Annotated in this window: 58 protein-coding genes, 30 tRNA genes and 4 riboswitches (2 of these 92 running past the window's edge); of the genes, 7 read left to right on the top strand and 81 right to left on the bottom strand. The window is 46.9% G+C overall.

Features of this window, described 5'->3' with window-relative positions; translation table 11 throughout:
• The 4 genes from DHAF_RS13055 to DHAF_RS13040 all read right to left on the bottom strand — a co-directional run.
• A protein-coding gene (locus DHAF_RS13055) for an ATP-binding cassette domain-containing protein (RefSeq protein WP_193345602.1) crosses the window boundary here: on the bottom strand, positions 1–170 show its beginning. 682 nt of this gene lie to the left of the window's left edge; only the first 170 of its 852 coding nucleotides appear in the window; the start codon lies at positions 168–170; its stop codon lies off the left edge, out of view.
• A 45-nt stretch (positions 171–215) separates the two neighbouring features.
• Entirely contained in the window at positions 216–986 is a 771-nt protein-coding gene (gene cbiQ, locus DHAF_RS13050) for a cobalt ECF transporter T component CbiQ (RefSeq protein ID WP_005812266.1), read from the bottom strand.
• Between the two features lie 78 nt (positions 987–1,064).
• Positions 1,065–1,376 carry an energy-coupling factor ABC transporter substrate-binding protein gene (locus DHAF_RS13045; protein WP_005812269.1) on the bottom strand — a complete coding sequence of 104 codons (312 nt, stop codon included), beginning with the start codon at positions 1,374–1,376 and terminating at the stop codon, positions 1,065–1,067.
• A 2-nt stretch (positions 1,377–1,378) separates the two neighbouring features.
• On the bottom strand, positions 1,379–2,119 hold the full coding sequence (locus DHAF_RS13040; protein ID WP_005812271.1) for an energy-coupling factor ABC transporter permease: 741 nt from the start codon (positions 2,117–2,119) through the stop codon (positions 1,379–1,381).
• A gap of 180 nt (positions 2,120–2,299) precedes the next feature.
• Positions 2,300–2,487: riboswitch (cobalamin riboswitch) on the bottom strand.
• A gap of 159 nt (positions 2,488–2,646) precedes the next feature.
• On the opposite strand from DHAF_RS13040, the gene DHAF_RS13035 reads away from it, so the two are divergent.
• A complete protein-coding gene (locus tag DHAF_RS13035) occupies positions 2,647–3,039 on the top strand; it encodes a CoA-binding protein (protein WP_015944114.1) in 393 nt (130 codons plus the stop codon).
• Positions 3,040–3,112: 73 nt separating this feature from the next.
• On the opposite strand, the gene DHAF_RS13030 is transcribed toward DHAF_RS13035, so the two are convergent.
• The 32 genes from DHAF_RS13030 to DHAF_RS12875 all read right to left on the bottom strand — a co-directional run bounded on the left by DHAF_RS13030 (position 3,113) and on the right by DHAF_RS12875 (position 7,618).
• Positions 3,113–3,186: transfer RNA gene (locus tag DHAF_RS13030), tRNA-Gly, on the bottom strand.
• A 5-nt stretch (positions 3,187–3,191) separates the two neighbouring features.
• Positions 3,192–3,268: transfer RNA gene (locus tag DHAF_RS13025), tRNA-Ile, on the bottom strand.
• Position 3,269: 1 nt separating this feature from the next.
• Positions 3,270–3,344 (bottom strand) — tRNA-Asn (locus tag DHAF_RS13020).
• Positions 3,345–3,359: 15 nt separating this feature from the next.
• A tRNA-Ser gene (locus DHAF_RS13015) sits at positions 3,360–3,450 on the bottom strand.
• Positions 3,451–3,464: 14 nt separating this feature from the next.
• Positions 3,465–3,549 (bottom strand) — tRNA-Leu (locus DHAF_RS13010).
• Positions 3,550–3,557: 8 nt separating this feature from the next.
• Positions 3,558–3,633 (bottom strand) — tRNA-Thr (locus DHAF_RS13005).
• A gap of 24 nt (positions 3,634–3,657) precedes the next feature.
• Positions 3,658–3,734: transfer RNA gene (locus tag DHAF_RS13000), tRNA-Arg, on the bottom strand.
• A 6-nt stretch (positions 3,735–3,740) separates the two neighbouring features.
• Positions 3,741–3,815: transfer RNA gene (locus tag DHAF_RS12995), tRNA-Gly, on the bottom strand.
• Between the two features lie 26 nt (positions 3,816–3,841).
• A tRNA-Lys gene (locus DHAF_RS12990) sits at positions 3,842–3,917 on the bottom strand.
• A 5-nt stretch (positions 3,918–3,922) separates the two neighbouring features.
• A tRNA-Gln gene (locus DHAF_RS12985) sits at positions 3,923–3,997 on the bottom strand.
• A 37-nt stretch (positions 3,998–4,034) separates the two neighbouring features.
• Positions 4,035–4,109 (bottom strand) — tRNA-Met (locus DHAF_RS12980).
• 8 nt (positions 4,110–4,117) lie between these two features.
• Positions 4,118–4,201: transfer RNA gene (locus DHAF_RS12975), tRNA-Tyr, on the bottom strand.
• 26 nt (positions 4,202–4,227) lie between these two features.
• Positions 4,228–4,303: transfer RNA gene (locus tag DHAF_RS12970), tRNA-Asp, on the bottom strand.
• 6 nt (positions 4,304–4,309) lie between these two features.
• A tRNA-Val gene (locus DHAF_RS12965) sits at positions 4,310–4,385 on the bottom strand.
• Positions 4,386–4,391: 6 nt separating this feature from the next.
• Positions 4,392–4,467 (bottom strand) — tRNA-Glu (locus tag DHAF_RS12960).
• A 190-nt stretch (positions 4,468–4,657) separates the two neighbouring features.
• Positions 4,658–5,134 (bottom strand): SAM-dependent methyltransferase, encoded by a 477-nt coding sequence (locus DHAF_RS12955; RefSeq protein WP_005813293.1) that lies wholly within the window; start codon positions 5,132–5,134, stop codon positions 4,658–4,660.
• A gap of 114 nt (positions 5,135–5,248) precedes the next feature.
• Positions 5,249–6,064, bottom strand: a complete 816-nt coding sequence (locus tag DHAF_RS12950) for a MerR family transcriptional regulator (protein ID WP_005813295.1) — start codon at positions 6,062–6,064, stop codon at positions 5,249–5,251.
• Positions 6,065–6,263: 199 nt separating this feature from the next.
• Positions 6,264–6,337: transfer RNA gene (locus DHAF_RS12945), tRNA-Gly, on the bottom strand.
• A 5-nt stretch (positions 6,338–6,342) separates the two neighbouring features.
• Positions 6,343–6,419: transfer RNA gene (locus DHAF_RS12940), tRNA-Ile, on the bottom strand.
• 1 nt (position 6,420) lies between these two features.
• Positions 6,421–6,495 (bottom strand) — tRNA-Asn (locus tag DHAF_RS12935).
• Positions 6,496–6,510: 15 nt separating this feature from the next.
• A tRNA-Ser gene (locus DHAF_RS12930) sits at positions 6,511–6,601 on the bottom strand.
• Between the two features lie 14 nt (positions 6,602–6,615).
• Positions 6,616–6,700 (bottom strand) — tRNA-Leu (locus DHAF_RS12925).
• Between the two features lie 8 nt (positions 6,701–6,708).
• Positions 6,709–6,784 (bottom strand) — tRNA-Thr (locus DHAF_RS12920).
• A gap of 24 nt (positions 6,785–6,808) precedes the next feature.
• Positions 6,809–6,885 (bottom strand) — tRNA-Arg (locus DHAF_RS12915).
• A gap of 6 nt (positions 6,886–6,891) precedes the next feature.
• Positions 6,892–6,966: transfer RNA gene (locus DHAF_RS12910), tRNA-Gly, on the bottom strand.
• A gap of 26 nt (positions 6,967–6,992) precedes the next feature.
• Positions 6,993–7,068, bottom strand: a tRNA-Lys gene (locus DHAF_RS12905).
• A gap of 5 nt (positions 7,069–7,073) precedes the next feature.
• Positions 7,074–7,148, bottom strand: a tRNA-Gln gene (locus tag DHAF_RS12900).
• A 37-nt stretch (positions 7,149–7,185) separates the two neighbouring features.
• A tRNA-Met gene (locus DHAF_RS12895) sits at positions 7,186–7,260 on the bottom strand.
• Between the two features lie 8 nt (positions 7,261–7,268).
• Positions 7,269–7,352, bottom strand: a tRNA-Tyr gene (locus tag DHAF_RS12890).
• Between the two features lie 26 nt (positions 7,353–7,378).
• A tRNA-Asp gene (locus DHAF_RS12885) sits at positions 7,379–7,454 on the bottom strand.
• Positions 7,455–7,460: 6 nt separating this feature from the next.
• A tRNA-Val gene (locus tag DHAF_RS12880) sits at positions 7,461–7,536 on the bottom strand.
• Between the two features lie 6 nt (positions 7,537–7,542).
• Positions 7,543–7,618 (bottom strand) — tRNA-Glu (locus DHAF_RS12875).
• 322 nt (positions 7,619–7,940) lie between these two features.
• On the opposite strand from DHAF_RS12875, the gene DHAF_RS12870 reads away from it, so the two are divergent.
• Entirely contained in the window at positions 7,941–8,594 is a 654-nt protein-coding gene (locus DHAF_RS12870; protein ID WP_015944113.1) for a superoxide dismutase, read from the top strand.
• On the opposite strand, the gene DHAF_RS12865 is transcribed toward DHAF_RS12870, so the two are convergent.
• From DHAF_RS12865 to DHAF_RS12855, 3 genes are all read right to left on the bottom strand, one after another.
• On the bottom strand, positions 8,583–9,527 hold the full coding sequence (locus tag DHAF_RS12865; protein WP_015944112.1) for a DMT family transporter: 945 nt from the start codon (positions 9,525–9,527) through the stop codon (positions 8,583–8,585). The genes DHAF_RS12870 and DHAF_RS12865 overlap by 12 nt on opposite strands.
• A gap of 128 nt (positions 9,528–9,655) precedes the next feature.
• Positions 9,656–10,054 (bottom strand): secondary thiamine-phosphate synthase enzyme YjbQ, encoded by a 399-nt coding sequence (locus tag DHAF_RS12860; protein ID WP_005808887.1) that lies wholly within the window; start codon positions 10,052–10,054, stop codon positions 9,656–9,658.
• Positions 10,005–10,922, bottom strand: coding sequence for a nuclease-related domain-containing protein (locus DHAF_RS12855; RefSeq protein ID WP_018212827.1), 918 nt, complete (start codon positions 10,920–10,922; stop codon positions 10,005–10,007). The genes DHAF_RS12860 and DHAF_RS12855 overlap by 50 nt, the downstream gene beginning before the upstream one ends.
• Before the next feature lie 192 nt (positions 10,923–11,114).
• A riboswitch (cyclic di-AMP (ydaO/yuaA leader) is annotated at positions 11,115–11,250 on the top strand.
• 2 nt (positions 11,251–11,252) lie between these two features.
• Here DHAF_RS12855 and DHAF_RS12850 point away from each other — a divergent pair.
• On the top strand, positions 11,253–12,683 hold the full coding sequence (locus DHAF_RS12850) for an NlpC/P60 family protein (RefSeq protein WP_005808892.1): 1,431 nt from the start codon (positions 11,253–11,255) through the stop codon (positions 12,681–12,683).
• Positions 12,684–12,798: 115 nt separating this feature from the next.
• On the opposite strand, the gene DHAF_RS12845 is transcribed toward DHAF_RS12850, so the two are convergent.
• From DHAF_RS12845 to potA, 13 genes are all read right to left on the bottom strand, one after another.
• Positions 12,799–14,157, bottom strand: a complete 1,359-nt coding sequence (locus DHAF_RS12845) for an APC family permease (protein ID WP_015944110.1) — start codon at positions 14,155–14,157, stop codon at positions 12,799–12,801.
• Between the two features lie 84 nt (positions 14,158–14,241).
• A complete protein-coding gene (locus tag DHAF_RS12840) occupies positions 14,242–14,739 on the bottom strand; it encodes a helix-turn-helix domain-containing protein (protein ID WP_015944109.1) in 498 nt (165 codons plus the stop codon).
• Positions 14,740–14,895: 156 nt separating this feature from the next.
• Positions 14,896–15,759, bottom strand: a complete 864-nt coding sequence (locus tag DHAF_RS12835) for a nitroreductase family protein (RefSeq protein ID WP_015944108.1) — start codon at positions 15,757–15,759, stop codon at positions 14,896–14,898.
• 94 nt (positions 15,760–15,853) lie between these two features.
• Complete coding sequence (locus DHAF_RS12830; protein ID WP_015944107.1) at positions 15,854–16,594, bottom strand: DUF1287 domain-containing protein; 741 nt, start codon at positions 16,592–16,594, stop codon at positions 15,854–15,856.
• 173 nt (positions 16,595–16,767) lie between these two features.
• Positions 16,768–17,400, bottom strand: coding sequence for a flavodoxin family protein (locus DHAF_RS12825; protein ID WP_015944106.1), 633 nt, complete (start codon positions 17,398–17,400; stop codon positions 16,768–16,770).
• A 33-nt stretch (positions 17,401–17,433) separates the two neighbouring features.
• The gene (locus tag DHAF_RS12820) at positions 17,434–18,570 is read right to left on the bottom strand and encodes an aldo/keto reductase (RefSeq protein WP_011459714.1); all 1,137 of its coding nucleotides are present in this window, start codon (positions 18,568–18,570) and stop codon (positions 17,434–17,436) included.
• A 67-nt stretch (positions 18,571–18,637) separates the two neighbouring features.
• Positions 18,638–18,826, bottom strand: coding sequence for a hypothetical protein (locus tag DHAF_RS12815; protein WP_015944104.1), 189 nt, complete (start codon positions 18,824–18,826; stop codon positions 18,638–18,640).
• Between the two features lie 84 nt (positions 18,827–18,910).
• On the bottom strand, positions 18,911–19,273 hold the full coding sequence (locus DHAF_RS12810) for a YccF domain-containing protein (protein WP_011459713.1): 363 nt from the start codon (positions 19,271–19,273) through the stop codon (positions 18,911–18,913).
• 191 nt (positions 19,274–19,464) lie between these two features.
• Positions 19,465–19,713, bottom strand: a complete 249-nt coding sequence (locus tag DHAF_RS12805) for a hypothetical protein (RefSeq protein ID WP_005808906.1) — start codon at positions 19,711–19,713, stop codon at positions 19,465–19,467.
• Positions 19,714–19,734: 21 nt separating this feature from the next.
• On the bottom strand, positions 19,735–20,784 hold the full coding sequence (locus DHAF_RS12800; RefSeq protein WP_005808907.1) for an ABC transporter substrate-binding protein: 1,050 nt from the start codon (positions 20,782–20,784) through the stop codon (positions 19,735–19,737).
• The gene (locus DHAF_RS12795) at positions 20,781–21,572 is read right to left on the bottom strand and encodes an ABC transporter permease (protein WP_015944103.1); all 792 of its coding nucleotides are present in this window, start codon (positions 21,570–21,572) and stop codon (positions 20,781–20,783) included. The genes DHAF_RS12800 and DHAF_RS12795 overlap by 4 nt, the downstream gene beginning before the upstream one ends.
• Positions 21,569–22,393: an ABC transporter permease gene (locus DHAF_RS12790; RefSeq protein WP_005808911.1), complete on the bottom strand. Its 825-nt coding sequence runs from the start codon at positions 22,391–22,393 to the stop codon at positions 21,569–21,571. Before DHAF_RS12790 ends, DHAF_RS12795 begins: the two co-directional genes overlap by 4 nt.
• Positions 22,390–23,436 carry a spermidine/putrescine ABC transporter ATP-binding protein gene (gene potA / locus DHAF_RS12785; protein WP_015944102.1) on the bottom strand — a complete coding sequence of 349 codons (1,047 nt, stop codon included), beginning with the start codon at positions 23,434–23,436 and terminating at the stop codon, positions 22,390–22,392. Before potA ends, DHAF_RS12790 begins: the two co-directional genes overlap by 4 nt.
• Positions 23,437–23,775: 339 nt before the next feature.
• Here potA and DHAF_RS12780 point away from each other — a divergent pair, with 339 nt between their 5' ends.
• Complete coding sequence (locus DHAF_RS12780) at positions 23,776–24,813, top strand: alpha/beta hydrolase (protein ID WP_015944101.1); 1,038 nt, start codon at positions 23,776–23,778, stop codon at positions 24,811–24,813.
• Between the two features lie 7 nt (positions 24,814–24,820).
• On the opposite strand, the gene DHAF_RS12775 is transcribed toward DHAF_RS12780, so the two are convergent.
• Positions 24,821–25,195 carry a CBS domain-containing protein gene (locus DHAF_RS12775; protein ID WP_015944100.1) on the bottom strand — a complete coding sequence of 125 codons (375 nt, stop codon included), beginning with the start codon at positions 25,193–25,195 and terminating at the stop codon, positions 24,821–24,823.
• Positions 25,196–25,529: 334 nt separating this feature from the next.
• On the opposite strand from DHAF_RS12775, the gene DHAF_RS12770 reads away from it, so the two are divergent.
• A complete protein-coding gene (locus DHAF_RS12770; RefSeq protein ID WP_041271965.1) occupies positions 25,530–26,189 on the top strand; it encodes a SanA/YdcF family protein in 660 nt (219 codons plus the stop codon).
• Between the two features lie 125 nt (positions 26,190–26,314).
• On the opposite strand, the gene DHAF_RS12765 is transcribed toward DHAF_RS12770, so the two are convergent.
• The 10 genes from DHAF_RS12765 to DHAF_RS12720 form a co-directional block, all read right to left on the bottom strand.
• Positions 26,315–27,184: an SDR family oxidoreductase gene (locus tag DHAF_RS12765; protein ID WP_015944098.1), complete on the bottom strand. Its 870-nt coding sequence runs from the start codon at positions 27,182–27,184 to the stop codon at positions 26,315–26,317.
• A 123-nt stretch (positions 27,185–27,307) separates the two neighbouring features.
• Complete coding sequence (locus DHAF_RS12760) at positions 27,308–27,796, bottom strand: hypothetical protein (RefSeq protein ID WP_015944097.1); 489 nt, start codon at positions 27,794–27,796, stop codon at positions 27,308–27,310.
• Complete coding sequence (locus DHAF_RS12755) at positions 27,789–28,415, bottom strand: CobW-like GTP-binding protein (protein WP_015944096.1); 627 nt, start codon at positions 28,413–28,415, stop codon at positions 27,789–27,791. Before DHAF_RS12755 ends, DHAF_RS12760 begins: the two co-directional genes overlap by 8 nt.
• A complete protein-coding gene (locus DHAF_RS12750) occupies positions 28,412–30,259 on the bottom strand; it encodes an ASKHA domain-containing protein (RefSeq protein WP_015944095.1) in 1,848 nt (615 codons plus the stop codon). Before DHAF_RS12750 ends, DHAF_RS12755 begins: the two co-directional genes overlap by 4 nt.
• Before the next feature lie 36 nt (positions 30,260–30,295).
• A complete protein-coding gene (locus tag DHAF_RS12745) occupies positions 30,296–30,994 on the bottom strand; it encodes a DUF1638 domain-containing protein (RefSeq protein WP_005808932.1) in 699 nt (232 codons plus the stop codon).
• Between the two features lie 11 nt (positions 30,995–31,005).
• Positions 31,006–31,662 carry a cobalamin B12-binding domain-containing protein gene (locus tag DHAF_RS12740; protein WP_015944094.1) on the bottom strand — a complete coding sequence of 219 codons (657 nt, stop codon included), beginning with the start codon at positions 31,660–31,662 and terminating at the stop codon, positions 31,006–31,008.
• A gap of 27 nt (positions 31,663–31,689) precedes the next feature.
• Entirely contained in the window at positions 31,690–32,415 is a 726-nt protein-coding gene (locus DHAF_RS12735) for a GntR family transcriptional regulator (RefSeq protein WP_015944093.1), read from the bottom strand.
• Positions 32,416–32,483: 68 nt separating this feature from the next.
• Entirely contained in the window at positions 32,484–33,599 is a 1,116-nt protein-coding gene (locus DHAF_RS12730) for a uroporphyrinogen decarboxylase family protein (RefSeq protein WP_015944092.1), read from the bottom strand.
• A 38-nt stretch (positions 33,600–33,637) separates the two neighbouring features.
• On the bottom strand, positions 33,638–34,441 hold the full coding sequence (locus tag DHAF_RS12725) for a methyltetrahydrofolate cobalamin methyltransferase (RefSeq protein ID WP_015944091.1): 804 nt from the start codon (positions 34,439–34,441) through the stop codon (positions 33,638–33,640).
• 58 nt (positions 34,442–34,499) lie between these two features.
• Positions 34,500–35,120, bottom strand: a complete 621-nt coding sequence (locus tag DHAF_RS12720; protein WP_005808943.1) for a cobalamin B12-binding domain-containing protein — start codon at positions 35,118–35,120, stop codon at positions 34,500–34,502.
• Positions 35,121–35,312: 192 nt separating this feature from the next.
• On the opposite strand from DHAF_RS12720, the gene DHAF_RS12715 reads away from it, so the two are divergent.
• Positions 35,313–35,498 (top strand): ferredoxin, encoded by a 186-nt coding sequence (locus DHAF_RS12715; RefSeq protein WP_005808945.1) that lies wholly within the window; start codon positions 35,313–35,315, stop codon positions 35,496–35,498.
• Between the two features lie 80 nt (positions 35,499–35,578).
• Here the strand turns inward: DHAF_RS12715 and DHAF_RS12710 are convergent, their stop codons facing one another.
• From DHAF_RS12710 to DHAF_RS12670, 9 genes are all read right to left on the bottom strand, one after another.
• A complete protein-coding gene (locus DHAF_RS12710) occupies positions 35,579–36,406 on the bottom strand; it encodes a dimethyl sulfoxide reductase anchor subunit family protein (protein ID WP_005808947.1) in 828 nt (275 codons plus the stop codon).
• A gap of 16 nt (positions 36,407–36,422) precedes the next feature.
• A complete protein-coding gene (locus DHAF_RS12705; protein ID WP_005808950.1) occupies positions 36,423–36,995 on the bottom strand; it encodes a DMSO/selenate family reductase complex B subunit in 573 nt (190 codons plus the stop codon).
• Positions 36,996–37,007: 12 nt separating this feature from the next.
• Positions 37,008–39,392, bottom strand: a complete 2,385-nt coding sequence (locus DHAF_RS12700) for a DMSO/selenate family reductase complex A subunit (protein WP_005808952.1) — start codon at positions 39,390–39,392, stop codon at positions 37,008–37,010.
• Positions 39,393–39,749: 357 nt separating this feature from the next.
• On the bottom strand, positions 39,750–40,355 hold the full coding sequence (locus tag DHAF_RS12695) for a DUF3786 domain-containing protein (protein WP_005816562.1): 606 nt from the start codon (positions 40,353–40,355) through the stop codon (positions 39,750–39,752).
• A gap of 106 nt (positions 40,356–40,461) precedes the next feature.
• The gene (locus DHAF_RS12690; RefSeq protein ID WP_015944090.1) at positions 40,462–41,289 is read right to left on the bottom strand and encodes an MBL fold metallo-hydrolase; all 828 of its coding nucleotides are present in this window, start codon (positions 41,287–41,289) and stop codon (positions 40,462–40,464) included.
• Positions 41,290–41,492: 203 nt separating this feature from the next.
• Positions 41,493–41,699 (bottom strand): twin-arginine translocase TatA/TatE family subunit, encoded by a 207-nt coding sequence (tatA, locus tag DHAF_RS12685; protein ID WP_005816567.1) that lies wholly within the window; start codon positions 41,697–41,699, stop codon positions 41,493–41,495.
• Positions 41,700–41,806: 107 nt separating this feature from the next.
• Complete coding sequence (locus DHAF_RS12680) at positions 41,807–42,175, bottom strand: thioredoxin family protein (protein WP_005816569.1); 369 nt, start codon at positions 42,173–42,175, stop codon at positions 41,807–41,809.
• Positions 42,176–42,199: 24 nt separating this feature from the next.
• Positions 42,200–44,122 carry a putative ABC transporter permease subunit gene (locus tag DHAF_RS12675; RefSeq protein ID WP_005816571.1) on the bottom strand — a complete coding sequence of 641 codons (1,923 nt, stop codon included), beginning with the start codon at positions 44,120–44,122 and terminating at the stop codon, positions 42,200–42,202.
• Positions 44,119–44,898, bottom strand: a complete 780-nt coding sequence (locus DHAF_RS12670; protein WP_005816573.1) for an ABC transporter ATP-binding protein — start codon at positions 44,896–44,898, stop codon at positions 44,119–44,121. Before DHAF_RS12670 ends, DHAF_RS12675 begins: the two co-directional genes overlap by 4 nt.
• A 229-nt stretch (positions 44,899–45,127) precedes the next feature.
• On the opposite strand from DHAF_RS12670, the gene DHAF_RS12665 reads away from it, so the two are divergent.
• Positions 45,128–45,718, top strand: a complete 591-nt coding sequence (locus DHAF_RS12665) for a DUF2238 domain-containing protein (protein ID WP_015944089.1) — start codon at positions 45,128–45,130, stop codon at positions 45,716–45,718.
• Positions 45,719–45,862: 144 nt separating this feature from the next.
• On the opposite strand, the gene DHAF_RS12660 is transcribed toward DHAF_RS12665, so the two are convergent.
• The 9 genes from DHAF_RS12660 to DHAF_RS12620 form a co-directional block, all read right to left on the bottom strand.
• The gene (locus DHAF_RS12660) at positions 45,863–46,501 is read right to left on the bottom strand and encodes an ABC transporter ATP-binding protein (RefSeq protein ID WP_015944087.1); all 639 of its coding nucleotides are present in this window, start codon (positions 46,499–46,501) and stop codon (positions 45,863–45,865) included.
• Entirely contained in the window at positions 46,485–47,360 is an 876-nt protein-coding gene (locus DHAF_RS12655; RefSeq protein WP_011459690.1) for an ATP-binding cassette domain-containing protein, read from the bottom strand. The genes DHAF_RS12660 and DHAF_RS12655 overlap by 17 nt, the downstream gene beginning before the upstream one ends.
• A 12-nt stretch (positions 47,361–47,372) precedes the next feature.
• Positions 47,373–48,188, bottom strand: a complete 816-nt coding sequence (locus DHAF_RS12650) for an ABC transporter permease (protein WP_005816583.1) — start codon at positions 48,186–48,188, stop codon at positions 47,373–47,375.
• Complete coding sequence (locus DHAF_RS12645) at positions 48,185–49,180, bottom strand: ABC transporter permease (protein WP_015944086.1); 996 nt, start codon at positions 49,178–49,180, stop codon at positions 48,185–48,187. The genes DHAF_RS12650 and DHAF_RS12645 overlap by 4 nt, the downstream gene beginning before the upstream one ends.
• A 1-nt stretch (position 49,181) precedes the next feature.
• On the bottom strand, positions 49,182–50,753 hold the full coding sequence (locus tag DHAF_RS12640; RefSeq protein ID WP_011459688.1) for an ABC transporter substrate-binding protein: 1,572 nt from the start codon (positions 50,751–50,753) through the stop codon (positions 49,182–49,184).
• A 178-nt stretch (positions 50,754–50,931) separates the two neighbouring features.
• Positions 50,932–51,112: riboswitch (cobalamin riboswitch) on the bottom strand.
• A gap of 84 nt (positions 51,113–51,196) precedes the next feature.
• Positions 51,197–51,379, bottom strand: a riboswitch (cobalamin riboswitch).
• Positions 51,380–51,429: 50 nt separating this feature from the next.
• Positions 51,430–52,227 (bottom strand): hypothetical protein, encoded by a 798-nt coding sequence (locus tag DHAF_RS12635; protein WP_005816588.1) that lies wholly within the window; start codon positions 52,225–52,227, stop codon positions 51,430–51,432.
• Positions 52,221–52,919: an ABC transporter ATP-binding protein gene (locus DHAF_RS12630; protein ID WP_005816590.1), complete on the bottom strand. Its 699-nt coding sequence runs from the start codon at positions 52,917–52,919 to the stop codon at positions 52,221–52,223. The genes DHAF_RS12635 and DHAF_RS12630 overlap by 7 nt, the downstream gene beginning before the upstream one ends.
• Positions 52,916–53,287 carry a GntR family transcriptional regulator gene (locus tag DHAF_RS12625; RefSeq protein ID WP_005816592.1) on the bottom strand — a complete coding sequence of 124 codons (372 nt, stop codon included), beginning with the start codon at positions 53,285–53,287 and terminating at the stop codon, positions 52,916–52,918. The genes DHAF_RS12630 and DHAF_RS12625 overlap by 4 nt, the downstream gene beginning before the upstream one ends.
• 213 nt (positions 53,288–53,500) lie before the next feature.
• Positions 53,501–53,651, bottom strand: partial view of an RtcB family protein gene (locus DHAF_RS12620; RefSeq protein WP_015944085.1) — the end only. The gene runs 1,052 nt beyond the window's last position; 151 of the gene's 1,203 nt are visible here — the last part of the coding sequence; its start codon lies off the right edge, out of view — the gene reads right to left on this strand; it ends in the stop codon at positions 53,501–53,503.

Genomic DNA, 53,651 nt, shown 5'->3' with positions numbered 1-53,651 from the left:
TTCAGAATTCCGTTCAAATGCTGGAACAGGGTGGATTTGCCTGCCCCATTCCCACCTAGCAGTGCTGTAACCTGACCCTTGGGAATCACTATATTGATTCCCTTAAGAGCGTGAGTTCCATCAGGATAGTGGTAGTGCAAATCTTTAAGATGCATGATGTTATCCGGCATGATGCTTTCCTTCATTCTCTTTCCTCAAATCTTTTAGCAGATCTATCATTTTAAAAATAATGTCAGGAAGACAAACGCTCCATTGATCACTACGGCCAGAAGCACTAAATTTCTATTATTCTCATAGCTTTCCTCCAGAACCTTGATCTCTCCGTCATATCCTCGGGCCTCTAAAGAAGTATACAGCTCATTAGAGCGTTTATAAGCACGAATGAACAGGACAGATACCAAACTCCCCATTGAGCGATACCCGGTTTTAAGATTGACATAGCCCAGCCGGGAGTTTTGAGCAGTCAGCATGGTGCCAGCAGTCTCTAAAAGCACGAAGATAAAACGATAAATAAGTCCCATCATTTCCACCATAAGTTTGGGCAGCCTGAGCCTCCTCAATACGGACAGCAAATCCACCATGGGAGTGCTTAGGGATAGAAAATAGAGGCAGGATACAGAGCCGAGCACCCGAAAAAAGAGATTAACCCCTTCCCGTATCCCATTTTCTGAAATGCCTACCCAATAGCCTGCTATGGAATAGGCCCATAAAAAGCTGTAAACATCACGAGAAATATTAACGGCAATTGTAAAAATACCGATCATTAAAAACGACATAGGAATGATCATCAATTTTAGCCATACAGAGAGAGGTGCCCCTCCGAAGAATATGGCAACTCCACTCATGAACATAATCACGGCTATAGAAACAAACAATTGATCGGCCCACAGACACACTCCCAGGGTCAAGAAGGCAACGATGAATTTTTGCATAGGATCAATCGTTTTAAGTCGAGAAGCATAGGCATAAGTATCCGTATTCAGCATATCTTTGCAGCCTCCTTTACCCTTTCAGTGTGCACTTATTCATTTGCCGGTTTCCTGTTCCATAGGGTTCCAAGTTGTTTAATCGTGTTTACTCCGGCCCTTATAATAACCTAAGCCAAAACCGATGACTCCCGCTCCCAGGCCTGCTTGAAGGGCAAAGAGCAGGCTCTCGATTTCCCCGCTGGCCGGCTCAAAGAAGGGGGAAAACCAAGGCTCATAATCCTCCTGAATATTCAGGATCTCTTCCTCGGCCAAACCATCCGCCCCGCCGAATTCAGCGTCCTGGACAAGAACTAAGGGAATAACGGTTATAGCCACTACAAGCAGGAATAACAACACATTAACCTTAAAAGTGGATCGTTTTGTTTGTTCTACACCTGAATTAGCCATTGTTATACCTCCTTTGTTAACAGCTTGAGATCTTGCAGCTCACTTTTTCCATAGCTGGCCAGTGCGTTGAAGATGATGACAGTCAGAATCCCCTCACTGATCGCTAAGGGTATCTGAGTCACAGCAAAGATACTGGCAAATTTAGTAAGAGAAGCAGCAAAACCGCCCACTTCCGAAGGGAAGGCAAGGGCCAATTGAATGGAAGTCATGACATAGGTGGCCAAATCGCCTAAGGACGCGGCCAGAAATACACCTAACCATTGTGGTCCTTTAAATTTTTGTACCAGTTTATACACGCCAAAGGCTACAAAGGGACCAACCACTGCCATAGAAAAGGTATTGGCGCCTAAGGTGGTCAATCCGCCGTGGGCCAGCAGCAAGGCCTGAAACAAAAGGACAATAACGCCGATAACTGCCATAGCTGTGGGGCCAAATAGGATGGCACCAAAGCCTACTCCGGTTGGATGGGAACAGCTCCCGGTAACCGAGGGTAATTTAAGAGCAGAAAGCACAAAAACAAAAGCCCCGGCCATAGCTAAAAGAATCTTCAAGCGTGGATTAAGAGAAATGGTTTTCTTAATCGAAAAGATACCCAACACGACAAAGGGTATTGCTAAAGCTCCCCAGGCAATGGCCCACCCCGGCTGTAAAAAACCTTCCATAATATGCATAGCCGATGCTTTATAAGGAATAAAAAACATCATCAAGACTAAACCAATAAAGAGCTGTATACGTTTGTTCATACTCCCCACTCCTTAATTTTTGATACGAACAATCATCTGTAGAATAAACTCAATAATACCTATCGAAAAAGCGTTTTCGCCGCAAGAAAAATAACCCTTCCTTACGGAAGGGTTTGCTATCCTGTATCAGATAAAACTATCTTGAACACCGATATCCACCTCCCTAACATCCCGTAGGTTCCTTGAATCGAGAATATGAGCAGGTTTCCTGGCTCAAGTTCATCATTAACCTACGTCTTCCCAGACAGTAATCCAGTGACATCATTGTAGGTTAACTCCCTTTTACAGTGGCGGGCACCGCGTCAGCTTCAACTGACTTCCCTTATGATTCCTCTTGCGAAGAATCAACTCAATTCTCAATATTTAATTTCAAGAACATTATAGCAATTTTTCAGCCAAATTGTATATAATTATATTAGAAATAAATACTTATTTTATTTAAGGTTGGGAGCATTTTAAAAACGTTCAAAATGGTGATATTAATCCCGAGGATTTTAATCAATGAAAATTAAGCTAAGGAGAAAACCATGCAAAACGATATTCAAGAGTTCTTAGACCAGGAGATCTGGGCAGTAGTCGGAGTCTCTAAAGATCCGACCAAATTTGGCACAAAGGTCTACCATAAACTCAAACAATGCGGCTATACGGTGTATCCCATTAATCCCAAACTCTCTGAGCTGGACGGAGAGCCTTGTTTCCCCTCTTTAAGCGCCTTGCCCGTTCGCCCTGATGTGGTCAGCCTCATCGTCCCTCCTCAGATATCGGAACAAATTATTGACCAATGTGCCCAATTAGGTATCAAAAGGGTCTGGATGCAGCCTGGCGCCGAAAGCGATGAAGCCTTGATGAAAGGGCGCGCAAACCAAATGCAGCTGATTGCTCATGAATGCGTACTGGTTGAAGCCCGGTCCCGCCGCTAAACCTGAAAAAAGGCAAATCCTGAAAATAAGCAGCAAAAAACCGTACTGGCATCAGTACGGTTCGTTTTAACTATGGAGCGGGTGATGGGAATCGAACCCACGTAGCTAGCTTGGAAGGCTAGTGCTCTACCATTGAGCTACACCCGCAGGTGTGGTAGCAGGGGAGAGATTTGAACTCTCGAATGAGCGGGTATGAACCACTTGCCTTAGACCACTTGGCTACCCTGCCATGGCTCCCCGAGCAGGACTCGAACCTGCAACCTACCGGTTAACAGCCGGTTGCTCCACCATTGAGCTATCGAGGAATATTGATTTATTACTGGCGGAGAAGGAGGGATTCGAACCCTCGCAGCAGTTACCCACTCTAACGGTTTAGCAAACCGTCCTCTTCAGCCACTTGAGTACTTCTCCGTAACCCTGCTTTTTGGTGCGGAAGATGGGACTTGAACCCATACGGTGTTACCCACACGCCCCTCAAACGTGCGCGTCTGCCAGTTCCGCCACTCCCGCATTGTTTATGGAGCCGTTAACCGGATTTGAACCGGTGACCTCATCCTTACCAAGGATGCGCTCTACCAACTGAGCTATAACGGCATCGAGGATCTCTTCTGATTTAAATGGTGCGCTCGAAGGGATTCGAACCCCTGGCCTTCTGATTCGTAGTCAGACGCTCTATCCAGCTGAGCTACGAGCGCATTGTTTGGAGCGGGTGACGAGATTCGAACTCGCGACTTTCACCTTGGCAAGGTGACACTCTACCACTGAGTTACACCCGCATGTCCCTGACATGCTCTAAAGAAAATGGTGAGCCATCCGCGACTCGAACGCGGGACACCCTGATTAAAAGTCAGGTGCTCTACCGACTGAGCTAATGGCTCATAAATGGCAGGGATGGCAGGATTCGAACCTACGAATGCCAGAGTCAAAGTCTGGTGCCTTACCGCTTGGCGACATCCCTATTTTCTATTTAAATCAACTGCTGCTGATTTAAAGCTTGGTTGCGGAGGCCGGATTTGAACCGACGACCTTCGGGTTATGAGCCCGACGAGCTACCACTGCTCCACTCCGCGATGTTTAGTGGTGGGTAGAGATGGATTCGAACCACCGTACCTTTCGGAACAGATTTACAGTCTGCCGCCTTTAACCACTCGGCCATCTACCCACATGTGTTGTGCTATAAAGTTGAAATGGCGACCCCGATCGGACTTGAACCGACGATCTCCTGCGTGACAGGCAGGCATGTTAACCACTACACCACGGGGCCTTATTTTGGTGGGCGATGACAGGATCGAACTGCCGACATCCTGCTTGTAAGGCAGGCGCTCTCCCAGCTGAGCTAATCGCCCGGATTTTGGTGACCCATACGGGATTCGAACCCGTGTTACCGCCGTGAAAGGGCGGTGTCTTAGGCCGCTTGACCAATGGGCCGTTTTCGCGGAACATTTGTTAGTATATCCGAATCGAACATAAATGTCAACACGTTTATTTAAAAATATGTTTATAAGCAACTGTGCCTTGTTTTACGGCCTTAATTATAGCAAAATCGGGCGGCGCATTTCATCCTCCATGCCCGGAATATCCATCATGACATCATACAATAAGTTTACAGTGTGTAACACTAAAAATTAAACTCATTTCCCCAGTCAAAGTTTCCGGATTCCTCTAAACTCTTAGGCCAATGGCAACACCATTCCGGCACACCGGGAGTTTCCACTCTGTCAAGGCTTGGCGTGTACGGCTTTATATCAAGTACAGGTGAATTGTCGTTGGCATCAATATAGGCAATTTGAATAACACCGTTTTCATAATCAATAGTGATAATTTGTACCGCCGTTAAGGCCATGGGATTGGGACGAAAAGGAGATCTTGTGGCGAAAATACCCATTATTGCCGGGGCCTTTTTGTACGGCTGTTCTGCTATAAGAATATTTCTCATTTCCTCATTGTCGGAATCGCTAAGCCACCAAAGGACATTGAGATGGCTAAAACCGTTTAACGCTTGCAAAGCAGGAATATATTCCTGCTCAAGTTTGATAAACATTCCATCCTCGTTGACGCTGATTTTGCCAATAGGCTTAACCTTAAAATTTTGCATAACTTCATTCCTCCATATAATTTTTATTTGCTTGCAAAGCCAGTTTAGACCCTCACATCATGTGAGAGTCAATAGTAAAAAAGCGCCTTGCAACAAAATGCAAAACGCTTTTATCTATATTTTTATTAGGGGGATTTGTATCTCAGTCAAGTATTTATCGGGTGTTTCTTCATTCCAAGGCCCACGATGAACAATTTGCCTGCTTTGCCCCGTCATTCTATATTGACTGTGTTCCCCTAACCACTCCGCCAAAGAAAGATATGCTCCCGCAATATTTTCAAACGGGCCACATACCATAGTACATGCCATAATTGGTACAGGCTCGGTATTCCGGTATGTAAAAGGGTTCATATCTTTTCCCATTCGAGCTACAGGAGCGCATACTTCAATGTCAACATTCTTTTCCCTATAATCCGTGTCGTGATAAATGGTAAAAGTATTATCTGAAATGGGTATATCATTTTCATTAGCAAAAGCCGACATTTCTTTCCACAATAAACCTTCGGCGTAATAATCGGAAACAATCCGCCTTAAAGAAAACACCTGATAACTGGGAATGGACTTAATTGAAACATTGTAATGGATCGCTATCTTTTCCTGCCGAATATCTCTTTTTGCCAGTTCAATTTTAGATAGCTTATCCTGGGCAGATTTAATTGTGTTTTCAATGTCCAGACGTTTATTGTCAAGCAGGTTAGTAATAAATCCGTCATTCCACCTATCCAGAGCAAGCCCAATCTCCGAAACACTAAAGCCTAAATCCCGCAGAAATAAAATCTTGTTCAATAGAGAAATTTGGTTAGCTGAATATAGTCTGTAACTTGTCAATTTATCAATTTCCGCAGGTTTTAGCAAACCTGTTTCATCATAATAGCGGAGCATACGGATTGATACTTGTGTCAGTTTGGAAAATTCGCCTATCTTAAACATTTACACCACCTCCATATTGCTTGATATTATCCTGTCGTCTGCCAGCCCTCTATCGTATTGTTCCGGCCTTGGTCAGTGCTTTCCTCATATCCCCTGCCCCCTGCCCATTGCGTCCACTTGAGAAGCTTTATCCCCAAACCTATACTCCCTGACTTAATACAAAAAACCGCACTGGCATCAGTACGGTTCGTTTTAACTATGGAGCGGGTGATGGGAATCGAACCCACGTAGCTAGCTTGGAAGGCTAGTGCTCTACCATTGAGCTACACCCGCAGGTGTGGTAGCAGGGGAGAGATTTGAACTCTCGAATGAGCGGGTATGAACCACTTGCCTTAGACCACTTGGCTACCCTGCCATGGCTCCCCGAGCAGGACTCGAACCTGCAACCTACCGGTTAACAGCCGGTTGCTCCACCATTGAGCTATCGAGGAATATTGATTTATTACTGGCGGAGAAGGAGGGATTCGAACCCTCGCAGCAGTTACCCACTCTAACGGTTTAGCAAACCGTCCTCTTCAGCCACTTGAGTACTTCTCCGTAACCCTGCTTTTTGGTGCGGAAGATGGGACTTGAACCCATACGGTGTTACCCACACGCCCCTCAAACGTGCGCGTCTGCCAGTTCCGCCACTCCCGCATTGTTTATGGAGCCGTTAACCGGATTTGAACCGGTGACCTCATCCTTACCAAGGATGCGCTCTACCAACTGAGCTATAACGGCATCGAGGATCTCTTCTGATTTAAATGGTGCGCTCGAAGGGATTCGAACCCCTGGCCTTCTGATTCGTAGTCAGACGCTCTATCCAGCTGAGCTACGAGCGCATTGTTTGGAGCGGGTGACGAGATTCGAACTCGCGACTTTCACCTTGGCAAGGTGACACTCTACCACTGAGTTACACCCGCATGTCCCTGACATGCTCTAAAGAAAATGGTGAGCCATCCGCGACTCGAACGCGGGACACCCTGATTAAAAGTCAGGTGCTCTACCGACTGAGCTAATGGCTCATAAATGGCAGGGATGGCAGGATTCGAACCTACGAATGCCAGAGTCAAAGTCTGGTGCCTTACCGCTTGGCGACATCCCTATTTTCTATTTAAATCAACTGCTGCTGATTTAAAGCTTGGTTGCGGAGGCCGGATTTGAACCGACGACCTTCGGGTTATGAGCCCGACGAGCTACCACTGCTCCACTCCGCGATGTTTAGTGGTGGGTAGAGATGGATTCGAACCACCGTACCTTTCGGAACAGATTTACAGTCTGCCGCCTTTAACCACTCGGCCATCTACCCACATGTGTTGTGCTATAAAGTTGAAATGGCGACCCCGATCGGACTTGAACCGACGATCTCCTGCGTGACAGGCAGGCATGTTAACCACTACACCACGGGGCCTTATTTTGGTGGGCGATGACAGGATCGAACTGCCGACATCCTGCTTGTAAGGCAGGCGCTCTCCCAGCTGAGCTAATCGCCCGGATTTTGGTGACCCATACGGGATTCGAACCCGTGTTACCGCCGTGAAAGGGCGGTGTCTTAGGCCGCTTGACCAATGGGCCGCTAGCGCAATAACTATATTACATGGACTAGCTTTACTTGTCAAATACTTTTTTCTATTTAGTAGAATAGGCATATTTTAGGAGAACTATGCGCTTAAATTCCTACAATATCTGGTTATATATCCCTGTTTCTAGCTATTTATACCGCACTTTGACAGGAAAGCATCAGATCTCTGATCCATTTCGTTCCAAAGTTTTTGCCCAGAGAAGGTTAACTCAAAAGGTTTCACTTTGAGAATAACCTGCCCAGTCACAAATACTTAAGGTATGCGTATTCTATCTCAAGACACTCACAGTCTATCTGATGGGAGGAATTATTGGGATGCAGTTTTTAAGCGTACCACCCGGCCAGCATCGATTGCCAGGACTTCCCTATGCTTATAACGCCTTAGAGCCGGTGATTAGTGCTCATGTCCTGAATCTACATTACAACCAGCATCACAAAAGTTATGTTGAAGGATTAAACAAAGCCGAGCTGGCTTTAGTCGATGCCCGGCAGCGGCAGGATTTCTCTTTGGTAAAGCACTGGGAACGGGAATTAGCTTTTCATGGCTCAGGGCACATTCTCCATAGCCTTTATTGGACCTCCATGGCCCCCTCAGGAATGGGCCAGGGTACCCCCGGCCCCCATACCCTCACCCATATGGTCAATTACTTTGGGAGTTTCCATAGCTTTAAAGAACAATTCACTTCCGCCGCCAACCAAGTGGAAGCCTCCGGCTGGGCATTGCTCGTATGGCAGCCGGCCTGGTGCAGGTTAGAGATTCTTACCATCGAGAAGCATCAAAACCTATACCAGGCCGGCGGAATCCCCATCCTGGTCATCGACTCCTGGGAACATGCCTATTATCTTGATTATCAAAACCGGCGCGGCGACTATGTCAACAACTGGTGGCATATCGTCAATTGGTATGGGGTGGAAAGACGTCTTGAGCATGCCATGCAATTGCTGTTCCCGATGGCGTTAATCCCTTGAACTCCCTTGCCTTGTCAACAGAATCACTGTGGTGATGATCAAGGCAAACCCGACCATATCGATCCAGACAAAGGCTGTGTTCAACCAAAAAGCGGAGAACAAAGCGGCCGACACGGGCTCTACGCTGGCGATCATACTGGCCTTTACCGGCCCGATATCACTAACCCCCTGTAAATACAGGGTAAAGGACACCACCGTTCCGATGACGATGATCGCCAGCATCCCCCAAAACACCTGCCAATCCAGGGAGACGGGAATTTGCCAGGGCCGGATAACCACAAGCAAAATCGACCCGCCCATCAACATACCACAGCCCGTAACGACGATGCTCCCCCATTTGTTAATAATTTTCCCTGGAATTATGGTGTACAGCATCAATCCCAAAGCGGCCATCAGGCCCCAGAAAAGGCCTTGGGTCGATATGACCAGGTTGCTGACATTGCCATGGGTGGCCAATAAAAAGGTGCCGGTTACAGCTAAAGCAATCGCCACCCCTTCTGTCTTCGTGGGCAGCCGCCTGTCCATTCCGCAAACGAAAATCATAATTAGTAAGGGTCCCAAGTACTGCAGCACCGTTGCCGTTCCCGCATTGCTGTGGGATATGGCCAACAGATAAGTATATTGACAGGCGATCAGCCCAAATATACTAAAAACAATGAGGGTCCGGCGGTCCCTTTTATTGCTGAGCAACCCGACCATTTGCTCCCTGTATTTAAATAAAACCAAACAAAATAAGAGCAATCCTGCCGTAAGCATCCGTACCACGGTAACCCAATGAGGGTCGATGCCCTTCACCGAAAAAAGATATTGTCCGCAGGCACCGGAAAACCCCCAGCTAATCCCGCCGATAAGTGTCAGTATCGTCCCTCTGACAGCTTTGGTCCTGATATTTTGAGCCTTTTCTTCACCCTTTACAACTATAAGTTCATTCATTATTCTCTTTCAAGTACTTGCTTTCAATCGGGTACTTGCCTTTGCCCTTCACTTTTTTGATAATACGGCTCAATTCTAAACTGCAGGTTTGAGCCCAAGTGCAGATTTATCACTGAAAGAGGTCTCGTTCAACCTATAAACTTCACAAAACACTGCCGGGAGCGGGGGCCATCAAATTCACAAAAATAAACCCCTTGCCAACGGCCTAAAAGCAGCCGGCCATCCTTAACGATGACGGTCTGAGAGCTCCCCATAAGGCTGGCCTTCAAATGGGCTGCCGAATTTCCTTCCCCATGCCTATCCTGAGCCATATCCCAAGGGCAGAGCTCATCCAGCCGCCTCAGAAGATCACGGCAAACATCGGGATCAGCATTCTCATTGATCGTGATTCCCGCTGTAGTGTGAGGACAATAAATAATCGCCACCCCATCCTTGAACTGGAAATTTTGCAAAAAACCTTCTATTAAAGAAGTAATATCAATCCATTGATTCCTTTTTTGAGTCTGTAGATTCAGGATATGGACCATGGCCTTCTCTCCCCCCTTCCCGTCTCACCACCCGGGTCATTTCCCGTTGATGTTTTTCGCAATAGATTTTCCAGGCGAATTTTTCAGGCCGGTTTAAACAATACCGGGCCATGCGCTCGTTGACAGCCTTTTGACAAATACTGCAGCGAATATCTCCATACTTGGGTCTGTACTGCATTCTTTCCCGGCGCTGACGGGCCGCATACTCATTGCGAAGGCCCAGATCGGTCAGATTGATTTTTTCGATCCTCTCCACGAGCTCAAGGATCTCCTCATCACTGAGCACCGCGGGCTGATTCTGGGCCAGCTGCATGATTGAAGCCGGCAGATCTATATCATAAAAGACCATACCCGAAAAGACTTTCAGGCTGCAACTCCGGTTAAAGGTCACATAGGAAAACACGGGAATAGTTTGATCAAGCCCCGCCAGCTCCTGCAGCATCTGAACCCGGACCTGGTTCTCCATGATCGGATTGGGAAAGGTCTTCACCCTCCAGGTAATCGCCTGATACCACTTGGATTCCGTTTCTTCCCCCACGATCAGTCCCGACAAATTATTGGCTTCTAAAAGAAAAATTCCATAAGGGGAGATCAGAACATGATCAATCTGGTGGAAGCGTCCCTTGGTTCCTAACAGGAGATTGCTCAGCCGGCGAAAGCATCTTGGTAAATGGGCAAGCCCCACTTCAAGCTTATATTCACCTATTTCATGTTTACGCTGTTTCTTGCTCCGCAGGGAGCCTCTTTCCTTTGCCGAGTTATAAGTATAATAATTGGTTCTATATTTCTTCCTTTGCCAAACCTCCTGAGCCGCTTCCGGTTCAGGAGATATTTTTTTTGTTGCTTTTTTTCGATTCCAAAAGAACAAAGCTATCCCCCTAGTCATCAATTGCTCCATTATTGGCTTACAGCATGCCACTATTTTACCATATTCCAAGGTGAATAACTAACTTCTGAATCCTTTCACCCCAAAATATGTAATGAATTTCCACGTATTTCATAAAGTATTAATGAAGGAACTTTAGAACTTGATGTCGAATCAGAATAAAAATACGTGCATTTATAATAAACGCCTAATCTGGGGTATCCTAGAGCGGGGGACTAAATTTCTGGGGTGAATCGCACCTCCTGTGCGTAGGGCTTACACTTTCGCCCGAATCCGTCAACTAACCCCGTAGGCTAAGAAAGGTGTCTGAGCATGCATTTTAAGGAAAGCTTGTCTCGATTCAAGGTTTCAGCGTCCGACCAAGTTCAAAAAATTGCAAAAAACGTTTCTTGGAAATCGCCTCGTGTTCTTGGCTCTTTAACAGTAACCCTTGTTCTGACCGGCAGCCTGGGATTTTATTTTCTAACGACGACCGCTGCGGCGGCGGTGATGATCAACGGCCAGCAAGTGGGCTATGTGGCAGATTCACAAAGCGGACAAACCCTTGTGGATACATTCCTCCAGGAAAAAGGGGAGCCCTATGGTGTCGTTGCCAAGACACGGGACCAGATCAACTACGAAAATGTCCGCATCAAAAACAGCGCCTATAAAGCTTCAGAAATCAAGGAAGAAAATTTAGCCAGCTCTTTGAATTATTATCTGGAAGGCTACAAAGTTCTGGCGAATGGAACACCCATAGCTTACTTACCCAGTAAAGAAGAGGCGGACAAATTACTTAAGCAATACGAAGAGTACTATTCCAAATCCAGTGATGAAAACAAAATTACTTCTGTCAGCTTTTTAGAAGACATAACTATTGAAAAGGTTTCCATTCAGCCCAGCCAAATGACTTCCCTGGAGCTGGCTTATGAACAGCTCATCGAAGGCCAGGTTACCACAAAAGAGTATACTGTAGAGGAAAAAGACTCCTGGTGGTTGATCGCCCGCAAAAATAATATGTTGACCGCCGAAGTTCTGGCGGGGAATCCCGGGGCAACTGAAGACACTGTGATCAAACCGGGAGATGTGCTCAAACTTGTCACTGTTGAACCTTATCTGACTGTCGTAAGCCAAGGTACATATTCCGGTCAGGAGATCATTCCTTATGACGTAGTCACTAAAACTGATTATAAACTTAACCCAGGCCAAACCAAAGTTGTCACCAAAGGCAGTAACGGTTCCAAAATCGTAACCTATTCTTATGAGCAGAGAAACGGTGTCGAGGTAGCCAAAAAAGTTCTCGATGAGAAGATCGTCGAGAAACCCGTTGATGAAGTCGTTGCTAAAGGTCCCAGCAAGCAAACAGTCAATGTAGCCTCTGCCACCTCCCGGGGCAGTGCCAATGGTTCTTCCCTTGTCGAGCGGGCTCTCAGCTTTCAAGGTACAAAATATGTTTTCGGAGGTACCAGTACCAGCGGTTTTGATTGCTCCGGCTTTACCAAGTACATCTATTCCGGGTCCGGGATCTCCCTTCCCCGAACATCCTTTGACCAATTCAATTCAGGCTCATCTGTGAGCAAAGATAATTTACAAGCGGGAGACTTGGTCTTCTTCAGCACCTATGCTTCCGGAGCCTCTCATGTAGGTATCTACATCGGTAACGGCAAGTTTGTTCATGCTGCCAATCCCGGAAGTGGGGTTAAGGTTTCCGGAGTAAGCGACAGCTTCTATGGCCCCCGCTATTTGGGAGCACGCCGCTACTAGTTGCCTAACCATTTAAATTGCTAAAAGCCAGGAGCTGTTCCGCTAGGACAAGCTCCTGGCTTAATTATTTGGGCTCCCAGGCCCTTCAGGCAGCCCCACAGAAGAAAAAACATCTCTAGTGAGGCTTTTTAGTAAAATAGAATATTCCGCCCACGGCCATAACCACTATAAAAAGGATTAGATAGTAGAGAACCGCCCAGCGGTGAGCATAAATAGCGGCAATGACCATAAAGATGCAGGCAAAGATGGCCAGGGTGGGCATAATAAACCGTTTAAAGCCGCCTAAGGATTGCTCCTTTACCATCATCATGATAAAGATGGGGATATACATAACGTACAGAGTGACAATGGGGAGCTCCGAGCTGTCAAAGCTAAAGGGGCCAAACCAAGACTCAGGCACCAAATTCGCACCGAAGAAGTAGAGCAGCCACCCTGCCGTAAATAACAGGCCCATGATGGCGGAGTTGGTGGGCATATTGGTGTTGGCATCAATATTTTTATAGATATGGGGCTGAGGACCAAGATCTCTGGCCGCCAGGGAGTAAAATCCCCGGGTACATCCCAGCATTAATCCGTTAAGGGTTCCCAAACAGGAGATGACCACAAACACAAAGAGTACGGACCCGCCAAGATTAGAGAAGACTGTAGAAAAGGCAATCTTGGCTCCAGTCTCTCCCCCTTCCATGATCACACTGTTTTCCACGGCACCGGCAAGTCCGGTGTAGTATAAAATATAAATTAGAGCGACAAACATCGTGCCAAAGGTTAAGGCCCGAGGAAGATTCTTTTTGGCATCTCTTAATTCCGCATTAATACTAGTGGCAATGATCCAGCCTTCATAAGCAAAAGCGGTGGCCACCACAGCGGTAAACAGAGGATTGGTAGTTGACACATCAGCGATGACGCCGCTAGTAAAGTTCTTAACCAAGACACCGTTGCTTAACCCGGTGATGGTCCCCAGGATGGCCATTAAAATCAGGGGAATCAGCTTAATGATCGTGGTTGAAACCTGGAATTTTCCCGCCAATTTCGGGGACAAGGCATTAAGAGCATAGCTTCCCACCAAGTAAAAGCCAGCAATAGCCATCGCTTCCGCACCTACGATATCCCACCCCAGGAGAACACAGGTATAGCGGGCTGAGACCCAGGCCAATACGGAGGTAATAGCCGGATAATAAATCGTGGTCATAAACCAGCCCAGAATATAGGCATATCCCCGGCCCATGGTGGCTTCCGCGTAATCTACGACTCCATTGACCTTTTCATAACGTGTCGCCATCGTAGCAAACACATAGGCACACACAATCATGATCATACCGCCGATCACCCAGGCCAAAATGCCCAGGGGCAGATCCCCGCCGGTAGCCAGCAAGATTTTCTCCGCTTTAAAAAACACGCCGCTTCCGATAACAATTCCGATAACCATGGCAATCGCAGTGAATAAACCATACTTTTTCTGTAGCTCATAATCCATAAGCAGCACTCCTCCATAATGATGTCACAGCCACAACTTTAGCAAAGATATTGCCACAATTCAATAACAGGCACGATTATTTTTTTACTTTCCCTTCTCATCTCCCGGTATAACGGCAAAAGAAAATTTCCTTAATCTGCGCTCTCCCCCGCCGCTTTTAGTGTCTGCCATTTTATGAAGTGTTTCCCGGAGGGTCTGCGCTAATTCATCACACTCCTGATCGCTGAGATAAAGAGCATAACTTTGAAAATCAATTCGATCCTGAACCAGATCGTAATCCTTACTCTGTAAATACTTATCAAAATCCCGTAACAAAGTCATAGCAAAAGCGTAGAAATGCAGCGAGGGATCGTTTTTCAGCCGATAAACCTTTTCCACTGTCCCCCGGATTTTATATTCGGCACAGACTTCGATGATTTCATCCTCGACCAGCTTATTAACATGGCGATAAAGGCTGGCCGGAGGAAGGTCAGGCAACTCCTCAGCGATCCGCTTCACTGTTTCTGTCTCATTCTCTAAAAACAGCTGGAGGATGTTCATTCTCACAGGATTAAGCAAACTATTTAAAGCGTTGCTGGCCATCAAAACACCTCGCTCCAATATTATTTTTAATAATTGTCTCGTTAATTATAATATTATCAATAACGATATTGATCAAGAGCAAGTTTTATAAAAATAAAAACACCTTATTGCCATTGCCTTCAATAAGGTGTTTTCCAATGTGCTCTCCGTCCAGTATTAGACCCAGCTTACGATATAGTGTGTGCCCGGCGGAATAGTGCTTTCAGCTGCGTCTGCTTTTGACTCGATGATCTGCCATTGACCTGGCAGTCCCAATTCCTTGGCTGCCAACTCAAAATGGCACATGGCGATGCCCATATCCACTCTCTGGATATCAAATCCCAGCCCTTTGCCATAATCTTTTGTTCTCTGCAGGTAGAAGTGAGCCCTTCCCTGAGCCATAATAATTCGCCAGGGCTGCTTGTTGGAAGCCGATGGAGCAAGCCGGACCATCTCCAATGGTGTAGCATAGTTATCTGCCTCCGCCTCCGTCAAGGGCCGTCCCAAAGCCTGGTTAAAGAAGAGTTCCTGCCATGGCTTGCGATTCTTGGAACCCGCGGCTAATCTCATGGCAGATTCCAGCAAACTGCGTTTCTGATGGGGATAACCGATAGGTGTTATACAAGGCATAATCTCCCCGGCCTGCAACCCGATGGCCTTGCTGAATTCATTTTTTGTATACGTTCCCCCTAACCAACAGGTGCCAAGACCTAAAGAAGTAGCATACAGGATTAGTTTTTCGAGAACATACCCGAAGTCTTCCAAATCCCGCTTTCCTTCTGGAATGGCCGCCACAACATAGGAAGAAGCGCCTTTGATTATTCCATAGGTTCCTAGCTTTATATTACCTTCTTTTTGGGCGAGTTCTCTTTCAACGAACTCAAATCTAACTGCTCCGCCAAAGGGTCCCTGATTATCCTTAAAAGCTAAGTTAAGCTTTTCTTTCAACTCAGGGTGCAGAAATTCTTCTTTATACGTTCTCACGGAAATGCGTTTCTTCATTTGTTGGATCATGGACATAGGAACTTCTTCTACCGACATGTCAGAACCTCCACTATATCTTTCCCGTTATTTTATCTGCTGTATATCTACTATACATCTACCATTAAAATGTATTTACAGTTAAAATGCAAATTCATCCGGCTGTCTCCATAAGAGCTCCGTCGAACTTAGGAAACCGATAGTGGCCCGTAATAGGGCTGGGCCAGGAGAGCAAACGATCCTCTTCAGAAGCCACGGGACCCCCATTATGAAGGATAAAGGGAATGCCATCAGGCCGGCGGCGATCTGAGATAATGGCTATGTGTTCATGGGGCAGAGCAAAGGTGACAATATCTCCAGGCTGCCACTGAGATAAGTTATCCACATCATTGGCAATGACTTCTGTGGTCAACTCCTGACCGTGGCGTTGGAAAAAGACCTTTAGATTTTGCACCCGGCGAAAATCTATATTGGCGTCCCGCCCCTCGTCAACCCTCGGATACAGGGAGGTATTCTGACGGATATCTTCATCGATCATGGCTTTAAGATCATATCCCGCATGGTGAAGTGCTCTCCAAATGACATCTGTACATACGCCTTCATTCTCCGGAGGATACCCGCCTGCATAATAGGCATCCCGATAACGGGGCCTCTTCCGCACCTCTTCTTTACCCCCGGCCACGATATCCTCCAAATCACTGATGCCATCCTGATCTTTGTCCACAGGGCACTCAATGGTAGGTACCTGCAAATAAAGTATGGGTTCAAGACGCTTTATTTCCGGGGCGGAGTCCTTGCTGCAGCCTGTGCATAAGAGCAACAGTGCACCGACAATTAAGGCGCTCCGATAACCGGACTTCTTGGGAAGTTTACCTCCCCTTAAGCATTGATACATATCTGCTCCCCCTATGGCTAACCAAGCATTATCCTCAATTTTTGCCTTTTGGTTCATCTCTTAAAAATTTCTACATCTTCCCTTTCAGATCCTTTTTTCATAAAGAAAGCATATGGCCCAATGACCATATGCTTTCTGTCAATATCATGCCATCATTAGGGGCAGAAAGAATTCTAGCGGATAAAATTAGTTCTTAGTCCCTCTTCCTGAGAGGGAAACGGTATGCCGGCTCTGATCCCAGCTTCTTTACATTTTAGAAACCAGGCCATATTTCTGCCCAAGGTTCGCATAATCTGCAAACCTTCCTCATCCTTTCTGACCTCCTCAGGGGTGTTGCCATGAACCATGTTCCAATACTTGGATGAGATGATCGGCATCTCCTTAATCGTAAAGTACTTATTGAGCTGATCCAGGCTCGCTGTCGTTCCTGCTCTGCGGGCGGAGACCACTGCGGCGGCAGGCTTTAAGTAAAAGGCTTGTTTCCCCGAGCCTGAGTCAGTGTAGAAAACCCGGTCCAAAAAGGAAGTGATCGCGCCCCCAGCCGCTGCGTAATGGACCGGGGAGCCAAAAATAAAACCATCAGCTTCCTGGGCAAGGTCCAGGAATTCATTGACAGAGTCGGGAAAAACACAGCGTTGATGTTTTCGACAGTGTCCGCAGGCAATACAGCCGTTGAGAGGTTTTGTCCCCAGGTGAAAAAATTCAGTATCAATGCCCTCTTCATTCAGAGCCTTGGCCACCTCTTCCAAAGCAGTAAAGGTACACCCATCCTTGTGAGGACTTCCGTTCACTAATATGACTTTCATAGTTTCCCTCCTGTCGGTTTATCTCCATCATTATTATACATCAAAAACTCTGGCTACTTCTTCTAATTTTGTTATAATCGGGATATGCTGCGGGCAATGCTGCTCACATTGTTGACAACGGATGCAGTCCGAGGCTTTGCCTAAGTCCTGGGTTAAATTCCGGTAGTAGGTCTGCTGGGTGGACAGCCCATGCCGCTGCTGATTATTATACAAAGCAAAGTATTTCGGTATGGGAATCTGCATGGGGCAGCCTTCCACACAGTACTCACAGGCGGTGCAGGGAATCGCTATGTCATTGTTGATTATGGCGATAGCCTTTTGGATGAGCTCCTGTTCTTCCTCTTTTAAGGTGATGAAGTTTTGCATATAGCTTGTATTATCCATGAGCTGTCCGAGGGTGCTCATACCGCTGAGCACCATGCAGACATTAGCCAGGGAGGCTGCATAGCGGACCGCCCAGGAGGCAATGCTTTGGTCCGGGTGATAACCCTTAAAGAGTTGCGCGGCTTCTTCAGGTACAGTTGCCAAGGCCCCACCTTTGACGGGTTCCATAACGATGACCGGTTTATGATGCTTGGTCGCGACTTCATAGCATTTACGGGATTCGATTCCTTCATCCTCCCAGTCAATGTAATTGATCTGAAGCTGCACATACTCCATTTCCGGATGCTCGGTTAATATCCGATCCAGCAAGGCTGCCTTGTCATGATAAGAGAAGCCAATATGCTTTACTTTACCCGCCGCTTTTAATCTCCGCATAAATTCAAAACCGCCGTATTCCACTGTTGCAGCATACCTGGCGGCATCCAGGGCATGGAGTAAATAATAGTCAAAATAACTGACTCCGCATCGTTCTAATTGTTCGTCAAATATCCTCTGGTAATCTCCATTCTTCGTGACTAAAGATGCCGGCATTTTATCAGTGATGGTAAATGAATCCCTGGCATAGCGTTCCACAAGAGCTTTTCTCAGCGCAATTTCACTCATTCCCTGATGGTAACGATAAGCGGTGTCAAAATAGGTAAAGCCTCTCTCCAGAAAACAATCCACCATCGTGTTCACTTGTTCCTGATCGATATTCTGGGGATTCTCCTGAGCTCTTAGGGGCAACCGCATCATTCCAAATCCTAACTTTTTCACTGTTGTGCCACCTTTGTTGATGATTTTCATGAACCTCAAAAACGAGCATCCTGATATTAGTATCATAGCACCTAAACTTAACTTTAGGTCAAGACTTTTAATAATCGTTCATAAGCATTTTATAAGTACAGCGGGATTCACAGCGATCGCTGCTGTGGTTACAATGAAAATCGGCAATCTCCCCCTCCGCATTCGGATCGGCGGATGGGTAGCGGTATATTTTTAAGACAACCAGTTTGCTGGCTACACTGCATATTTCTTCCCGCTCTTCAAGCTTGTACTCCAAAGTCCCACCCTCTATCGATCATTCCCAGCATAAACGCCTTAATGATTTTTTACGGCATACCCAAATATGTGGATCGATAACGCCTTAACGGATCTTCGCCCCAAAAGGAATGAAGGCAAGCTGGGCAAATTTGAAATGTTGTATCCCGAAGGGAATCCCCAAAACAGTAAGGCAGAGCAGCAAACCAATCACCAGGTGACCCACGGCCAATTCCCATCCGAAGAGAAGTATCCAGAGAATATTCAGCAGCAATCCTCCCACACCGAAGTTCCCCAATTCGATGTCTTTGCCAAAAGGCAACAGAACAAACTGTGCTATCTTAAAACATTGAAGGCCAAAGGGAATGCCAATGATCGTAATGCACAAAATCAAACCTGCCAAAAACCACGCAATCGCCGCCAGGATCCCTCCGAATACTAACCAAATAATATTGCCCAATACATTCATACGCTTTCCTCCACTCCATCCATAAATTCTTAGTTTCGCTGTAATCGTACGCATTCTCAGTTAGTTTGGCATAAAAAACCATAATAATATTACAGTTTCCATCGGCGTAGCCTGTTCATTATAAAATACATTATGATCGTGAAATAAGGACACCTGGGTAGGTGTCCTTTGACATAGGCCATACATTCCGGCTAATCTTTAGGCTCCCGTTTCCCCTTTTTCGGCAGAAAGCGTTCATGCTCCGCCCTGGATCGCATCAGGATGGTCAGCCATTCTTCTTGAGTAAACATACGACCAAGCTGTGAAATTTTTTCTTTTAAGGTATCATACTTTTCCGGGTACTCTTCTTCGATGATATCCATCATGAGTTTTGGCTGCTCGACCTCCGGTTGAGCATTTTTCTTTTTACGGAATTTTTTAACCCTTAAATATCTAACCATAAAAACCTCAAGCTTTTCGCTTTATTGTGATTTTACCTCTGTCCATATTCTATCATAAATTGGTAAAACATCGGAGAGATCTTCAAAAACTTCTGAACCTTTTAATTCACCTTCAGCCGGATAATAGGCCGGGTCAGAAGTCAAATCATCAGGAAGCATGGCCCTGACTTCTTTTTGAGGTGTAGAATAACCGATGTAATCAGCATTTTTGAACGCTACATCTGTGCTGCACATAAAATCAATAAACTTCTCCGCCATCTCTTTGTTTTGACTGGTTTTAGGGATAACCATAGCATCATACCAGATATTGCTGCCTTCTTTAGGAATGACGTACTCCAGATCAGGATTTTCACCTTTCATAAAGACCGCATCCCCCGACCAAACCACAGCCATGGCCGCTTCATTGCCGATCATCTTATCCTTCACTTCGTCCCCTACATAGGCCATCAGCAAAGGCTTCTGCTCAATCAGCAATTGTTTTGCTTCTTCCAGCTCTTTTTCATCCCGGCTGTTCAAAGAGTAGCCCAGTTTTTTCAAGGCCACGGCAATGGAATCCCGTTGGCTGTCCAGCATCAGGATCTGCTTGGTGTATTTCTTATCCCATAAAACATCCCAGCTGTCCACCACGCCATCCACCATGGTTTTGTTGTAAATGATCCCGACGGTGCCCCACATATAAGGAACGGTGTATTCATTCTTAGGGTCAAAGGCCAGATTCTTGAAGCGATCATCAATTTTAGCGTAATTAGGGATCGCCGTCATATCAATGGTATGGAGCAAACCTTCATTGATCATTTTGGTGATCATATAATCCGAGGGAATGGCCACATCATACTTGGCTGTGCCTGCTTTAATCTTAACATACATTTCTTCGTTGGTGGCGAACTGTTCGTAGATGACATCCACATTATTGGTTTTCTCAAACTCGGCCAGGACCGATTCATCAATGTAGTCTCCCCAGTTGTAGACATAAAGCTTAGCCTGATCCGATCCGCCGCAGCCGGCAAGTCCTACAAGCATAGCGACCAGGAGCACGACCGCCCCCGCTTTTTTCAGTACCGATTTTTTCAATACATCTCCCTCTTTTCATTGGATTTATCCTTGGCCATCCGATAATTGACAAAGACCAAAATAATCATAATAAAAATAAACATCAAGGTAAGCAAGGCATTAATTTTAGGATTGATTCCCCGACGGGCCATGGAGTAAATGGTGATCGCCAGATTGGATACCCCAGACCCCGTGGTGAAGAAGCTCACGACAAAATCGTCGATAGACATGGTAAAAGCCAGCAGAAAGCCTGTGACGATCCCCGGGGAAATCTGAGGCAGAATGACCTTTTTATATGCCTCAAAAGGAGTCGCTCCCAAATCCAGGGCCGCAGCATAAGTATCGTCATTGAGCTGGCGCAGTTTCGGCAGCACTGAAAAGATTACAAAGGGCAAATTAAAGGTGATATGAGCGAAGAGCATGGTTATAAACCCCAGCTTGAACTTAATAAAAATGAAGAGCAGCATCAAGGATATTCCCATGACAATATCCGGGCTGAGCATCGGCAAGTACGTTACATTTAAGGTTATAACCTTGGGAAATCCATGCATATTATTGATGCCGATAGCCGCCAAGGTGCCGATGAGCGTAGCGATCAGTGAGGCAAGAATGGCTACCACTAAAGTGTAATATAGTGCAGAGGCAATCTGACCATCCTGAAAAAGCTCAATGTACCACCGTAATGTAAATCCATCCCAGTTCCCCCGGGACTTGGAATCATTAAAAGAAAAAATCATCAGGATCAGGATGGGGGCATAAAGAAAGAAGAAAATCAGAAAGGTATAGCTTTTCATCAAGAAAGATTTCACCAGAATCTACCCCCTTCCTGATCTTTGTCCGTCTTGGACATAATCCCCATGGTCAGGAGCAGGAAGATCATAAGGATCAGGGATAAGGATGAGCCGAAACCCCAGTCTCCGGTGGTGAGGAATTGCTGTTCGATCAAATTACCGATCAGCATATATTGCCCTCCGCCCAACAGCCTGGAAATGACGAAAGTCGTCACAGCCGGCATAAAAACCATGATAATACCTGAGGCCACGCCGGAAAGGCTTAAAGGGAAGGTCACTTTAAAGAAAGTCTTATAAGGGGTAGCCCCTAAGTCCTCCGCCGCTTCGATCAGAGAGTGGTCGATTTTTTGTAAGACGGAATAAATAGGCAAAACCATAAAGGGAAGAAAATTATAGACCATGCCCAAGATCACCGCTTTATCTGTGTAGAGGATATTTAAAGCCGGCAAGCTCAAGGCGGCCAAAAGCTGATTAATGATGCCCTTATTTTCCAACAGAGTCATCCAGGCGTAGGTTCGGGCCAGAAAATTCATCCACATGGGCAAAACAAAAAGAACGATTAAAAAGTCTCTTCTTTTTAGCCCCTTGGAGGCCAAAATCATCGCCATCGGATACCCCAGCAGCAAGCAAAACACCGTGCTGATCAGAGCGAGCCAAATCGAACGCAAAATAACCTTAAGATAGATAGGTTCAAAAACTCTTTCCAGATGTACTGCAGTAAAGCGAATCCCCTCGGGACCGCTTTCAAACAGACTGAAATAAACCACCAAAATCAGCGGGACAATGGTGAAGATCAGCATCCACAACAGATAGGGAGCGGTCAGTAATTTTTTTTTCAATCACCTTTCACCTTCTTCATAATGTGAATATCATTGGGCAGGATCTTGAGTCCAACCTCATTCCCCACTTCTTCCATCTGTGTGCTGTGCACCATCCAGCAAAACTCGCTGCTCTGAATCATCATTTCATAATGAACACCCTTAAAGACTACGGATTGAACCTCGCCGGTGAGCATCCCTTCCTCCGCCGCTACCAGCTTCAAATCTTCGGGACGGATGACCACATCCACCCCTTCGTTGGCGCTAAACCCCTTATCCAGGCAGTCAAACCGGCGGCCGTGGAAATGGACCAGGAAGTCCTGGAGCATGACCCCGTCCAAGATATTGCTTTCCCCGATAAAGTCGGCCACGAAAACATTCTTCGGTTCATTATAAATATCGATGGGAGAGCCAATCTGCTGGATTTTCCCTTCATTCATCACCACCACGGTGTCGGACATGGTCAGGGCTTCTTCCTGATCATGGGTGACAAAGATAAAGGTGATCCCCAGGCGCTGCTGAATTCGTTTCAGCTCCAGCTGCATTTCTTTGCGCAATTTTAAATCCAAAGCGGCCAGAGGCTCATCCAATAGCAGAACCTCCGGTTCATTGACGATGGCTCTGGCAATGGCTACCCTTTGCCGTTGTCCGCCGCTTAAGGAATCAATATTCCTTTTTTCAAAGCCTTTAAGGTTCATCAGCTCCATAACCTGGAGCACCTTCGCGTAAATGGCCTTATTATCAACCTTCTTAATCCGCAGACCAAAGGCAATATTCTCGAAAACATTCATATGGGGAAACAAGGCATACTGTTGAAAGACCGTATTGACTTTTCGCTTATAAGGCGGAACATCATTGATCTTTTTGCCCTCAAAGAGGATATCCCCACCGGTAACATTTTCAAACCCTCCAATGATTCGAAGGGTTGTGGTTTTTCCGCAACCGCTCGGTCCAAGAAGGGTTATAAACTCATTGCGCAAAATATATAAATTTATGTTATCCAGGACTTGTACCCCGTCATACTCTTTCGTCACGTTGACAAGCCTGATGATCTCTTCGCTCATGCCAGACCTCCTCAAACCAAAGCCGGTTGTCGAAAACCGGCAGTTATTAAAAACATAACAATGTCTATTTTACATTTTAACAGAATATCGTCAAGAATTCTTCAGGAAAAAATAAAAAATATATCGGCAATTCTCTTATTCCCTCAGCAAAGAACCGTTTACAGCCCGGAGACTTGTAAACGGTTCCAATACAACGATTCAGTAGCAAGAAATATCTTCACGGGATGCAATCACAGCAGCTGTGTCTTAGACATAAGCTGACACCAGGCACCGCCTGCCTACAACTTCCATTGAAATACAAGATTGTTTGTTGTTAAAATAGGGACAAGGAAGGGATGAATGATGACTGTAAAAAGGATTGCTATCAAACTTGCTATTATCACTGCACTTATTTTTTTGAGCCTGGCATCATTCAGTTTTTATTTCTATCATATGGTCATTGAACGAAAACCCAATGACCCTTGGTCCCAAAACACAAGATTGACGTCCATATCTATGGAAAGCAATGAGGTGCAAACCTTCCCTGTGATGGCAATGGCTATCAGCCCTGCTTCCACCGAGCTTGCTGATTCTGGGGATTTCTCCCCGACTGAGCAGACTCCTCCAAGCTGGGTTGAAAGTCAGCCTTATGAGTTCTGGACGGTTACCTCCGAAGATGGGTTTAGGCTGGCGGGCTATTATATTCCAGCCAGGATACCGACTACCAGAACAGTTATTATAGCCCATGGCTACAGAAGCCAGGCACTGGAAATGGGGGAATTCGCCAAATTCTATTCAGAAAAGCTGGGTTATAACGTCTTGCTTCCCGATGCCAGAGGCTATGGCACCAGTGAAGGGGACTTTATCGGGTTTGGCTGGCCGGATCGCAAGGATTATCTGCTCTGGATTCAGGAAACCACGGAGAAGGTGGGGCCTGATGCTCAAATCACCTTACATGGTCTTTCCATGGGCGGAGCCACTGTGATGATGGTCAGCGGTGAGAGCCTGCCTGAACAAGTGAAAGTCATCGTGGAAGACAGTGGCTATACCTCAGTTCAAGATGAACTTGCTTACCAGCTTAAACGCATGTACAATCTTCCTGCTTTTCCTTTGCTTCCGGCTGTGAGTCTGTTCACGGATATTAAGGCAGGCTATAATTTTTCTGAAGCTTCGTCTTTAAGGCAGGTGGAAAAAAACCAAACTCCAATGTTGTTCATTCACGGGGCTCTGGATGATTTTGTACCTGTAGAAATGGCCCTGCAGCTCTATGATGCCTGTAAAGCGGAAAAGAAGCTCTATTTGGCTGAGAACGCCGTTCATGGCATGGCGTTTTACACAGATCGGCCTGCTTATGAAGCGATTGTTGAAGATTTCATCGGCTTGTTTATGGGGCATTAAAGCATGCTCACCTATGGGAGTAATATCTCAGCAGGTCTTCAACGCTAACGACACCTACCACTTTGCTATTTTCAACAACCGGCATAGCAACGATATGATTGCTTAAGAGCTTGTCGGCAGCTTCCCGTACACTCTCATCCGGATGAACTGAAACCACATCTTTAGCCATAACCCAATCCACAGGACAAGATTCAATATGACCAGGCTGAATCATAAAGCGGAAAATATCCGCTTTGACGACCATGCCGATCAGCAGGTTATGCTCGTTAACCACAGGCAACCCATTTACTTTCTTTTCGGTCATTATTTTCAACACATTTTCAATCGGGTCTGTTTCCCTGACCGTAACAAATTCCTTTTCCATGACTGCTCCGATTCTCATTATGCCCATCGCCTCCTTAATATCAGTTATATTCAACACATGACTTTGTTTACCTTCAAGGATCAGTCGACGAATAGCATATTTCTCTTAGACGCTCCACTTTAGTTACCCTTTATAACTCACTCCCATAATTCACTTATTTCACCAATCTGTCTTAGGTTGGCAAAGTGTGGTCTATTGAAGACCTATCAAAAAGTTGAGCGCAACACTCCATGTGCTATCTTAAAGCACTGCCTATTTTCTTTTCCTCCTCTTTCACTTAAAATGAAAAGGGTTAATATCGCTAGAACTGCAGAGCTTCTTCAGGAAGGAGAGACTTAAAATTAAAACTAAAGTGATCAGACTACTACAATTACTGGTTATCGTTTTTCTCGTTGGAGGACTCTCTGTTCTTAGCATAAATTTTTATGTTCATTCCTTTAGCGCAAAGTATATAGTTACGATGGATAAACCTTTACCCCAAACCGATGCCATTTTAGTGCTGGGGGCTTACTTTAATCCAAACACAGGAAAACCCTCTGATATGCTGGGAGATCGCTTGGAAACAGCCTATGAAGTTTATACTAAAAACCCAGACACAAAAATTATCGTGAGTGGTGATCACGGTCGAAAAGAATATGACGAAGTTAATGGTATGAAGGATTATTTAATGGCCAAAGGGGTTCCTGATGAGCATATCTTTATGGATCACGCCGGGTTTTCGACCTATGAAAGTATGTATCGAGCAAAGGAAATCTTTCAGGTTCAAAGCCTAATCGTCGTCACTCAGGATTATCACTTATACCGGGCAATCTTTGATTCCCGCAAGATGGGGATCGAATCGTACGGTGTTATCGCTGATAAACGATATTACCTTGGCATAAATTATTATAAACTTCGTGAAGTCGCCGCTCGGAATAAGGACTTTCTTTATGCTTTGGTTAAGCCTGAACCAACCTTCTTAGGCGAGCCTATTCCCGTTTGGTCAAATGGTCAGTTAACAAATGATCGATAAGGCGGTTCCTCATCTCTCATCATGTTGATCCTCTGTAAATAACAAAAACACCCTTCGTAAAGACGAAGAGTGTCGAAGACTTCTCCCTAATATGTGACTTATAGGATCGTGAATTACCTTGATCATCACCCGTTGACTATCGTCCCTCCATTAACATGGAGCATCTGCCCCGACATATAGGCAGAACCCTCGCAAGCAAGGAACAAATAGGCCGGAGCCAATTCCACCGGCTGTCCGGCCCGCTGCATGGGAGTAGTGCTGCCAAAGGTGGAAACCTCATTGGCGTCGAAAGATGCCGGAATCAGCGGCGTCCAGATGGGGCCGGGTGCTACGCCGTTGACACGGATGCCCTGTTTGATCAGTGATTCGGAAAGAGAACGTGTGAAAGCCACGACTGCTCCTTTGGATGCGGAATAGTCGATAAGTTTGGCATCCCCTTTATAAGCTGTAATCGAAGCTGTATTGATAATCACGGAGCCGTATCTGAGATGAGGAAGTGCTGCCTTGGTCAGATACAGCATGCCGAAAATATTGGTGCGAAAGGTTTGCTCAATTTGTTGAGCAGTAATATCGAGAAGAGAATTCTGGGGGTGCTGTTCCGCTGCATTGTTCACGAGGATATCCAATCCTCCCAAGGTATCCAAGGTTTTTTGCACAGCTTGATTGCTGAAATTTTCCTCGCCAATATCCCCTGGGATCAGCAGGCAGCGTCTCCCCAGCTGCTCAATTCTCTCCTTGGTTGCCTGGGCATCAACCTGTTCATCAAGATAAACGATGGCAATATCGGCACCTTCCTTGGCATAGAGAATGGCTACCGCTTTCCCGATGCCACTGTCTCCGCCGCTGATCAAGGCGACTTTGCCCTGTAACTTGCCGCTGGGCCGATAGTTCAGGTCCTCGAAGATGGGGCTGGGATTCATTAAGGTTTCCAGTCCGGGCTGCTTATCCTGGTGCTGGGCAGGAAAAGTGGGTTGAGGAATTTTGGTTTCACTCATTGCTATCACTCCTTCGCTTGTTCAGGGACAACAAAAACTACAAAACTATTATAATGTTGCCCTGTAAGGGTGATATCAATTCCCCAGAAATGGCTGTAATCAAGACTTAGGTTTATTCTCCGGTTATTTCCTGACCAGTGTTGAATCCGGACATTTAGTTGCGATGGAGAGTTCTAAACACTGCCTTGCGTATTCAGCAAGCTCTTTTTTAGGAGTACCGAATATTATGGCGGTAGCGTTGATGGTGAACTTTTTGTCCATCCCCTCACTCCAGCCGGAAGATGATTTTATATTGATGGCTTTTCCCGTAGAAGAAAACCAAAAATGCTCTGTTCCTTCGCTGAAACCTTTGATATGCCCTACAAAACCATGTTTGTTCTTCACCCAGCGGAGGATCTCACCGCCCCAGTGGAGCAGAGCTTCTTGTACAGGGAGGGTGCTGCTTTCCTGCTTAAAGGTTAATTCATAGCTTTCCGAGAAAATCTCAGGTTCTTCATTAAGGGCAGCATGAACCTTTGGCAGCGTGTTTTCGTGCCGGTGTTCAGACCCATGACAACTTTCGCATTCACAAGCATGACCATGCCGGTGCTGCTCATGCTTGTGCTCACTCATTTCTCCACACCGCCTCACGCCAGATTTCCGGGTTAATTCCCCTAAAAGCTGATACACAATGAATTTGCGCTGCAGGATTAAGATGATGCAGGCTTTTTTCTATTTCGGCCAAGGCCTCATGGTGCATACAGTCGATCTTATTGAGAAAAATCAGATCCGCCTTAGCGATCTGACCTTCAACAAGCCCGGGGACGATCTCCATCAGTTCTTCCCAACGTTCAGCATCGGCGACGATCATGATCTTCAGGTTTTCGACTCCCTTGCCATAGGTGTGAATGGTTTCCGCGATTCGATGGGGATAAGTCATTCCCGTGGCCTCCACGATCACCCACTGGGGATCATAGGTTTCATAAAGCTCATTTAAAGTCACAGTCAGTTCAGAGGTCAATGTGCAGCAAATACAACCGGAGAAAAGCTCCCGAACCATCAGCCCATTGGCTTTGAGGATTTTATCATCAATCCCTGTCTCACCCACTTCATTCTCGATAATAATTAAAGAGGGTTTGGCCGGGTTGGTTGCTTGGGCGGTTAGATTATTCTCCACCAGGAACTTGGCCGCAGAGAGAATCAAGGAGGTCTTACCCGCGCCCAAAAAGCCGCCAAAGAGTAAAACGTTCATGTTATACCTCCTTTTGGAAATGCCAGATTATTAATAAAGCTCTTTTGAAACTGGGGATGATTAGCCAACTCGACAAACTCTGCTTTCTCGGCAATGGCCTGGCAGCGTTGAATGTGCTTGTGTGAAAGCAAAGCCTTGGCAGCCCCTTCTCCCGCCGCATTGCCCACGGAGCGGATTCTGTTTCGTTCTTGTATAGGGATTAAGCCAATAGCCAAGGCGCTGTCCAAATCCACAAAACTGCCGAAAGCACCGGCGATAAAAACCTGTTCAATGTCTTCTGGGTTGACGCCCAAGGTCTGCATTAAGATTTGCGATCCTGTGCAAATCGAGGACTTAACCAGTTGAAGCTCCCGCACATCCCCTTGGGTAATGACAATATCCGAACCGTTGGCGCTTTCCTCGGCAAAGGCCAGTACAAATTCCCGCTGCCCCTCCTTCTCCCTTATTCTGGACCGGAGCTCAGGAGAGAGCTGCGCCATTTGACTGTTCTCCGCAAATCGCCCTGAAGAGGTGATGATCCCCCTGCGCACCATTTCGGCGAGAGCTTTAATGATTCCCGATCCACATATTCCGGCAGGCTTCTGAGCGTTAATCGTTCGGATCAGGACATCCTCTTGGATGCTGATATCATCGATGGCTCCATCCGTGGCCCTCATACCGCAGGAAAGCTGGGCGCCTTCAAAAGCGGGGCCGGCAGCTGTAGAGGTAACAATCATTCGCTCCCGATTGCCGAGAACAATCTCTCCGTTCGTTCCTAAATCGATCAATAAGGTGAGCTTGGGAGTCAGATCCTGATCCATAGCCAAGATAGCTGCTGTGGTATCTGCACCCACAAAACTGGCAATATTGGGGATAAGAATCACCCGTCCCCCCGGGTGAATATCCAGGGAAAGTTCCTGGGGTGGAAAAGGTGACAGTGATTTAAAGGCTTGCACATAGGGAGGGATAGTCAGGCTGGTAGGTGAGATCCCCATCAGAAGGTGTTCCATGGTTGAATTTCCCACGACGGTCACCAGATAAATATCCTGTACCCTTATCCCGCTTATGGAGCAAAGCCTGCGGATCAGGGTACTTAGACAATGGCGAATCAGATCAGAAAGTTGTTTTAATCCTTCCGGCTTCTCCGCCGCTTTAATGCGGGAGATGACATCGGCACCATAGGCTGACTGAGGATTGGTTTCGGCTGCGGCAGCAACCGCCTCCCCCCTATTCATGTCCATAAGCATTCCAGCCACTGTAGTACTTCCGATATCGAAAGCTACTCCGTAAAGAACTGAGGAAGTATCTCCTCCTTCCACAGCTGTCACATGATCGCCCAAGTGAATCAAAGTATAGCTCTCTGTCTTGGTCTGGGCCAACAAAGCCATATCCCGTAATGCGGTGATATGTAAATCCTGCTTCTCTTGCGATTGCAGCTCATTAACGTTGCTGATCATTTCCTGCAGCGAGTAGTTTTGCGCTAAAGTCGGATAGGTCGGTCGCACCACCGACTTGCTGAGTACTGGAGCCCTATCCTCAAGGGAAATATGGATTCTCCCGATTTCCCCTTTCGCCGTGACTCCTCTTTGGGTGATGTCAGCCAATACGACTTGACCTAATGGATAAACCCGGCAGGCTAAGTACGAGCCATCATTTTCAGGTTCAGCAGGATTTCCCTGCCCATCCGTCACCTGTCCGCTCAGAACCCGGACCTTGCATTTGCCGCAGGTTCCTTGGCCGCCGCAGACCGACTCTAAAAACACACCTGCATCCGTTAAGATATCCATAAGGGTCCAGGCCCTGTTTTTAACAGCAATGGGGTTTTGACCCCCAATGATGATTCGGGAGGTTATTTCTTTACCCATTGAATAAACCTCGCTCAATCTCTGGTTAGTTATCCTCTACTGGGACATACCGATAATTTGCCAAAGGGGTTCATTAGTGTCATGGCATAAATGGGTTAAAGTAACGATTTCCCCGGGAGGAACAATGACAAACTCATCATCCCAAGGACCTGTGAGCAATTTCTTGAGGTAGCTTGTGGAGCCTGGTATGATCTGATGGCTTAGTTTCAAGGTAGCGGCTATCTTTTCCGTAAGTTCGAGGAAGTCGGCTATCTCATAGGCCCCTGTATCAATTACGGCCAACCGGTGATAATGATTAAGGATTTGTCTGAACAGGCGCTCCGCCTTTTCCTTGCCATAGCGTTTCACAGCATACTGGTATTCCTGCCAGATGTTGCTTTCGAATTCCAGCCACCCTTTGGTGAGATAATAGGTGCCCATTTCTTCCGATATTTTCTTCCTGGCGTGCTGAGAACCCAGGAGAAGACTGATGCAATCATCAACACAGGGAAAGACCAGCTGGGCATGAGGGGAAGTCAGCCCCAGTAAAGAGTTGCCGCAATACCCAAAGGCCAGGAGAATACGGTCCACATTGGTGATTCTGGCCAACTCCTGCTGGAGGCGCTTATTTAAGGTATCTGTGTAAAGATGCAGCCCCGATTCTATCCATAGCACAGGGAATGGGCAGTCAGCCTCTTGAATCGCGCTGTTAAGTTCATCCTTAAGGGTATGGCAAGCGATGATTACAGTCTTCATACAATTCACCTTCAGGATATTTCTTGATGTGTTTTCAGATTGAAGAGAGAGGAGCAGAGTTTTACTCCTTCTGAGCAATCTTTAACCCAATAATCTGCCTTGGTATACTGTCTGACCTGTTCATTAACTAAACCGCCAATGACCACCTTTACCCCCGGTCTTAGTCCCATTTTCTCAAGAGCTTGAACGGTCAGGCGCATTGAATCATAGGATTGGGTGATCAGTCCCGATAAACAGACGATGGAGGCCCTGTGTTCAATACATCCTTCGGCAAATCTTTCCGGAGCCACATCCACGCCCAGGTCAATGACCTTGTGCCCATTAAAGCGAAGCAAGCTAATCATTAAATTCTTGCCTATATCATGGATATCTTTTTTGACGGTTCCGAACAAAATCGTCGCCGAGGGTTCGATTACAGCGATGGCATTAGTCTGGTCTGACACCAGGCTGATGACATCCTTAAAGATCTCTGCAGACATCATAAGATCCGCCAGGAAGTACTTTCCCTGGTCGTATAAATGACCGACTTGGGTCATTCCCTGGCGCGTCTCTTCAATAATTTCTATGGAGTCTTTGCCGCTTTGTATTTCCGACACCGCCAGAGCTAACACTTTATCCACATCGAGACGGGTTACCGCGGCCACCAGCATGCTTTCAACCATACGCATTCCTTCCCCTCTAACATGAAGTCCTTCTTAGCCAAAAAAACTCCGTGTGGAAGCGATCAGATGATATTTTTCGCCATGACAGATCATAATGGATAATCCTAAGGGTGTATTTTGTCTTCCATAAACCAATTGTTCAACTTTCAAGGCGGGAATTCCGGAAGATGCTTCTAACAGCTCGGCCTCAGCCTGGTGCAAAGATACGGCGGAAATGGTGACCTGATTGCCTTCGGTGATGATTCCTGTATGCCTGGCAACAGCTTCAGGAAAATCAGCATACTTAATTTCCTGTTCCACCAGGGGCTGCCCCCGCTGATAGGTCAGATAACGATTCTCCACCGCCACCGGTTCCCCCTCAATAAGGAGCAGCCTGCGAAATTGAATAAGTTTGGTTCCGGGTTTAATCTGAAGGCGTAACGCGACCCCATCTTCCGCTGCTATAACATTGATAGCGAGCAATCTAGAATCATAGTCTTGCGGGTTTTCCGATCCGTGTTCGGCAAGATTAAGAATGAGCTCACTGAGATTCGGGTGAGCAACAAAGCTCCCCTTACCGCGGAAGGATTCAATCAGCCCTTCCTGAGCTAAGAGCCTCAGGCCATTGCGCACGGTCATTTTACTGATTCCGTATTGCTCACCCAGTTGAGTCTCTGAAGGCAAAGCATCACCCGGCTTAAGTTCGCCGGCCAGGATCTTTTCTTTTAAGTCTTCAGCAAGTTGAAAATAAACCGGTACAAAGGATTCTCGAGTCTTCATAACAGCCTTCTCCCTTTAGGTAATGATAGACAAAGGCAGCAGTCTGCCTTTGTCTATTGTATCATCAATTATTTAGAGGTTACAGACGCCACCATGGCTTGAACATTTTCTATTTTGGCATCAATAGGAATATCACAGCCTGGGTGGAGGATAAACCCTGTGGGACCTATTTCTTCGATCAATTTCCGGCAGTAGTTATGAACAGCATCCGGCGTTCCCAGGGTAAGCAGGGCCGCGGGTACATCACCCATAATACACATGGTATCTCCCAATATTTCTTTGGCCTTATAGATATCGGTCATGCCATCAAGCTCCAGAATGATTTTTCCCTTCGGGAAATCTTTGAAGCGCGCCAAGTCCCGGGTCCAATCAGAATCAAAGTGAAGAATAGGGGTAATTCCGGCGTCAAGGATTTCATAAATCAGTTTCTCATAATACGGGAAAACAAAGCGATCCCATTGGGCCTGAGACAGCATTTCACTGGCTGCCCGCCAGCCCCCCAGCCAGAGATACTCTGAACCCAGTTGTTTAGACCCTGCTATACTTTGAGGAGCCATGAAAGGTAAAGCGGCATCCATGGCAGCCTGCACCTTGTCCGGTATTTTAAACATATCCCGCACAAATTTAGAAAATGAACGGCCGCCACAGAACATTTCATAGGGGATTGTTGTTACACCCCCACCGCCTGTCAAGGTAGGAATACCGGCTTCTTTCCACATCTCGGCCACCTTGGAGGCATTTTGTCCATCAGCCATAATTTGCGGGAGCAATTCAGGACCAAAGTGTTCTGTTACATAGGACATCAGCCAGTTGGGCCAGCCTTCTTCAACAATCCGATCATAGTCACTCTGCTTCATCAATTCGGCCTCAACGACCTGCCACAACTCATTTTCCGGGAGTTCCTCTCCCGGCCGTTTGATCTTACTTAGCCAGGCCATTTCCAGCCCATATTTAAAGTAGCTTCCATAATCGACACCGTCCGCCCCGCCGACTTTTTCCACAGTTTTAATCATGGCTTCGGCCGAAACTAAGCTGCTGCTTATAAATTCAGCCACCGACATAGTTTGAGCCCGGGCTGCAAAGGCTGCAAATTCGAGCACCACAGGAGTCCGATCCGTTTTCCCGAGAGCCACGGCTTTCGCTATTCTTTCTTTCCGTTCCTTATATAACTGACTGTTTGACATGAGTTTCACTCCTAACTTTTACTTCTTTCCTGAGTAACCTAGGCGTGATCATATAACCCTTCCCGATAGGCGTTATTGTAGGCCCGGCAATGCCTATCCAGTCCAAGCAAGGCCATTGAGCCTTTCAGTGAGCCTAACATTCCTTTGTCCGTAGGATTAAGAATATAACTATCCATACCCGCACTCATGGTTTGGACCATGAAGAGACGATTGAGAACTTTGCGGGCAGGTAATCCATAAGAGATATTGCTTAATCCACAAATGGTGTGAACGCCTGGATAACCCTCCATAATAGTTCGAATAACCTTTAAAAGTATTTTGCCGGTTTTTTGATCCGTGCTTATAGGAGTCACCAAGGGGTCTATATAAATAGCTTCCAGGGGCACTCCAGCCTGAACAAGCCGATTAATAACACTATCGGCAATTCTCAACCGATCTTCCAGCCCTTTCGGCATTCCTGAATCTTCAATGCAGAGGGCAATGATCTTGGTCCTGTATTCCAAAACCAGGGGCAATACAGCCTGCCAGCGGGCAGTTTCATTGGAAATTGAGTTGATCATGGGCTGTCCATGCCGGGCTCTTTGCAGACCTTCACTTAAAGCTGCGGGGTTGGGGCTGTCGATACTCAAGGGTAAGGCCGATACCTCCTGAATAGTATCCACAAGCCAGCCCATAGCGGCGATTTCCTGTTCCACTAAATTTCCGCAATTCACATCAAGGTAGGTTGCTCCAGCTGCCTCTTGGGCCTTAGCCACCTGCTGAATGGTTTCGGCATCCCTGTTTAAGACAGCAGTTTTGATTTCTGTACGACTGGTATTGATCAATTCTCCGACAATGAGCATCCCAGTGCCTCCTCTTCTGATCACCATGCACTATAGAATGGCTGATTCCAGGCTGATTTTAAGCTGAGAATTTTTGAGCGACTTCCACTGCTTCCTGAGCACTCCTGCAGACCGCATCCGCCTTTACATAATCACATACCGATTGGTCAACAGGACCGCCGCCGATAAGAATTCTCAGCTCATTCCTGAGGCCGGCTTTTTCAATCTCTTCGATGGCCGCCTTTATATTATCAAAGGCAGTCGTAAGCAAACAGGAGAACCCGATGACCTTTGGCTTATATTCTTTGATCCCTTCGATAAATTTTTCAGTAGGTACATCAACGCCAAGATCAATCACGTTAAAGCCATTGCATTTTAAAACCGTGCTGACAATGTTTTTCCCGATGTCGTGGATATCGCCATAGATTGTGCCCAAGACGAAATTTCCTAAATGAGATTGCTCTGTTCCGGATAAATCACCCAGTGCACTGATCGCTTCATTGAAAATTTCAGCCGACATAATCAATTCAGAGAGAAAATACTCTTTCGCTTCATACTTTTGACCAACCGCCTGCATGCCTTCCTGCAGCTCCTGAATGATATCCAGCCCAGGAACGCCTTGTTCCTTTAACGCCTGTACTCCCGCCAAGACGGCATCCTCATCCAGTGCTCCCAGTTTTTTCGCTAATTCACCGCTCAAAATAAAGACCTCCTTTTAGTATAGTTGTATATACTAGTATACTTCTATTCCAAGAGTAAACCAAATCTTCGCAATTGTAAAGACAATTAATATCCTTCAAAACGACAAAATTCTTCAAGAAAAAAATACTGCCAAATTCTGCACTATTCTGTTACAATGTAGGCAAGTACATAGAAAGGGAGGGGAATTATCATGTATGCAACTGTAGAATCTGACTGCATTGGTTGTGGCTCCTGCGAAGCTGTATGCCCGGAGATCTTTCGGATGAATGATGACGGACTGGCTGAGGCTTATGTTAATCCTGTTCCAGCGGAACTGGAAGAGAGTGCCAAGGAAGCTGCCGATATGTGTCCTGTTAATGTCATCATTTTGGAATAAAATAAGAAGGATTCCACATGACAAAGGCTTAGAAATGAACAATCATTTCTAAGCCTTTGTATTTTAATCAATCCGGATGTTTAGAGTATGCCTAAGCCAATGGGAATGCCGGAGGTATAGAAAAGATACCTCCCCATAATTTCTCCGACGATTAAGATCCCCACCGCTGTATATAAAAAGCCCTTTTGATTGATGAATTTTCCTGTGCGTGAAATAAGGAAAAGGAAAACCCCGCCCAACATCAGCAGCCAACGCAGGAAAACGGCAGCGCTGTAACCACCGGCCAGCAAGGCGGCACTTTCCTGGCCGGCCCCTGCCATTGCCCCTAAGCCGGCAACATAGTTGGGAAGAAAAGCGATTTGCACCAGGACGATGCCGAGAACGAAAAGCTCAAGCCTGGGGAGCTTTTCCCTGCCTTTTTGTCCGCTGGACACATAGAAGACGATGGCCCCCAGAACCAGGGTGGTAGCATAAAAATCAACCAAGGTGTTGGCACTTTGCCAGGCCGGGATGATCGTCTCCATATAAAGTTTAGCCATGGCGAATACGGCGGCCAAACCTGATAAGCAGGCTAAATACCCGGCTGTTTCTTTAAGGGAATGGGCTTTATGGGACCGTTCCAGCCACCAAAAGACCGCCAGCAGTACAAAGAAGCCGCCGCTGAAGAAAATCTCCCTGCTCAGCCAGGACCCCATGAAATTGGACATACTGGTCAGGGCTAAGAAAGGTTTCCCTAAGTGAAGCAGCGAAGCGATGATGCCCACTGCACTCAGGATTAATGCACATAAGGTATTGGTCTGATAAGCGGAGGCTTCTTTGTCCCGAAGCCGGAGAAATATTGCCCACAGGACTGCTCCCACAGCCGCTTGCATACTCAGGGTAAAGATGATCAATGGCATTTCTTTCATGGTGAAGCTCTCCCTTCTACTTTATTGCAGCCTTATGGGGCGTAATAACCAAGGAAGGTTTGGTGATATCGGCACTGGGCAACCCTTTGACCTGAGCAATTTCTCCATATTCAGCTCGCAGTTCATCAAGGGGGCCGAATTTCAATACCCGCATAATGCAAGCATCGACACAGGCCGGATTTTTTCCTTCCTTTTGCAGATCAATGCAGAAGTTGCATTTGGATGCTGTCTTTCCGGCAACCTGGGGCACTTCATAAGGGCAGGACCAGGTACAGTAACCGCAGCCTATGCACTTATCCTGATCCACCAAGACGATACCATCTTCCTCCCGTTTGTACATGGCGCCGGTGGGACAATTCTCCGCACATTTAGGATGTTCACAATGATTGCAGCCCAGAGAGAGCCAGTAAGCAAAGACATTGCTTTTGAATACGCCGTTTTCTTCGATGCAGGAGCCGCCGGTAAATTCATGAACCTTTCTCCAGCGCAAGCCGTCTGCCAAATCATTTTTATCCTTACAGGCAATCTGACAGGTAAAACAGCCAATGCAATTGTGCTGATCTACATAAAAACCGTATTGATTTGCCATCCCCATCACCTCCTACGCTTTCTCTACTTGGACTAAATTCGTATGCTGAGGATTGCCCCAGGCCAGAGCGGTGGGCTCCCAAGTGGTCAAGGTGTTGATACATCCTCTGGTATCCACGCCCTGAGCATCAGGGGTATACCAAGCTCCTTGAGGAAGAGAGCATACCCCTGGGATGAGACGGGGAGTAACCTTCACTTTGACTTTTACCGTCCCTCGATCGTTAAAGATCTTGACCGTATCGTCATCTTCAATTCCTCTCGCCGCGGCGTCCTGAGGGTTGAGCCATAGCTTCTGAGGCTCCGCTTCCTCCATCCAGGGCAGATTATCAAAGGTGGAATGGACACGGCGTTTGCTGTGATGGCCGATGCATTGCAGGGGATATTTTTCTTTCAGAGCGCCTTTCGGACCTTCTGCAACAGCTACATATTTAGGAACAGCCGGTATTCTCTCCGGATTATTCATATCGTAGAGAGTTTTGGAGAAAATCTCCACCTTTCCGGAGGGAGTTTGCAGCGGGTTCTTTTCCGGATCCTCCACAAAGGCTTGATAAGCAATAACTTTCTTAGGTTTCGTCTTATAAATGCCCTTTTCCCGGAATGCTTCGAAAGACGGGAAGTCGGGATGAGCCGCCTGAGCCACAGCGACACATTCGCGCAAATATTGCTCCTGGCTTTTTCCTTCATCAAATTTATCAAGGACGCCCAGGCGTTTGGCCAGTTCTGTGCAGATTTCATAAACACCCTTGCACTCATACAAAGGGTCCACCAATTTTTGCCCATACAGGGCAAGCCCTTGTCCCAAAGCCCGGGTGACGATATCCTCCTGCTCAAATTGTGTGATATCGGGGAGGATGATATCGGCATACTCCATACTGGGGGTCATAAAATTCTCAATGCCCAGGATAAATTCGCATTTCGATGTATCTTTCAATAACTCGGTGGTCCGTCCGGTATCGGAATGCTGATTGATCAAGGCATTGCCGCCATAATTCCAGATAAACTTGATGCCATGCTGCAACCGGTCCGCACCTTGCAGGCCACCATTTTCTTTGGTGTGGTTGCCTCCTTTTTCAATGGCATCGGTAAACATAAAGAAGGATACTTTGGTTTGTATTGGATTTGTTCCTGCAGGGTATGCCCCCATTTTTACGGAAGTAAAGCCTTCATACATACCGGGATTAGCGCCGAGTTTGCCCATATTCCCTGTCATCAGGGCTAAAAGAGGAACAGAAAGAGCCTGGAATTCTCCGTTGGCATGGCGCTGCATGCCCCGTCCCTGCAGAATAAAGCAGGGCTTGGCACCGGCAATCTCTCTGGCCAATTGTATAATCGTTTCTACAGGAACACCTGTGATTTCCGATGCCCATTGCGGAGTTTTCGGCTGTCCATCGCTGACTCCCAGCAAGTAGCTCTTATAGGAATTTCCTGCCGGAACTCCCTCAGGCATGTGCTCTTCATCAAAACCTATACAATACTTGTCCAGAAAGGCTTGATCATGAAGCTCCTCTGTCAGTATGACATAAGCAAGGCCTGCCACAAGTGCCGCATCAGTGGTCGGACGAATAGGAATCCACTGGTCGGCAAAGGTGCCTACCGTATCACTGTGACGGGGATCGATGACAATAACTTTGGTTCCGTTTTCTTTCGCTAATTTGAGATAGTATGTTGAATTAAGACCACCCACTCTTGTGCTGGCGGGATTATCGCCGAACATCACGATCAGCTGGGCATCTGAAAAACTGGTGGGTGAGCTTCCTCCATAACCGGCTCCAAACATATAAGGAATGGCATACATATAATTGGCCTGGCTGTAGTTGCCATAAAAGCTCAGATATCCTCCCAGTGCATTAAGAAGTCTCGCAGATGCTCCCCCTACATAGCTTTGGTTAAATGCCCCACCTACCCCTGAAGCATAAATAAAATATACCGATTCATTGCCATATTGATTGATAATACGTTTTAACTCAGAAGCTGTGGTATCCAGAGCCTCTTCCCAGGAGATCTTCTCCCATTGCCCGGCTCCCCGCTCCCCCACTCGTTTCATGGGGTATTTCAGCCGATCCGGATGATAGAGGCGCTGACGCTGGGATCTCCCTTTCAAACAAGCCCTGGCCTGAAGATTATCCGGAGTATCCGGTCCCTCATTGTCCGTCACAAAACTCAGGACAACACCGTCCTTCACCTGGGCTTTAATCTGACAGCGCCCGCCGCAATTATGCCAACATATCGAAGGCTTTATTTCCGCATCAAGATGACGGTTTCCGGCTTGAGCAACTGCCGGTTCAGCTCCTGCTCCCGAAGTTAGGGGCATGCATCCCACCAGTGTCGATGAGCCGGCAACAGCTGCGCTCCATTTCAAAAAGGAGCGGCGACTGACCTTGAAATCTTTATTTACCATTTTCCTACCTCCGCTTCGCCCTTAAATTTTTTAGTTTCTGAGTCTGATGTTATCCATCCGCGCTTCCCTGAGCCCCCTTTCGCTGGGGAAGATTCTCTTCTGTAGCCTCCGTTTTGCTTGTACTTGTGAATCCTTTTGCTTTTATCTCTCCACTAATGCTTGCCTTTAACCTCCTTTCCGCCTCTCAGCCCTATAGTAGATTATTCGTTACTATATTGTGTATATTATCACATAGATATTAACAGTTTATTGCTAAATATTAATAAAATATTATTTTTTCTGATATCTCTCCGTGCAAGCCTGAAGGGTGCCGCGGGCTGCTTCTTAGCAGCCCGCGGCACCCTTCAGGTCTTTTATCTAGAGGCTGGCAGCCTTGGCAATCATCTTCTCCACCAGATTGATGGCCATAACTTCCAGCCCTTCCGTATTCAGATGCATGCTGGCTGTGGCGTCATAAAGCAGATTGGCCTTGGCCGGCCATTCGTCGTCGGCCAGCCACAGAATCAAGGCCAGCTCAAGTTTGGGCAGAACCTCTATGGCATAGGCTATGTCTCCCATTGCCAGTTTTTTGCCTTTGAGCATCTGGCATATGGACTCGAATTTCTCCGGTGAGTTGCCGAAGTGCTCGGCTATCGGATCCATAGCTTCCAGCTTAAAGGCTCCATAGTGGTTGTTTCCGCCCGGCAGCTCTCGGAAGGATATCCAACGTCCGGTAGGCTGGACTCCGCATACTTCTGTCAGATACTGAAGGATCAGAATCTGATCAGTGATGTCCTCACAGGGGCTGATTTCCCCTTCGGGGTACCAGACCCGGTAATGTTCACCCCCATAGAAGAGGACCAGACTGGATTCGTCATAAGGAGCAGCTCCGGACAGCTCCAGAATCTTGGCAAAACTGCGCTTGGCAAATTCTTGCTTGGCATGCTCCAGGGCATCCCGGTATTTCTTTTGGCTTTCTTTCATGATTACCCCCCACCTTCACATCTCCCCAATTAACTGATTTGTCTAACTATTCTATTTTGAAGGTGTATTTCCTGCTGATCTCATGCCTTTATATGGTGTATTCTTTTTACTCTACAAACCTTCCTTGTTCCGGCACAGCGATTTCTTGGAAATGCTGAGCAAGATAGACTAAGTGATGGCTTAATTCATCCCCTGCCATGGGTTTGCCATGACTGGGGATGACCAGGGAGGGCTTCAATTCTTCCAATCGCTTTACAGATTTTTCGGCTTCCACCCAATCTGTCGTAAAATACTTTGGCGGTCCGCCCATCTGCTCCTCTTGAGTCATTACGGACCACAGGGATTCCTGCTTCGTTGTCGTAAAGGCATCGGCGGCGAGAAGAACCCGATCTTTTTCCCGGAACAGGGAGATATGTCCGTCGGTATGGCCTGGGGTATGAACCCATTGCCAACCCGGCATACCTGGGACCTCGCCATGATCAGGCAAAGGAAAGATGCGGTAGCCTAAGTCAATTCGGGTATGGGGAAAGGTGGTGGATATCCCGGACACCAATCCTCCTCCTACTCCTGGATCAGCTAAAGGGTAATCCTTTTTGCCGGTAAGATAAGGAAGTTCCAGAGTATGGGCGTAGACGGGAACATCCCAGTATTCTGCCAATTCTTTTACAGAACCCACGTGATCGAAATGTCCATGGGTTAAAATAATGGCCTGAGGACGGCTGTTTTTTCCGAAACGGGAATGAACGGATTCCAGAATGAATTGGCTGGAGTTTTCCAGGCCTGTATCCACAAGAACCCATTGAGATCCTTCCTCTTCGGGTATCCCGACAAGACAGGCTGTTACGATTCGGAATTCAAGAATAAGGATATCGGGAAGCACTTCTTCAGAAGAGGTGGTCAATGCTGAGACTAGTTCCACGAGTTTGTTGCCCATGCTGTTACCTCCTAACAAGTGATCTATTTTTATCTTTTTATTATGTATCCAGCCGGGGTTATTCATAAGTAAAAACCAAACGAGCAAGACGATAGTTCTCAACTATTATTTGAGGCCGGTCGGCAAGAAAATAGGAAACATAAGAAGAGACGTTTTGGCTGTCCCCTGGAGGAGTCAAAACGTCTCTTTTATCCTTCTATCTTTTACTCTTCTGTCTTTTCCTTGGGATCGGTGTTCTTTTCTTCGCTGACAATTTCCGCATCGACAGTGTTCATTTCACGTTTAAAATTCTTTAATCCCTTATTCATGGCCTTCCCAACTTCAGGAAGCTTGCCGGGACCAAAAATAAGCAGCGCAATTACCAAGACGATAATGGCTACGGTTGGTGTAATCATTCCAAAAGTAATCATGGCTTCACCTCAATTTCTTTAGTTATCAGGTCTACTCTACTATTTTTTCACGCTACAGGCATCTTTAGACACCCGAAATCATACGGGATTTAAAGTATTACACCTCATTATATATTAGATAAGCTTATAATGCTAGAAGGTACCTGCATCTCTTCGGTGACGGACTCCAGAATCCGGGCTGTATTTTGGAGGTCTATGAACCGACTCTCTCTGAGAATCTCTCTTCCTTCGCACATAACCAGCAGCGTCGGTACGGTAAAGACCAGGAGCTGCCCTGCTCCTTCCTTAAATTCCTGAGTGTTGATTTGCCCTACGGGAATCTTGTAAACCTGTGCCACTTTCAACACTTTAGGCAAAAGGGCGTGGCAGACATTGCAGTCAGGGCTGCTGAAGTAGAGGATTGAGGTTTTTTGTTCTTGAAGAAGTTGGCTCAGCTGTTCATTGTTTTGAATGGTCAGCAACGGCTCTATGGACATGGGCTCAACACCTCTACTTTACCTCTACTTTTTCTTCCTTGTTTTCTGCTTCTTTTTCGTGGTGACGATCTCCACCCGGAAGCCTTTACGGCTTTGTCTTACAGTGGCGGCCATAAAGCCAAAGAACATCACTGCCCAGATAGCGGCCGTAACGGGAATACCGATAATCAGCCGTGCCCAGGTTGGCCAGAGGATCGGCCGGCTCAGAAGATACAGGACATAGAGAACACCTGACCAAAAGCCGCCTTCGTAGGTTACGGGAGGAAGCGCCTGCAGGACAGCCACTAATTCCACCGGACGGAACACATAGAGAATGCCCAAGGCCAGCAAGAGGACAAAGATCATATTCACCAGATACATGAACATGGATGCTCCCGGGGAAATCCGCTGCTGAGGATTTTCCGGGTTAAATCGGGAATAGTTAATGGAATAAAAGAGACCAATGGCACTGGAGCCCAGCGATAGAAAGATGGCGCCGAAGGCTAAAGCCAGGATCATCGTGGTGCTTAAGCCGATGGCCAGGGCGGTTCCCACCAGGAGAGCTTCCATCAGGACCAAGGTTGGTAAGACTGCCGCCAGCAGTTTTCCTAATACCACCGGCCAGCCTCCCAGCGGAACGCTGTTCAAAAGCCAATCGGATTCTCCTTCCCGGCCAAAGGAAAGCAGAGCCATGTTGCCGCTGAACATGATCGTGTACATGATAAAGACGGTGACCAGGGATGATTCGGAGCCTGGTGTGCGGACAAAGAGGTATTGGGCGATAAAAAAAGCCATGATGATCAAAGGAGTCAGATAGCCAAACCACTCCCGGGTATCTCTCTTCAGGTAAAGCAAATCCTTTTTGGCAACAGCCCACATTCCTGCCAAGGGAGAGGTTTGGCCCACGGGTTCTTCATGGAGCAGCGAAAATATTCCCTGCAGAGTGGTATCTGCCCTTCCTTGCAGAGTCGTACGGGAAGTTCTTGCTGATGTTTGGCCGGGTGTAACTTGGTCGGGCAAGGCTCTTTTCCGGCTTTTGGTGCGCCGGCGGCCCCCTTCACCCTGGCTCAGGGAGATAAAGCCCCGGCGGAACCCCTGTTCCAGGAGATTAAAGGCCAGGAGAAAGAGTCCGACCCCTACGGCGAGCAGGAGCAGGCTCCAGCCCAGCCCCACTAAGAAGTCTCCCGACATACCGGCTACTAAGGCCTGGGAGCCCCATCCCCAGGGAAAAAGATGCATCAGGTTAAGGACCTGCTCATTGCCGGTAAGCCAGGAGGTCATGTCAAATTGCTCTTCCCTGCCCAGGATCAGATTGGGAATCTGGAAAAACAAGGCGATCATAATTCCCGCCAAGGCTCCGATGAAGCCTACGGCTTCTTTGCTGCGATGGGGGGGAACGATGCGCATCACGACTAAATTCAGCAGCTCGGCAATCGCTGTGCCGATGATCATGAGACCCAGCCCCACCAGCAGGACAAGGATGTAAAAGGCAGGACCGGCCTGAAAGAACAATCCATAAAAAAGCCCCGGCAGAAACACGAAAAGAAGTGCTGTCAAGAAGTTGCTGGCGATGACGCTGAGGGATTTGACCGCAAAGACGGCTTTCAAGGATACTGGAGCGATGAAGAGCAGCTCCAGATCCTCCGACATATACAGGGCGGCAAAAGCGGCGGTGATCCCGAAAAATATCTGACCGACCAATCCCCCTAAAAAGAGCAGGGAAAGAAATCCTTCCACCACTTCATAGGAAATCGAGCCCAAAGCTCCATAAGCCAGGTAACCCATGGAGGAGATGAACGCTACTATGAAAAAGATCAGCAGGGCATAAAGCAGCATGGCACTTTTGGGCCGATGACGGAATTTGTTCCAGGACACCCGGAATTGATTTTTGAAGAGGAGAATAAAGTCCTGAAAGAAGGATTGAGGGGGCGGCGGTGTTTCGATAGGAGGCGGTAAAAGGATTCTCACGCTCGTCCCTCCTCCAGGCTTTTGATCAATTCCTCATTTTCATGACCTCCGGTCAGCTCCAGGAAAATATCTTCTAAACTTTCTCCCCCATGTCCTACGTTTTGGCGCAATTCCTCCGGGCTGCCTTGAGCGATGAGTTTTCCTTTTTCCAGAATGCCCACCCTGTGGCACATTCTTTCCGCAATCTCCAAGATATGCGTAGAGACAAAAACCGCCGCTCCCTGGTGTGCCAATTCCTGCAAAACATCCTTGAGGAGACGGGCGCTGGCCGGATCCAAGCCTACGGTGGGTTCGTCCAGGAGAATGACTTTCGGTTGGTGGATCAGAGCTGAGGCCAGCACTACCTTCTGGCGCATCCCGTGGGAATATCCCTCCAAAAGTTCATCAGCTCTGTCCAGCAGGCCAAACATCTCCATAAGCATCTCTGCTCTTTTGCGGGACACATCTTTAGGTATCTGATAAAGATCGCCGATGAGCTTCAGAAATTCCCAGGCCGAGAGCTTGCCGTATAATTTGGGTTGATCGGGGACGTAGGCCATCAAGGCTTTGGCTTGAGTGGGCTGCTTGCGAATATCATAACCGCAGATCAAAGCTTCCCCTTCACTGGGCTCCATAAGTCCGGTCAGGATTTTGATGGTAGTGGTTTTCCCCGCCCCATTGGGTCCCAGGAAGCCAAAAATCTCCCCTGCCCTTACCTCCAGATTTAGCTGGTTCACCACAGGAACATCGCCATAGCGTTTGGTGAGTTGGTGGGTTTTTATCAAAACTTGATTCATAAGCTACTCCCTTCTTAAGAATCTTGACGTTTTTTGTGCTCAGTTTTCAGATCTTTCTACAGCTTAGTCTAACTAGATTTTCTGTGAGCATACGCCATGATTCAGGCCTTTCTCAAAAAGAAAAGCAGGAACAAGGTCTCCTGCTTCAATTCGAGAATTAAATTCCTGCTCTAAGGAAATTATAGCCATTATGAACTGCATTATCAAGAAGTTGCTTAAGGAGAAGATTATGAAAAGAACCCGACCTTTGGTCTTTTGGCTTTATATCCTGTTATGCCTGACCATTGTCCCCATGACTTTCGTTCATCTTGCCCGCTTAAACTGGCTATCCACCGGGATGTGCCTGCTGACTCTGCTCTTTATGTCCATTCCCTTCCTTTTAGAGACTAAATACAAGCTGACCATTCCCCGGGAATTTCTCACCGCGCTGATTTTATTTCTTTACGCTTCCATGTTTTTAGGCACCGCCAACCGCATGTATGATGTGTTTTGGTGGTGGGATAAAATGCTCCATGGTGCATCAGGCTTTATCTTTGCTCAGATGGGTTTCTTGCTGCTGATGTTTCTTGATGCCCGTCAGAAGCAAGATTCGGGAAGGAGCAGGCTCCTGGCCGCCCTGTTTGCCTTTTCCTTCTCTTTGGCGGCCGGTGGGGTCTGGGAGATCTATGAATATACCATGGACTGTACCTTTGGCACCCTCTATCAAGGAGTGGGCATCCACGACACCATGACGGATATTATCCTGGATGCCTTAGGGTCTTTGGTCTTTGCTTTGCTACTCTACTTTCGGAAAAAGCGTGTCCCGTCCTCTTCTGTTTAAAAATCCGGCAATTTTGAAAATCACTAAGCAGGCTTCGTAAATTTGCAAAAAGAGCAATTTTAAAGGACCGGCCCTCCGTAGGGGGGCTATGAAATAAAAAAACCAAGACACAATGTACATATTAATGTGCCTCGGTTTTTTTATTCATAAATCTTCCGTTCTTACGCTGATTTTATTGATTGAAGGAACATCAATAATCCGAGATGCCACCTGCTCCGCTAAATACATATTATGGGTAATCAAAATGATCCCTAACTTCTTTTTATCTGCGTGCCGCAGCAGGAATTTCCAGATATGAGCCTGATTCACGGCATCCAACATGGTGGTCATTTCATCAGCGATTAAAAAGCGGGTCTGCTCTCCTAAAGCCCTTACTACGCAAAACCGCTGCAGTTCACCGCCGGAAAGTTCATTGGGCCAACGCTCCAGCCACATTTCCCGGATGCCCATTTCGTTCATAATCTCCGGATCCAGTACGCCGGCTTCTTTCAAGGAATACTTCATTTTCCAGCGGGGATTCAGTGCTTTTTCCGGATGCTGATAAACCAGTTGCACGGGGCAGTACTCACCTTTGGGCAAAGGCTTCCCATCCAGAAGAACAGTTCCTTTTTCCGGTCTAAGAAAACCGGCCATAATTTTGGCCAAGGTGCTTTTTCCATAGCCGCTGGGCCCAACTAAGGCTACCCTTTCGCCATCCTCGATCTTCAGGTTCACATTATGGAGAACCCAAGGTCCGTTTGCGTAACGAAAACTCACGTCTTTCACTTCAAGCATGGTAGCCACAAGCACACCTCAATTCATTGCCGTCAATTTCCCAAACCGCGCAGCTTAAACCGCATTGGGGGCAGTGAGCTATTTGAAAGCCATTTTGCGGCAAAGCTCTAAAAAGGGCCCGGCTGTACGGATGCTTTAAGCCCTCCCCGTCCCCGGAAAAATCTTCCCGCCTTGCCGTCTCAACCACTGTACCGCTGTGAAAAATAGAAATACGGTCGGCCACATTTAAGGCTAAATCAATATCGTGAGTAATCAGCAACACTCCCTTGCCCTGATCGGCAAATTCTCTGAAATCCTTTAAGGCCTGAATCGCCAGGTTTAAATCCAAACCGGGAGTGGGTTCATCGGCAATAATCAGCTCTGCATTCGCCACCACCGCGGTGGAAATCAATATCCTGCGGGCCATACCGCCCGAAAGTTGAAACGGATAAAGTTTTTCTGCTTTCCCATCCAAACGATATTTCGCAAAAGCTTTCCGCTGAGCCTCCCGCAGCTTTTCCCCTCCGGTGCCCCGCACCTGTTCGCCAACACGCATCAACGGGTCAAGATAGGCTACGGATTGGGGAATAAAGGCAATTTCCTTCCCTTGCAGCTTTTCCCGATATTCAGGGGTCAGCTCTTGGCCTTTATAGGCCATTTTACCACCAACTTGGGCATTGTAAGGTAGAATACCCATGATAGCATGAGCAAGCAAGCTTTTCCCTGAACCACTGGAGCCGACTATCGCCAGAATTTCCCCGGTATGAATCTGAACACTCAAATCAGCAATCGCCAGGCTTGTTATTTTTTCTAATGAGGCATCATAACCGTCGAAGGTTACCGAAAGACCCTGAACATCCAAGATAACTGTCTGCTTAGCTTCAGCCACTCTCTAAACCTCCTACTCATGAGCGGCATAGGGATCAATTAAAATCTTTAAATAGTCTCCTATTAAATCAAAGAGCATGACCACCAACAGTAAAGCTAATCCAGGAAAAAAGGCCAGCCACCACATCCCCGTAGCCAGATGCTTCATTGATTCAGATAAAACGACCCCTACTGCCGGAACTTCCAAAGGTAACCCATAACCAAGAAATGTAATTCCCGCCTCATGCAAAATGGCATGGGGAAAAAGTAAAATCAAGCCAACCAGATACTGGGGAAGAACATGAGGAATGATGTGACTGGCTGCCACATACCAAGGGCTTTTTCCCAAAGCGCGGGCAAGTTGAACATAGTGGGCTGATCTTACCTGCATGACTTCGGCCCGGATTACCCTGGTCAAACTTGGCCAATGAGTTACAGCAACCCCGGTAATAACTCCAACTGCTCCGCCCCCCAGCGCAATCGAAATCAAAATCAGCAGAATCATATGGGGAATCCCCATGCAAAGATCAACCAGCCAATTAACCGCTGTATCTATCTTGCCGCCAAAGACAGCCGATAAACTGCCCAGCACAAGGGCAATAACCGAGCTGACTGTTGCCGCCAGCAGCCCAACGCGTATGCTCAATGAAAGTCCGGCCATCGTCCGAAAAAACATATCCCGCCCCAAGTAATCGGTGCCAAAGGGATGCTTCCAGGAAGGCGCCTGACTTCTAAAGTCATAGTTCGGCGCATACAAAGCAGAGTCCATCAGAATCCCCCCGATGGTAATTGCTGCTAAAACCAAGAGACCGCTCCCCATAATCAGCATAATTTTTCGACGGCGATTCATGACGAGCCTCCTTCCCGGATTTGAGGATCGACAATCCCATAGATCACATTGGCCAGGAAATTTCCCGTAAATACAAAAAGCACACTAAATAAGGCAATACCCAGCAGCAAAGGAGCATCTCCTTTCAATCCGGCATGGGTAGCCGCGTTTCCCAGACCAGGATAAGAAAAAACCTTCTCCGCCAGCACCGACCCGCCAAACAGTTCACTGACCGAAGCGAATTGCAGCGTTATGCCGGGCAAGGCGATATTGCGCAATCCGTGACGCCGAATAATCTCCCGGGGTTTTTCCCCCCGGGCTTTAGCAAAAAGGACATATTCACTCTTAAGTACGTCAATGAACTTCTGACGGGTATGAAGGGCAATGCCGGCTACACCGGTAATGCTCAAGGTTAAGGCAGGTAGAATCAGATGATAAATTTTATCACCTAGAGTAACCTCATGGGCCAATTTATTGATGGGGGCTGCCAATCCTAAGGGAAACCACTGTAAATAGACAGCAAAAACCATTAAAAAGAGTAAGCCCAGCCAAAAAAGCGGTGTGGATGCCAATATCAAACAAAACGTTTTAATAAAGCGGTCAATCCACTTCCCCTTATTCACGGCAGCGATAATGCCCAAAGTAAACCCCAGCACCCCGGACAACACCCAGGCTACTCCCATCAAGGCCAGCGACGCCCGGAAACGCTCGCCGATAACCTTCGCGACAGGCTGGCGATAAGTGATAGATTCGCCCATGTCACCCTGAAGGACATGGGTTATCCAGATGCCATAGCGCTCTACAGGCGATTTGTTAAGACCCCAATGTTCAGCGATATTCGCCCTTTGCTCTTCGGAGACGTGGGCATCACCCAAATAAGCGTCGATCGGATCAATCGGCGACAGCGCAATAAGCATGAAGCTGATTAGACTCACGGCCCCAAGCAGAGTCAGCATCCGTACTAAAGTACTGCTGAAATAGCGCCCCAATCCTTTATATACCGTGGTACTCATACTACCAGGACCACTCATTCATATTTTCTACAATGGAAATCCCCTGCCCCCGGGTTGGCAATTTCTGCAAAGAGGGGATCTTCAGCCCTTCTTTGACAAGATAAGTGACTTCCGGACGAACGATCCACAAGTACGGAATATCCTTTTGCGCAAGAGCCTGGCCTTCCTGCCAGTATTTATTTGCCTCGTCAGAGTTCGTTGCTGCAAGGGCTTTTTGGATAACCGCATCAACCTCCGGATTGGTATAAGAAGCCGGGTTGCCGATAACCGCTACACCAATTTGCGAAGAATCATAATAACGATAGAATTCTATGGGATTAGGCTGACCAAAGACCCAGCAAGTCGGTAAATTCCTCGCTTCCCGGCATTCCGACCAAGGTGCGGATTTGGGGATAATCTGTATTCCCAGCTTTTTCACATCTTCTGCCAGAGCAACGACCGTATTATAACGCGCCAGATCATTGCTTCGTCCTGTTATCACGATTTCCGCCTTAATATTATTTTTCTCCCGGATGCCGTCCCCGTCAGTATCTTTCCATCCTGCATCTTCCAAGATCTTTTTCGCTTCTTCAACCTGGTTGTCTTTAAACATGTCGCCATTACTCCAGGGAAGTTCCTTCGCCGCTCCATAAGTAACTTGCCCAAATCCGTTCAAAGCGTTTTGGGTAATGAGCTGCCGGTTTATCCCAATGTTCAAGGCTTTGCGAATCGCCGGATCACTTGTGACATTATTGCCTACTTTTTGCCCTGAAGGGTCGGTCGTTTCCGGAATCGTTGGCAGGTTAATGGTAAAAGCATCCATGGCGGACATTCTATATAGTTTCATTCCGTCAACCGGCGTGCTGGCAAATTCAGATTCGACAAGCACCAAGTCCAACTGCCCTGATTTCGCTGCCGCCAGAGCCGCATCTTCATCCAATTTTAAGATGGTTACTTTCTTAAACTTCGGTATTGGGCCGTAATAATGTTCATTCGGTACCAGGATCAACTTCTGATCAACTGCAAATTCGGCAACTTTCCAGGCACCGGAGCCCATCGGATGATCCCCATAGTTTTCATTATAGAGATGCTTGGGGACAATTCCCACCTCGCTTAGATTAAAGACAAACGTAGACCAGGGGGCTTTTAAGCGGAAAACAACAGTACTTTCGTCTAAAGCTTCAACTGAATCCAGCATGGTCAGATCCGCGGCGGAAGCTTTGCTTTTGGTTGTTTCAAAAGTAAAGGCCACATCTTCCGAAGTTAAGGAATGGCCATCCGCAAATTTTGCATCATTGCGGATTTTAAAGGTGTACGTTAATCCATCTGCACTGATATCATAAGAGGTGGCTAAATCATTGACCAATTGGTTGTTTTCTTTTACTTGCAATAAGTGACTGTGAAATATATCCGGTGCCCATACGCCATAGCCTGTGGTCGGGTCAAAACCACCGGCCACCAAATTGACCCCGGCCGAAATAGTAATTTCATCTTTCGCGACATTTTCTGTGATATTTTTTCCGCCGTTAGAAGCAGAACAGCCCACCATCAGCATTAGTCCGGCGAGCAACAGCAATAATACTATTTTTCTCATATGGCCTTCTCCTTTTATTCTTGATTTTAATAGCATGTTATATCAACTGGAATATGGATATTTCGCTATCCATTTTCACCTCCTTATGGCGAAAGAGTCTCCCCAATAATAAATCTCCCTGCAATGATGCAGGGAGAACTTACCTTGAACAAGCCTAAAAAAGCCTTACTAGTGTACTTAATCAGCTTTCTAAAAGGCAGGTCTTCTGGCTCTCGTGTCATCCTCCTCCCACGCCTTCCCATCTCTAAAAAAGACAGTGACATTCTGGGGATTCGTCTCCGATTACAGCGGCGGATCCGCACCGGACTTATACCGGTTTCCCTATTCTCCCTATGGGCACCTTAAGCTATGTATTCGGTTTTAAAGCAAACAAAACCCATTTTCGCTAAGAAAATGGGTTAAAGCACAAGTGCAACCGTCATATCCCTTTTTCCGCGAAAGGCGTAGACAACCAGTATTAGGCAGGTTTCCTGACTTGCGGGTCTTTGCTTTCTTTCTCCTTCCCGGATAAAACCAGTGGTTATAAAAGAAGCTCTCCGCATACAGTGGCGCGACCGTCCAGGAATTTCACCTGGTTCCCTATTATCCTCCGATAAATCAGAGGCACCTAAAAACTGAATATTTAATTCACTTATATTGTTTATAACATATATTATGACAATTAACAACCCAAAGATCACTCGAGATTCAAACGCTTCTTCAAAATAGTATTGGTGATGGCGAAGTAAGCAGCCGTGATCAGTGCCGACTCAATCAGTATGAAGGCAATGAAAAGGTGGATCTCCGTGTGCATAGTGAGAAAATTCCCCGGGGTAATATTCCAGGCATTGCCATGCCCTATTATAAAACCAATCCCCATGCTGATCATTTGGGTTAAGGTATTGAGTCCGATAAAGGCGGCAAAGGAGGCCAGAATACGGTGCTGATTAAACAGGTGGCCAACAGCAATCGAGGCGTAGAGGATTAAAATGGCCGATGCCAGAATGAGGAAGATGCCGATCACAGCCTCGAGGGAATACAAATAAATCGATGTGCCCAGATAACCCCATAGTGTGCCAGAGAATTGGGTCAGCTCCCTCATAATGTGCTCCCAGTCCCCTGCTTTTAAAGCGATGAGGATGATGGAGAGCATGGCCACGAAGAAACTGATCACTAACCAAAACATGGAGATCAGCATCTTACAGACAATGTGCTGCCAGGGTTTGACAGGGAGAGTGAACATCAGGTAGCCTTCTTCAGAGAGAAGATTCTTATAGAAACGCTGAATCGTCATAATCAAGGTCATAACAAAGATACCGGCCATGATAAAAATATAAACAGCCATACTGATGACCGCCGGAGCCTGCCAGTGGTGGCTGGAACTTACTCCCAGCATGAAGCGGTTAATCAGGGCGAAAACCAATAAAGCCAGGTATAAGGGCAGGAAAACTCTTCCTGTGGCTTTCAACTCATATTTCATCAACTTACTTAGCATTTGAACACCTCCCGGAATAAGGCATCGACGGATTTACCTTTTTCACTGCGGATTTCATCCACTGTGGAGGTCAAGACAACTTGACCTTGATTGATAAAGACAACATAATCGAGGATATTTTCAATTTCAGAGATAAGGTGGGTGGAGATGAGAACAGTTCCCTTTTCATTGTAGTTGCTGAGAATGGTTTTCAGGATATAATCCCGGGCTGCCGGGTCCACTCCGCCGATAGGCTCATCTAAGAGGTAAAGATCCGCTTCACGGCTCATGACCAGGATGAGCTGAACTTTTTCTTTGGTGCCCTTGGACATGGTCTTAAGTCTGTCATGAGGATTGATGTTGAGGTTTTTCAGCATCTCGAAGGCCTTTTCCGGCTTGAAATCCTCATAAAAGTCCTGGAAGAACTCAATGATTTCGTGAACTTTCATCCAATCATTGAGGTAAGTTTTTTCCGGGAGATAGGAGATTATTTTCTTGGTCCCGATACCCGGCTTTTGGCCATCGATCAGAATCTCGCCCCCGCTTGGGGTGAGCAGCTCATTGGCCAGTTTGATCAGGGTGCTTTTCCCGCTGCCGTTAGGTCCTAAAAGGCCCACGATCTGACCCCGTTCCAAAGTTAAGTTAATCGTGTTCAGGGCCACCTTGGTGCCGTATTTCTTGGTCAGCCCCTTGCATTCCAGGATTGGGTTCATTTCTTCATCTCCTCTGCCATAGTGTTGATGATGGTTAGGATCTCTTTTTGTTCAAAGCCCATCATTTTCATTTTTTCCAGAAATTCAGCAATTTGTTCTTTGGCTACTTGGGTTTTGGCCATCTCTACCATATGCGCATCCTCCGTTACCGATCGACCGCTGGTGCGGTGGGTTATAATCAATCCGTCCTCTTCCATTTTGGCTAAAGCTCTTTGCATAGTATTGGGGTTAACAGCCGCCTCTTGGGCCATATCCCGGACCGAAGGCAGTTTTGACCCCAGAGGGTATGCTCCGGAGAAAATCTTCAGCTGAATCTGCTCAATTAACTGGGTGTAAATCGGTCTGTCCGTCTTTAAATCCCATGACATGGTCTCACCTCTTGTCTCAGTGTATTATTGTATTAAGTTCTTAATACAATAATACACTATTCTCTCTCGATGTCAAGATAGGTTATATACTTTGTTCCATCATTATATTAATAAGCAAGTGAACGGTAGTAAAAAGCCATGATCGGAAGGATAGTTCTCCCAATCATGGCTTAACTTTTCATGGCTTTACTTTATACTGAACTGAAGTCTCGTTCAATCCGCTGCTTTAAAATTATAAACCGGCTTAATCTGAGCCACGATCTCCACCGTATCGTGGATGTTTTTGATGATATCTTCCATGGGTTTGTAAGCTAAGGGGCATTCATCCAAAGTTTCTTTGTTGACCGATGTGGAGAATACCCCT

It is taken from the genome of Desulfitobacterium hafniense DCB-2 (assembly GCF_000021925.1).
GTDB classification, from domain to species: domain Bacteria; phylum Bacillota; class Desulfitobacteriia; order Desulfitobacteriales; family Desulfitobacteriaceae; genus Desulfitobacterium; species Desulfitobacterium hafniense.
Note: the sequence above shows the minus strand (reverse complement) of the source record. Positions and strands in the feature narration are given on the sequence as shown.

What these genes read in the sequence shown, in the direction of transcription:
- DHAF_RS12670 (WP_005816573.1), bottom strand. Translation starts at nt 44,898, where the DNA reads ATGAATCAAGTTTTGATAAAAACCCACCAACTCACCAAACGCTATGGC.
- DHAF_RS12715 (WP_005808945.1), top strand. Translation starts at nt 35,313, where the DNA reads ATGTATGCAACTGTAGAATCTGACTGCATTGGTTGTGGCTCCTGCGAA.
- DHAF_RS12745 (WP_005808932.1), bottom strand. Translation starts at nt 30,994, where the DNA reads ATGAAGACTGTAATCATCGCTTGCCATACCCTTAAGGATGAACTTAAC.
- DHAF_RS12850 (WP_005808892.1), top strand. Translation starts at nt 11,253, where the DNA reads ATGCATTTTAAGGAAAGCTTGTCTCGATTCAAGGTTTCAGCGTCCGAC.
- DHAF_RS12625 (WP_005816592.1), bottom strand. Translation starts at nt 53,287, where the DNA reads ATGTCATGGGATTTAAAGACGGACAGACCGATTTACACCCAGTTAATT.
- DHAF_RS12775 (WP_015944100.1), bottom strand. Translation starts at nt 25,195, where the DNA reads ATGAGAATCGGAGCAGTCATGGAAAAGGAATTTGTTACGGTCAGGGAA.
- DHAF_RS12845 (WP_015944110.1), bottom strand. Translation starts at nt 14,157, where the DNA reads ATGGATTATGAGCTACAGAAAAAGTATGGTTTATTCACTGCGATTGCC.
- DHAF_RS12955 (WP_005813293.1), bottom strand. Translation starts at nt 5,134, where the DNA reads ATGCAAAATTTTAAGGTTAAGCCTATTGGCAAAATCAGCGTCAACGAG.
- DHAF_RS12650 (WP_005816583.1), bottom strand. Translation starts at nt 48,188, where the DNA reads ATGAATCGCCGTCGAAAAATTATGCTGATTATGGGGAGCGGTCTCTTG.
- DHAF_RS12865 (WP_015944112.1), bottom strand. Translation starts at nt 9,527, where the DNA reads ATGAATGAACTTATAGTTGTAAAGGGTGAAGAAAAGGCTCAAAATATC.
- DHAF_RS12665 (WP_015944089.1), top strand. Translation starts at nt 45,128, where the DNA reads ATGAAAAGAACCCGACCTTTGGTCTTTTGGCTTTATATCCTGTTATGC.
- DHAF_RS12630 (WP_005816590.1), bottom strand. Translation starts at nt 52,919, where the DNA reads ATGAACCCAATCCTGGAATGCAAGGGGCTGACCAAGAAATACGGCACC.
- DHAF_RS12705 (WP_005808950.1), bottom strand. Translation starts at nt 36,995, where the DNA reads ATGGCAAATCAATACGGTTTTTATGTAGATCAGCACAATTGCATTGGC.
- DHAF_RS12780 (WP_015944101.1), top strand. Translation starts at nt 23,776, where the DNA reads ATGATGACTGTAAAAAGGATTGCTATCAAACTTGCTATTATCACTGCA.
- DHAF_RS12735 (WP_015944093.1), bottom strand. Translation starts at nt 32,415, where the DNA reads ATGAAGACTCGAGAATCCTTTGTACCGGTTTATTTTCAACTTGCTGAA.
- DHAF_RS12640 (WP_011459688.1), bottom strand. Translation starts at nt 50,753, where the DNA reads ATGAGAAAAATAGTATTATTGCTGTTGCTCGCCGGACTAATGCTGATG.
- DHAF_RS12835 (WP_015944108.1), bottom strand. Translation starts at nt 15,759, where the DNA reads ATGTCGGTAGAAGAAGTTCCTATGTCCATGATCCAACAAATGAAGAAA.
- DHAF_RS12825 (WP_015944106.1), bottom strand. Translation starts at nt 17,400, where the DNA reads ATGAAAGTCATATTAGTGAACGGAAGTCCTCACAAGGATGGGTGTACC.
- DHAF_RS13045 (WP_005812269.1), bottom strand. Translation starts at nt 1,376, where the DNA reads ATGGCTAATTCAGGTGTAGAACAAACAAAACGATCCACTTTTAAGGTT.
- DHAF_RS12760 (WP_015944097.1), bottom strand. Translation starts at nt 27,796, where the DNA reads ATGAGTGAGCACAAGCATGAGCAGCACCGGCATGGTCATGCTTGTGAA.
- DHAF_RS12725 (WP_015944091.1), bottom strand. Translation starts at nt 34,441, where the DNA reads ATGCTCATTGTCGGAGAATTGATCAATACCAGTCGTACAGAAATCAAA.
- DHAF_RS12870 (WP_015944113.1), top strand. Translation starts at nt 7,941, where the DNA reads ATGCAGTTTTTAAGCGTACCACCCGGCCAGCATCGATTGCCAGGACTT.
- DHAF_RS12810 (WP_011459713.1), bottom strand. Translation starts at nt 19,273, where the DNA reads ATGAATGTATTGGGCAATATTATTTGGTTAGTATTCGGAGGGATCCTG.
- DHAF_RS12840 (WP_015944109.1), bottom strand. Translation starts at nt 14,739, where the DNA reads ATGGCCAGCAACGCTTTAAATAGTTTGCTTAATCCTGTGAGAATGAAC.
- DHAF_RS12950 (WP_005813295.1), bottom strand. Translation starts at nt 6,064, where the DNA reads ATGTTTAAGATAGGCGAATTTTCCAAACTGACACAAGTATCAATCCGT.
- DHAF_RS12820 (WP_011459714.1), bottom strand. Translation starts at nt 18,570, where the DNA reads ATGAAAATCATCAACAAAGGTGGCACAACAGTGAAAAAGTTAGGATTT.
- DHAF_RS12680 (WP_005816569.1), bottom strand. Translation starts at nt 42,175, where the DNA reads ATGTCCATAGAGCCGTTGCTGACCATTCAAAACAATGAACAGCTGAGC.
- DHAF_RS12860 (WP_005808887.1), bottom strand. Translation starts at nt 10,054, where the DNA reads ATGGTCCATATCCTGAATCTACAGACTCAAAAAAGGAATCAATGGATT.
- DHAF_RS12635 (WP_005816588.1), bottom strand. Translation starts at nt 52,227, where the DNA reads ATGCTAAGTAAGTTGATGAAATATGAGTTGAAAGCCACAGGAAGAGTT.
- DHAF_RS12730 (WP_015944092.1), bottom strand. Translation starts at nt 33,599, where the DNA reads ATGTCAAACAGTCAGTTATATAAGGAACGGAAAGAAAGAATAGCGAAA.
- potA (WP_015944102.1), bottom strand. Translation starts at nt 23,436, where the DNA reads ATGAGCGAAGAGATCATCAGGCTTGTCAACGTGACGAAAGAGTATGAC.
- DHAF_RS12755 (WP_015944096.1), bottom strand. Translation starts at nt 28,415, where the DNA reads ATGAACGTTTTACTCTTTGGCGGCTTTTTGGGCGCGGGTAAGACCTCC.
- DHAF_RS12695 (WP_005816562.1), bottom strand. Translation starts at nt 40,355, where the DNA reads ATGAAAGAAAGCCAAAAGAAATACCGGGATGCCCTGGAGCATGCCAAG.
- cbiQ (WP_005812266.1), bottom strand. Translation starts at nt 986, where the DNA reads ATGCTGAATACGGATACTTATGCCTATGCTTCTCGACTTAAAACGATT.
- DHAF_RS12750 (WP_015944095.1), bottom strand. Translation starts at nt 30,259, where the DNA reads ATGGGTAAAGAAATAACCTCCCGAATCATCATTGGGGGTCAAAACCCC.
- DHAF_RS12740 (WP_015944094.1), bottom strand. Translation starts at nt 31,662, where the DNA reads ATGCGTATGGTTGAAAGCATGCTGGTGGCCGCGGTAACCCGTCTCGAT.
- tatA (WP_005816567.1), bottom strand. Translation starts at nt 41,699, where the DNA reads ATGATTACTTTTGGAATGATTACACCAACCGTAGCCATTATCGTCTTG.
- DHAF_RS13040 (WP_005812271.1), bottom strand. Translation starts at nt 2,119, where the DNA reads ATGAACAAACGTATACAGCTCTTTATTGGTTTAGTCTTGATGATGTTT.
- DHAF_RS12690 (WP_015944090.1), bottom strand. Translation starts at nt 41,289, where the DNA reads ATGGGCAACAAACTCGTGGAACTAGTCTCAGCATTGACCACCTCTTCT.
- DHAF_RS12765 (WP_015944098.1), bottom strand. Translation starts at nt 27,184, where the DNA reads ATGAGTGAAACCAAAATTCCTCAACCCACTTTTCCTGCCCAGCACCAG.
- DHAF_RS12700 (WP_005808952.1), bottom strand. Translation starts at nt 39,392, where the DNA reads ATGGTAAATAAAGATTTCAAGGTCAGTCGCCGCTCCTTTTTGAAATGG.
- DHAF_RS12710 (WP_005808947.1), bottom strand. Translation starts at nt 36,406, where the DNA reads ATGAAAGAAATGCCATTGATCATCTTTACCCTGAGTATGCAAGCGGCT.
- DHAF_RS13035 (WP_015944114.1), top strand. Translation starts at nt 2,647, where the DNA reads ATGCAAAACGATATTCAAGAGTTCTTAGACCAGGAGATCTGGGCAGTA.
- DHAF_RS12645 (WP_015944086.1), bottom strand. Translation starts at nt 49,180, where the DNA reads ATGAGTACCACGGTATATAAAGGATTGGGGCGCTATTTCAGCAGTACT.
- DHAF_RS12805 (WP_005808906.1), bottom strand. Translation starts at nt 19,713, where the DNA reads ATGGTTAGATATTTAAGGGTTAAAAAATTCCGTAAAAAGAAAAATGCT.
- DHAF_RS12830 (WP_015944107.1), bottom strand. Translation starts at nt 16,594, where the DNA reads ATGTATCAATGCTTAAGGGGAGGTAAACTTCCCAAGAAGTCCGGTTAT.